A 57671-nucleotide genomic window follows, 5' to 3' on the forward strand; every position below is an offset into this window, starting at 1 on the left:
CAGAAAGTAATAGTATACTTTGAAATTTAGCATACTGTATAATAGAATCATGTCAAAACATAGAGTTAACTCGAAGTCTATATCAAGAAGATTAGGAGATGAATTAAGTTGACATATTCTATAAGCGAAGTTGCAAAAGAATTAAATCTCACAGTATATGCCTTACGTTACTACGATAAGGAGGGCCTCATCCCTTTTGTTGATCGGACTCCTAGTGGAACAAGATTATTTAAAGAATCCGATATTGAAGCATTAAAAATTATTCAATGTCTAAAATCTACCGGGATGCCTATTAAAGAAATTAAAGGTTTCATAACCTGGTGTTCTGAGGGCGATTCAACCTTGCAGCAAAGATACGATATGTTCTTGGAGCGAAAAGCTGCTGTAGAAGCACAGTTGGAAGAACTGAATAGGACAATGGAACTTATAAATCATAAATGCAACTATTATATGACTGCATTGGATGCAGGAACGGAAGAAATTCATAAAAAAAATAAAATAGGGAACTTTTAACATACGAAAAGCCACCTTTCCTTCATATGACGGTAGAGTTGAAGGATTTGTGGCTCTAATTGTATACGAAAAGGTAACCTTTATTTACTACCAGTATGGATGCTCTGCTATTTCCTTCCTATAAAATCCCCCCTTTGAAAGATAGGCATATTTTCATTTCGCATCACCATTTCCTCCATCAGACTTTTCTGCTATTGTTCTCCTGTAATTGTTCATATGCTATCCCACGGGTATCAGCGGTTATGATTGTTTTAGACTGCGCTTAATAAAAATTTCTCTTATAGGGACATTAGACTCTGAATATATTAAATATTGGGGTCTTTAAATATAATTAGGTAAGGAGATTATGCCATGAATGGACAGTTAAACAGTGAGGCCGTAAAGGAAGCCAATTCCAATCGTTGGGCAAGAGCAGCCAAGATATATGGTATTGGTTATATCGCGGCCCTTTTTCCGGGGATAATTTTTGGGCTTCTTTTAAGATTGGTAATGGGTTTCATTGCTTATTTTTTCCCTCATATGGCAAGTGGGTTTCATTTGTCCGGAACCCTGTTAATCGTATTCCTCGGTATTGCTGTAACCTTAGCAAACAGTATCTGCTACACATTCATTTTTCATCGTTCCAGAAAAAGCTGGCTGGTTAAAGGGTTATTATTTGGTTTGTTACTATTAATTGTTTATGGAACTCCTTTGTTTCTGTCCAATCCAAACAATGAATTATTTGGACCACAAGCACCGTTAGGAATAGCCTTATTTTCGGCCTCGTTTTTTATCGGATCCTCCCTTCTTGCCATAGTGTTTGAGTACATGTCAAAATGGTTCGACCAATCAAAAGGAAGGCTGAAACTTGCCTACCTAAGCTTTGCCATTCTTTCCATACCAGCCATCCTCGTATTAATAAATATGTTTATCGAGATTTTTACCGAAATGCTGCCGAAAATAATAAAATACTAACTTTTCGGTGCCTGAACTTCTAGAAGTTGATAAAATAGGTTAAACATTTGTTAATAGCTACTTTAACGTTTAAAAAATGTAACCAAATTTGTACCGATTTTTGTATATGTTTTTAAAATTAAATGGCTCAGTTCACTGTACTGAGCCATTTCTTCTATCACTCACATTTCATTTTATATCATATAGAGCACCCCCTAGAACGAAAGGTCCTCTATACACACGAATCATTGAACTCCTTGTTATTCTTTTCCGCTAAACTCTACAATATTTAAACCCTCGGATGCATCTGGTGCTTCAAAAAATTTAGTAACATGAATAAACACCACTTCCGTGTCAAAAGCTGCTCTTTCGGGTTGTTCGTTACGCCTTTGTGCAATTTGACGTAAGCATTGCTCGTTATTTAGATTAAGGAAAATTAGTTGATGGCTTGCATTGACCTCTGACGCCATATCCAAAAACCACTTTCGAAGTTTTTGAGTGTTAGCTGGAAAATCCATCACTACATCTGTACCGACACTTAATATGTTTTGGACATGCTTTTTAACCAACGGCTTGAGCTGCGCTGAGAATTTTAGATAGTCCTCAAATGATGCAATCTGATTGGGATAAAGAGATGAAAGCCATTCATCCTCCGACAACAGTACCGCATGTTTATCTATCGCCAATTGTTTTGAGTTAGTTGATTTTCCAGCTCCCATTTTTCCACAGAAAAAGTATAGCGTCCCCAATTGTTTCATATTTTTTACCCCCCTCGCTTATTTTAGTTTAAACCTTTTACTTCGTTAGTTCCTTTTCAAAAATATTAAATTCCTCATACATTTCCTGCTCCCTTTATTCTAAATTCAACTAATCTATCAAAAGCCAAGGATTAAATTTTGATTAAAATCCAAAATCAAATAGGATTTTATAGTAAAATCATCAAGTGCTTTACTTCCCAGTTAGGAGGCATTTATGAATTCATTCTTTCATTATGTAAAATCTTTATTCTGTCATCCTACCACAAGGTGGATGATGAGATTGTTATTTTATTTATTAATTCTGTTAGGCTTACTAACCATTTATGGATTTAAAAATTCCGGTACTTTTATTTATAACGAATTTTAGAGGTGACACTATGAATTTTTATTCACAACTACAAAAATGGTCTGAATTATATCCTGAAAAGACCGTTTTTTCATGCGGAAATGAGAGCCTTACATATAGGCAGCTTTATCATATGTCCGAGTCTTTAGCTTATTTTTTAGACAATCTTTTGCTAGATGATTCTACTCCTATTGTGGTTTATGGTCACATGGAACCATTAATGCTTGTTTGTTTTTTAGCATGCGTTAAATCAGGTCATCCATATATTCCGGTTGATACATCTATTCCAGATGAAAGAATTGCAAAAATTATAGAAGATTCTGGAGCTAAAATGATGTTGTCACCTATTGATCTGCCTCAAGTAGGTTTGGAACATCTATCCCATCCTTTGAATGGAGATCGTTTACGGGATGCACTCGTAAAGAATCAAGGAAAAACCGTTTCTTCCGAGTCATATGTTCTCAATGATGAAAACTTTTATATCATCTATACGTCAGGGAGCACAGGAAATCCAAAAGGTGTCCAAATTTCTTACAACAATTTAATGAGTTTTACTCACTGGATGATGAATGACTTCGGTTTAGCAAACCATCAAGTCTTTTTAAACCAAGCACCTTTTTCGTTTGATTTGTCAGTGATGGATCTGTTCCCTAGTTTATTCTTAGGAGGAACCCTTTGGATGCTGCCCAAAGAATATGTGGCAGCGCCTAAAGAATTATTTTTATCGCTTGAAAAATCCTCCGCGAATATTTGGACATCTACTCCATCCTTTGTGGACTATTGCTTATCGGATGAACAGTTTTCAGCAACTATACTCCCTGAATTAACAACATTTCTATTTTGTGGAGAAGCATTACCAAGTGCAACGGCTTTAAAATTGAGAAAGAGGTTCCCAAATGCCACTGTATTCAATACGTATGGTCCTACTGAATGTACAGTAGCAGCAACAAGTATCACTGTGGATGATTCTTTGATTGAAAAGTACGAATCATTGCCAATTGGCATTTCGAAAAAAGATGGCGAAGTTTATATTCTGTCAGAATCACTTGATGAACAACCAGATGGGGAAAAAGGTCAAATTGTTATAACCGGACCTCATGTGAGCAAAGGGTATTTGAATCAACCAGGTTTGACTCGTAAATCATTTTTCGTCCTCAATGGGCAGCCTGCTTATAAAACAGGAGACCTTGGCTATAAAAAAGATGGATTGCTATTTTACGCAGGAAGAATGGATTTCCAAGTGAAAGTGAATGGATACAGAATGGAGCTTGAAGAGATTGAGGCACAGCTTTCTTCCCTGCATTTAGTACAAAACGTTATGATTTTACCTAATTACAAAGACGGGAAATGCGAATTTTTAACAGCGGTGATCGTCCCAGCTTCACATAAATTCGAAAAGGAATTTCAACTTACCAGTCAGTTAAAAAAAGAACTGCGTACTCTTTTACCGCAATACATGATACCGAGAAAGTTTGTTTATCGCCCGGCTCTTCCGATGACAAATAACGGCAAGGTTGACCGCAAACGAGTATTACAAGAGGTTACTGCATGACGCCCTATGCCACTTTACTTTATTTTATGATTGTGGGCATCTTGCTTATCCCTGTCGTCGCAGCGGGATACAGGCAAAAGAGGTTAGGTGGGTATAATGCTTTCGTTACGGTTGTCATTCTCTTTCTGGCATTTGGAGCTGACCTTCACCAAGCGTATTCCCTTATGGCCTATGTCATTTGGGAGATCATCCTTGTTTCTGTTTATTTACGGTATCGATCAAAGCAAAATTCGTCACTGGTCTTTTATCTAGCTATTTTTCTATCCATCATCCCTTTATTGTTAATAAAAATCTTGCCTGCCTTCGAATTGAATAACTGGTTTGGCTTTTTAGGAATTTCTTATTTAACCTTTAAAAATATTCAAATGGTCATTGATATTCGAGATGGCTCGTTAAAATCTTTAACCTTAAAAGAACAGCTTTCGTTTTTATTGTTTTTTCCAACCATTTCCTCCGGTCCAATCGACCGGTACAAACGTTTTAAAAAGGATATAGACACCGTACCTTCCGGAGAAGAGTATCATGAGCTTCTTTATAAGGGAATTAATAAGATATTTTTAGGCTTTTTATATAAATTTATTATCGGATTTCTCATCAATAGTAAATTAATTTCAACACTTTTTATCCAAAACCATACGCTGCTATCCGATATTAGTTATATGTATTTGTACAGTTTATATTTATTTTTTGACTTTGCAGGATACAGCAACTTTGCCATCGGTTTCAGCTATATTATGGGGGTTAAAACGCCTGAAAACTTTAATCTTCCTTTTTTGAGCAGAAATATTAAAGACTTTTGGAACCGTTGGCATATGTCACTTTCATTTTGGTTCCGAGATTATGTGTACATGCGATTCGCCTTCCTGATGCAAAAGAAAAAGTGGATCAAAAACCGTTTCACCATTTCCTATCTAGGTTATCTGCTTCTCTTTTTATTAATGGGGGTATGGCACGGTCTGGAACTTCACTATATTGTGTATGGGTTATATCATGCTCTATTAATCATCAGTTTTGATTGGTTTACACGAAAAAACAAAAAATACTCATTCTGGAAAAAGAATAAATGGACACATGCAATCTCGATCGTCATCACCTTCCACTTCGTTTGCTTTGGATTTTTAATCTTTTCCGGTCGATTATTTTAATATTAGGAGGAATTATAATGTCAGTAAAAGAGACAGTGTTGGATATTTTAGAAGAGATTTGTGATTCAGATATTGTAAGAGAAAATTTAAATATCGATTTATTTGAGGAAGGTCTATTGGATTCGTTCGGAACGGTTTCATTGCTTGTTGAAATTGAAGAACGTTTAGAAATCACAGTGGGGATTTCTGATTTTGACAGAGAAGAATGGAATACTCCGAATGCAATTATAGGTCAATTGGAGAATCGGTAATGGTCCGCTCCTCCTTTAAACCCCTGATTGTGGCAGTCATCTTATTTTCAATGCTTTTGTTTTTTCCAGCCCTATGGTTACTGCCTTTGATTAATGATAAGTTGGTGGAGCGAGATGCAGCAGGATTAGACAGCAATATGTTTCAAGGCTATTTAGTTCAACAAAAGATGTTAGAAAATCCTGCCTATTTGCCTATTTATGGTTCTTCTGAATTGGCTCGATTAGACCCTTTTCATCCGTCAAACTATTTTCATGTGAATCCACAGGGCTTCACGCCGTTTTTAGTCGGAACCGGGGGAACTGAGGCACTCATTCACTTTTTAAACTTTTCAGCTCATGCAGATCAGTTAAAAGGCAAAAGGATAGTTTTCGTCTTATCACCACAATGGTTTGTGCCTAAAGGCTCGGATGAATCCCACTTTGCACCCAACTTTTCTGTTTTACAAGGATACCAATTTGCGTTAAATCCAAAAGTGAATCGCCCATTAGTGACAGAAGGTTCAAAGCGCCTTTTAGCCTTTAATGTAGTCAAAAGTGATTGGATTCTTTCTTCTCTTTTGGAGGCGAATGTATATCATGATAAATGGCACCAAACCAAAGCCATAGTCATCAAGCCTTTAGCTTATGGTTTTTTACATTTGTTGGAACGAAGAGATTTAATCCTTTCTTTACTAGATGTCCATTTGAAAAAACTTCATCCCAAACTAGCCCTCACACAGAATAAATCATGGGCTGAGCTTGAAGACGCTGCCACCCAAATGGCTGCAAAAAAAACAACATCCAATCCGTTCTATGTGAATGATTTGTATTATAAAGCCATGTTACAACCTAATTTAGATAAACTTCAAGGGTATAAAAAGGGAGCAAGTTATGCAAAATCTAGACAATATCAAGATCTGCAACTGGTCCTCGATGTACTAAAAGATGCCCATGCAAAACCTTTATTTGTTTCCGTTCCAGTCAATGGTTACTGGTCGGATTATACCGGTTTTCCAACCAAAGGACGCACGGATTATTATGTGAAGGTTAAAAAACAAATTGAAAAGAACGGATTTCCTATTTTAGATTTATCCGGTCATGAGTACGATAAATATTTCTTTAAAGATACGATCCATCTGGGGTATAAAGGATGGGTGTCTGTTGACAAAGGTATTCTACAATTTGAAAAACAAAAATAATACGAAAAAGTAGCCTAATCCCAAACAATCCGTAGAGTATTCCCTAAAGCCAAATAAGATAAATAAAAAAATGCTTGGCACTATGCTAAGCATTTTTTTATGGAATTAGAAAAAAGGATCCCCACTATGATTTAACTTTTAGTATTCTAGGATAAGTTTTTTCCCTTGTGCAACTTAGTTGTATATCCCTTATTTATATAAAACAAGGCAAAAAGATTGCTCTAGACCCACCCGTATTTTACCTGTTATCATTATCTCGTAGCTTTGAGTGGGGGAACTGGAATGGAACAGGAAAAATATAATAATCTTAAATTAGGTGAACGTGGAGCTATTATTAGTATCATTGCCTATATATGTCTTTCAATCTTAAAACTAGTTATTGGATATGTAAGTGATTCCGATGCTTTGCAAGCAGATGGTCTAAATAATACAACCGATATCATCGCTTCTATTGCAGTACTCGTTGGACTTAAGATTTCGCAAAGACCCCCTGATAAAAACCATCGATACGGACATTGGAAGAGCGAAACGATTGCTTCTATGGTCGCTTCCTTTATCATGGTAGCGGTGGGTATACAAGTGTTAATGGAAGCGAGTACCTCTATATTTCAAGGAACGAAAGAGTCACCAAATATTATGGCAGCATATGTTGGTGTTTTTTCAGCGTTCGTTATGTATTTTGTATATCGTTACAACAAGAACTTAGCTCAGAAGATTCATAGCAAATCTTTAATGGCAGCTGCAAAAGATAACATTTCGGATGCTTGGGTAAGTATAGGAGCAGCCATAGGTATTTTCGGTTCACAATTAAATATGCCTTGGCTAGATAGTGTCACTGCTATTGCTGTAGGACTGTTAATATGTAAAACGGCTTGGGACATCTTTCGAGTAGCATCCCTTGAACTTTCGGACGGATTCGATGAAGATAAAATCCATCTTTATTACGATGTCATCAAAGAATTGGATGGCGTTAAAGGAGTAAAAGAAATTAAAGGAAGAAACTATGGAAATAATGAAGTATTAGATGTTGTTATTCTTGTTAATTCTACGCTTGGTATTAAAGAAGCCCATGATATTGCCACCTTTGTTGAAAAAGTCATGACGAATGAATATGGCGTATATGATGTTCATGTTCATGTAGAGCCAAATTAAACAATAATTTACATAATTAGTTGTTATGAGAATGGATAAGTCCTCGTCATCTTTAAAAAAACAACCATCCTACTATTTTACAACCATCCGTTTGATGGTTGTTTTTTTCGTATCATACACCCTCTAATTGATTTCCGCTAACACCAATCTCATATTTAATTGAACCTAAATTTTAAGGGGTTTTTCAATTTCTTCACCTACAATACCAATATAACTAACCATTTGCACTAATTGAATGGGGAGGTTTTTCAAACCATCCATGGTCCATTGGAAAACGGCCACTAGATCTCATTTACTAGAATAGCTTCATTATTTTGTGTATTAAAACAGAATAGCCCTCCTATGTGCAAGATTAAAAAACACAGCAAAAAATACCTATATGAAGTGTAACTCCACGGAGCGTTTGTTGTTGCCAACCCTATAAACCTCTATGATGAAAATAGAGCAGGAGGAGACTTTGATGGATAATAGTAAAGTTGGAGAGCTAATTTATCATTTGCGAAAGGAAAAAGGACTAACACAGAAACAATTAGCTGATCAAATGAACATTTCTGATCGGACGATTTCAAAATGGGAGCGTGGATACGGCTGCCCAGATGTAACGCTTTTGCCAAGCTTATCAACCCTATTGGGGGTAAATATAGAAAATATTTTAGATGGAAAATTATCGTCGAATGAATTTGTAGGAGGAAATATGAAAAAGTCGAATTATTTTGTCTGTCCGTCTTGTAATAATTTTGTATTAGCAACTGGAGATATAAGCCTATCTTGCTGCGGGAGAAAGCTAGAACAATTAGAAGCGAAGAAAGCATCCGACGAAGAAAAGCTATTAATTACAGAAATTGATCACGAATGGTTTGTTTCAAGCGACCATCCAATGACAAAAAATCATTATATATCATTTATTGCTGTTGCTACGGGTGATCAAGTTCAGATCATTAAACAGTATCCTGAATGGAGTTTACAAACACGTATCCCAAAACGTAAACACGGCAAACTGTTATGGTATGACACCCAATTTGGCCTATATTACCAGCTTTTATAAAATAAAAACAGGTTTGTCTATAACCTTTTGAATCAAGCTATCATAATATAAAGTAATCCTTTAACTGAAAAAACATTTACAATACCTCTTTCCAATGAAAGCGTCTAATGGACGCTTTTTTATTGTTGATGTTCTTGTTGGTATGAGAATTCATAGACGGAGAATTTCCGGCTAAAGTATTTAAAGGAAGCTTAAGTAGCAAATATAAGCGGAACTATTCCGACTAACTGCTCCAAATAATACCAAATCCAAAGATTTGGATCATATAGGCGGAAAAACTCCCCTTATTTTTAAGGAAATATGGGTATTTTTCAAAATAAACGGAATTTTTCCGTTTACTTTTCTGACTCTTATCATTCAGCAAGCCCCTATTAATTTCCTTCCCTATGTTTCTGGCAGCACATGGACCAGCAAAACGTGAAACTCTATTATTAAAAAAAACACATTGAATTAGGGATTCAATGTGTTTTTCAGCAGCTTCTCCAAGGAGAAGGATATTTTTTATATTACAGGCTTAACAGCTTTAAATTCGTCAATAGTTTCAGGGGTATTTTTGCCTTCTTTTCCTTTGAAAAGGTCGATATTAACGGTCACATCCATACAGCCAAGGTAGTTGCCATTTTCATCACGTACTGCCATGAACTTTTGGTAAATCTGGCCAGTTTCACCTGTGCGTTTTGGGAACCAGAATTCCCATTCGTCGCGTGCTCCTGAACGGAAATCATTCAACAATTTTTCAACGTGGTGAGCCATTTTTGGGTGAAGCTCAAGCACAGGGCGACCAATTGCTTCTTTACGGCGACCATGCACGCGGTTTGGGTTATTTGAATACCAGCGGAATATATCGTTGGCATCGCAAAAGCCCATTTCAAATGGCAAAAGATTGATGATTGAATCCAAAGTGCTTGCTTTAATCGCACCAGTTTCAAAATTAATCACAGCTTCAGGACTAATTAAATCTGACAATTTTTCTTCAGACATATATAAATCTCCTTTATTAGAAAAAATAATTTAAATATTAGTGGGTAAGAAAATCGCCCGTTACTATTATAACCTTTTTATTACTATTAGCCAATTCATAGTTTGCTTCTGCATAATCATTTAAGGAAATGGAGAACTTAATCTTGTTTAACTAAATTCACGGAGGGAATACACCATGAAAAAGAGCCTAATTTTAATTGCAGTCCTTATATTTAGCCTTGATTTAACTGGATGTGCCAGAAATAACGTAAATAAAAATGATCTTGTAAATCGTGACGAAAATGTGACAAGGAACAACATCACCAACGTCAGGGACAATAATGATTACGAAAATAGATCTAGAATGAGAGTTGCTGATGATGCAGCTAAAAAAATAGCTGACCTGAAAGAAGTGGACACGGCAAATGTCATTGTTACAGAAAATAATGCATATGTAGCCGTAAAGCTCACGTCTACCTCCCGTAATAAGGATACCTATAGTATTGAACATAAGATTTCACAAAGAGTGAAATCCACAGATCGAGATATTGATAACGTTTATGTATCAGAAAACCCTGACTTTTATGATCGCATGAATATATATGCCTCAGATATTCGTAATGGTAGACCAATCTCAGGTTTCTTTAATGAGTTTACTGAAACAATCCGTAGAGTATTCCCTAAAGCCAAATAAGATAAATAAAAGAATGCTTGGCAATATGCTAAGCATTCTTTTATGGAATAAGAAAAAAGGATCCCTACTGTGATTCACCTTGAACTAAAGCACAGTTACTTTAAGGTCAAAAATTATTGGGTCCGAAAGGATTTTCTGGAGGATATTCCTCTAACTTATCAGCTGTCCTTTCATCTGGTGAAGTCGTCCCAGACTTTTTATCAAAATAAATGGCTATTCCAGCCAATATAATGATAGGTGTAAAAATATAAATCCATATCATCATAACACCTCCAAACTAACCAACGAATCTTCATTTTCATTCACAAAATAGTATCAAAACTATTTTTTTAAGTATATCGAGAACCCTATGTTTGTATCCTTTATTGTAAATTCTTTAAATTCCGTTTGAGAGATAAAGGTTTCGATTCATTTATGCTGTAAGCTAAACTCCTTTGAATAGCTCCAGCAATGTATGCCATCATCCCCTTTAACCCCATATTTTCCGCAACTTTTTTAGTTGCTTTCAATGAAGCTTTTCTGTTCAAGTCTATAATCAGAACTATACCACCTGGCTTTAATACTCTATGCATCTCTTCCAAAGCTTTAATTGGCTCTTTGAAATTCTTAAAGGCAAGAACACAAATAATAAAATTGAATGTATTTGATTGAAAAGGCATATTAGAAACATTTCCTTGTAGGAAATTGATTTGAACGCCTGCCTGCATTGCATTTTTAGAACAAATTTCTACAAGGTCGCTACTTATATCCATTCCTGTTATTTTATAATTTCCAAGTTTGGATAGTTCAATTGAAAGATAGCCTGCTCCTGGTGCTATCTCAAGCACAGTATCTCCGTCTTTGATATAGTTAATTACCTCGTTTGCTTGTTCCTGCATCTCACCAATGCGATGTTCACGAGTCATTTTGTCATAATGTATTGCTTTTTCACCGGCAAGTTCTAAATCTTGAGACCGAAAAAAAAATTTCAGCATAACCATAATCTCCTTTGGCTAAATTCCTTTTTATCGGTAAAATTATACGCTCGAATATATAATTACTAACATAATTACTGAAATAAAAAGATTTAGATTGGCAAGGCATTTCTAAAATTCAAATTTCTTCTTCCCAAATCAAAAGCTTCTATTCCCATTCTAATTCATTTTTAGATGCTAAAAATGAGCGTTTTCTATACTCAGTTCATATTTTATTTCATCAATAAGCAGAGTGGAAATCTTATTAACGGTCACTTGATCAGCAATTGAGATGGTTTCTATTTTCTTCCCCTCTTTTGCTAGGTGCGAAACAACGGCATTATGAAACTGCTGAGGTTCTTTGTACCACTTATACCAATCCTCTAACTCAAATCGGATAACATTTCCACTCTCAAATAAAGATTTCTTGATTTTTTCAAACATAATTTACTTCTCCTCTCTTATTTTATAAAAGGAGTCCTTTTTTCATTTACATTATTATACAACAACTTTTTATTCTTTGAAGAATTTATAACTATATTGACAATAGCAATTGTCATCCAATTATTTTCTACGCTAATTCAAGTGTCAATATGGATTAAAATCCCTCAATATCAATAAAAAGGCCCACAGATTTCTCGGATTGAAGAACTAAGGCAGTTAAACCTGCCTCACTACCGCTAGAGTGATATTCTTCTTTAAAAATCCCCCAAAAATTTATGTTTCTTTTTCCATAATACCTTTTTAAGGAAGTCCTCTTAATAAATTTCCTTATTCATTTTAAAGATTTAGCCCATCAATTGTCTTGAAAATTCTTGAATAAACATCTTTTATATTTTCATCATTCTTTTCATCGTTATATAAACCATATCCCCAACTCTTCAATTTACCGTTTTCTTGTGAAGTAAGCATTCCAACAGCATAATTACTACCAGCAGCCCAATTCCAAGTATGATCGTACTTTGTATCTTTCAAGGAAAAAGGAATATGACTTTTAGTTGAAATAAAAAAGAATGGTATGGTTGAATTTAAGTAAACATCTGCATACTGGCTTTCAGCAGCTTCGATAAGGTTTTCTTCCGTAATAAAAACAGCATCATAAGAACCTATTTCCTTATTTAGTATTTCATCGAAAGTAATTTCTTCAAACCTAACTTTTTCTTCTTTCACTTTTGGTGGTTCTCCAATTACTGCTATTTCTAAAGATTTCCCTTCATACAATTCAAATGGTGGACTTTGATTACAAGCTGTTAGTACCAATACTAGAATAAACAATGAAAAATTATAATATTTAATTCCCTTTATACATTTCATATGTAGCCCCCTATATCACATATTAACATAATATTCCATTACCCTTCTGAATAAATTAATAAATAGGTCGAGAACTCTCCTCGACTTATTGCATATCAATAATAGTTTCTAATCGGTTGGTACCAGATTTACCAGTCTATTTTCTTACGACTGTTTTTTAATTCATTCTTTAATCTCTCTCTTAAAATCTGTCCCTTACTATATAATGGTGGATAATTCTTCAACATTGATCAATCCTTTTTCAACTAAACTGCCCCGTTAGCATAACGGAAAAAAGACCGTCTCAGCGTTCATTTCTTCAACTCTTGCTGCTTAAGTACATTTCTTAACAATTTAAGATACAACGTCATGGCATAACCGAAAAAGTTTTTGATATCAAAGATATTATTTACTTAAGATAAATACAATCGGCAGAAATTTTATGTCAATTGTTTTTATCTCATTGAACATATCTGCTAAAATCGACAATTAAATCTGTTGGTAGTTTATACAATGTATTTAAATCCTTTTCATTCATAAAAGAACCACCGTCATTATGTAGCCATAATAAATACCTAGAAAAAGTTTTATCTTCGAAAGTTATTGTTATAAGATAATTAGGCGATTTCATATCAAAAATACCTTTCACTTTTTCTGCTCGTTGGATAGCATTAACAAATGTTTTAAGTTCAATTGAGTTATATTTGTGATAAGTATCGTGTGGTTCCTTTACATCCAACAAACTTTCTCCAACTCTTGATACAGTTACATTAATTACTGTTTTTCCGTCCAATTTTACAATCTCAATCTCGTTCTTTTCTTTGCTTTCCGTTTCAATAGTATTGTTTTTTTCTTTATCCTTCGGTTGATTGGCTTCTTTTTCACTACATCCAAATAATGATAGAACTATTAGAAAAATCATAATGAATAATTGGTATTTCCGTTTGTCTAATAACAATTAAATGCCCTCCTATTAATATTCCATTCCTTATTTAGACAATATTCTCCATTAAGTTCGCAAATCCTTTTAGTTAAAAAAGGTGTCAGATTTCCGACACCTTTTAATAAGTTAATCCCATTCATTTAAGAAACAATTTTATTTAAGTAACCTACACCGTTAGCACAAGAAGAAAGCTGCCAAAAATTGCAGCTGGAACACCAACTCATGCACCCTTAGTTGAAGAAGAGAGGTAGTACAAAACTGGTTAGATTATTGCATTCTTAAACAAAGAAGTAAGATCTTCTGCTAATTGATTTTTAGAATGATCATCGTGGTATATTCGAAATACGCTTGGCTGCTTTGAACTTAGCTTTACATATATAGGGTCACCGCTTCCGTGGGAACAACTTGCTAAAAAAACAAATCCATCTTCTAATACCGATATTCCAGGTTCATATTTAGTGCTTTCATCAAATATGTCATCCACACCACCCCATATAATATATGAAACGCCATCATAATCCTCATCAGGTTCATCTTCTTGAATTCCGAATTCTGCATTTATTAAAGGGACGGTTGTATATAATTCGATATACCATTCTGGCAATTTTATTTTAAGTTCTTTTTCTAATTTTGCTAAATCACTTTCGGTTGCCGTTTTGCCAACAAAATCGGGATATTTTAACTTAATTCTTTCTTTAAGCCTCTTGGCTTCGAAAATTACTTCATTATTTGTCATTTTCCATTCTCCCATACGATTTTATCTTTTTAGAGTTCGGTTAAGTCCAATAAAATCCTGCTTGTCGCAATAATTCTTGTTGAACTAAACTGTTCATTTAATGCAATTAGAAAAGCTGCCAAAATGACAGCTCCCTTCTTTAACTATTTCTCCCTGTTAGGACCAGAAGATTGACTTATAAAAGTGGTAATGTAGCACTTATTAATTCGTCTTCCTGATTTAGATAGAGGGGTAGTTCTAAATAAATTAAAGTATCAGCACTTTCTGCTCGGGTTTCAAAAGTATTACTATAATTACCTTCAATAATCCATTGATGCAGATTCAAAATTTCCTTTTGTGCTTTTGAAAACTCCCCTAGTGTGGCTTCTATCCAGCCAGGCTTCCAGTATAAAGCATCTAAATGATAAACATTTATATTCGTGGCTTTCCCCAGTCTTCTTGCAAATGTTGACTTCCCTACACCTGCTGAAATTCCAATAACCATGATTCGATTCAAACCATTGACACCTACTTTCACTGACCTCTCACTTTGAAGTCTATGCAATTTTTCTATTTCCTTCTTTCAGATAACTGCCCGTTAGCCACCCATGAAGCGCAAAAATCAGCGCTTCACCACAGAGAATGAAAATGGTCACGAACCGTCAATACTGATTCTACGGCTGGGAGAGGAAGGTCGCTTAACTATGGTGCGTTAGAGCCCATCCGTTAGTCTGACTCCACCGACCACGGTGCACCACTGACTGTCGCTCCCTTACGGGAAGCACACATGGTAGATTAATCCTATTCTGGTTGTTGCACCAGCCTCTAAATTAATGATCGCCGTAGAAAGGATGTTTTCAATGGATGTAGTCATTGAAAGAGCATGCGGTATGGATGTCCATAAGGACAATATTACTGCCTGTATTATGACACCTGATGGAAAGGAGATTCAAACGTTTTCTACTAAAACTGTATTTCTACTACAGTTGGTTGACTGGATTAAACAACATAATTGTACCCATGTCGCCATGGAGAGCACGAGTGTTTATTGGAAGCCTATTGTGAATTTACTGGAAGCTGAGGATATTGAGTTTTTAGTGGTGAATGCCCAACATATGAAGGCAGTTCCGGGGCGCAAGACAGATGTCAAGGATGCAGAATGGATTGCCAAACTTCTTCGCCATGGACTACTTAAAGCTAGTTATATCCCTGATCGAAATCAACGTGAACTGCGTGAACTCGTTCGCTATCGTCGAAGTATTATCGAGGAGCGTGCCAGACAACATAATCGAATCCAAAAGGTGTTAGAAGGCGCGAACATTAAGTTGGGATCTGTTGTTTCAGATGTGTTAGGTGTTTCAGCACGAGATATGCTTGATGCCATTGCCGATGGTGAAGATGGTCCTGAAAAACTAGCAAACTTCGCTCGACGGACTATGAAAAAGAAAAAAGAGGAACTCGAACTCGCCTTAAAAGGCTATATCAATTCACATCAACGCCTCATGTTAAAAACGATTTTAGGTCATATAGATTTTCTGACTGAGCAAATCGAGATGCTGGATCAGGAAGTTGCGGACAGAGTAAGCTCTCATCAAGAAGATGTAGCAAGATTGGATTCCATTCCTGGTATAGCGACCAGAATGGCTGAGCAAATCCTATCCGAAATTGGGACTGATGTAAAGAACCAATTCCCCACTGCAGCTCATATGTGTTCTTGGGCAGGCTTGGTTCCTGGGCAAAACGAAAGTGCGGGGAAAAGAAAATCAGCCAAGACTAAAAAAGGAAATAAGTATTTAAGATCGGCATTAACGGAAGCAGCTCATTCAGTAAGAGGATCCAAAAACTATCTCGGAGCACTGTATAGGCGTACAGCATCACGAAAAGGCAAGAAACGTGCTGGTATTGTGGTCGCCCACGCAATGTTACGTATCTCTTATTATCTCTTAACCCGAAAAGAAATGTATGTAGACTTAGGCGAAGACTACTTTGATAAGCAGAGACAACAATCTATCGTTCGGCATTCACTGAGACGACTCGAAAGTTTAGGATACACCGTTACGTTAGAAAAACCTAAAGCATCTTAATCCAGTCAATTTCTAAACCATAGATCCATGAATCTGGCGCTCTCCCCTTTTTTAAAAAATGAATGAGCTGCGTCCTCTTTAGGATTGCCTTTTTCTCTGAGTTACAGAAGTTTATTTTCATGGTAGTTCAATAAAAAAAGAGTTGCCGCTGCAACCCAACCATAAAGTTATGTTTACGATTCAATTCCTTTATTTTTGTTTGGGCGGAACCAAAAAACAATAGCTAAAATGACTTCAACGATTGGAACTAATATCACAAATTTTATCCAGTTTTCGGCTCCAAACAAATAAAATGCCATCGGAAAAACCGTTAAAGCACTTAATAACAATAACCATCCAGATCTCTTATTAATTCCAAGCCATAAACAGAGAAGTGAAATAAATACAAATATCCAAATTAACAACCCAACCCAATGAAAATTACTCCAAGTGATTAATTCTTTTCCTATTTTCAAATATCAACACCTCTTTTTACATTTGATCTTCTAAAAATTTTAAGTATTTTCAATTTAAATTCTATACAAATCAATCGAAATCCTTCCTAAACTAAACTGCCCCGTTACTTCAATAAGAAAAGCCGCCTATGATAAAACACAACTATAATTAGGGATAGACCTTAACGTATTCTACGTGGGGTTTATCCCTTTTTATTGTACTTTATTGACAGTAAAACCCTATTTCATAATTATAGTAGTCAAAGTATACTACGAAGGTACATTCTGTTTTGTTGAAATTAGGATAAGTCCAATATGATTGAAATTTACTAATGGAGTAAATTCCCCATTAAATAAGTAAAAGAGGATGGTTGGTTATGAAAGTCCAAGAGATCATTGTCTCAGGTAATAGAAAGAGATATTTACTTCAAGATAACCATGGGGAATTTGTAAAACCAGTAGTAAAATTCCTCAAGTATATGGACAACACTGGATCTTCCAGAAATACACTCCGTTCTTATTGCTTTGCATTGAAATTATTTTTTGAGTTTCTGGAGCAAAAGCAGGCAGATTACAGGGATATCGGAATTGACAATATGGCGGAGTTTGTTAGGTGGCTTCAGAATCCCTATCGGGATTTAAAGGTAATTAATATAAAACAAACAGATGTTAAAACGAGAAAGGCTTGTACAATTAATATCTATCTTGACAAGGTCTACTCATTTTATGATTATTTGATGAGGCATGAAGACTACGCTTTGGATTTATCTGAGCGTCTGAAAAGTCAGATACTCGCCTCTAGGGGTAGTTTCAAGGGCTTTCTCCACCACACACTTAAAAATAAATCAAAAAATATTATGATTTTGAAACTTAAGGAACCAAGGGAAAAGTTAAAAGTTTTGACATCAGAACAGGTACAAAAATTAGTTGATGCATGTCGGAACGTCAGGGATAAATTTTTATTGGCACTTCTTTATGAGACAGGCATTAGGATTGGTGAAGCCCTATCACTTCACCTTTCTGATATTGTTCCAGCAGCAAAAAAGATCACAATACGAGATCGTGGAGAACTTATTAATGGTGCAGAGATTAAGACAATATGTAGCCCCCGCACGCTTGATATATCAAATGAATTAGCTAACCTTTACCGGGCTTATATCATAGATATTCATACAGACGAGATTGATACAAATTTTGTTTTTATAAAACTTCGCGGGGAACAAAAAGGGAGCCCCCTCGATTATCATTGCATTCAAGCACTTTTTAATCGTCTTAAAGCAAAAACTGGAATAGATGCGACACCCCATATGTTACGTCATACAAATATAACGGAGTTATGGAAAACAGGTGAAATGCGTCCTGAAACTCTTCAAAAGCGAGCAGGACATGCCCATGTGCAAACAACAATTCAAATGTATATTCACCCTTCTGAAGATGATATACGGAATGATTGGGAGAAAGCTATGATGCAAAAACAATTAAGGGAGGAGAAAAATGAAGAGTAACACTGTTGCTTATCAACCCTGCGTAACATCCGAGAAAACGGCAGTGATTCAAGAGCAATTGTGTGGGTATTTTGAAAATGATGTATGGGATTTAACAAACTCCTTTTTTAAGGTATACGGTGGTGGTAGTTCTTGGTCCGCCTCGAAAACAAAAATAGATTTTACATTCTTATCTAATTCAATTAGACATGAAATTAAATTTTTCTTCGCTAATAAATTGGTGAATGAGAGTTTATCCCTTAGTACATTAGTGTTGTATTCATTTTCACTTGTACACTTAAGTCATTTCTTGGAGAAATATTATTCTAAGATTGAGAGTTTGGTAGATATACCTTTTAATCAGGGCTTAATGAAATACAAAACTTTTTTGACCAATACAGGTATCAGAATAATAACAAAGAGTGGCAATAACTCCTCACATATTACAGTTTTTAATTCAATTATTAAATATTTATCTCACTTCTATGATACACGGGAAGAGCTTGAGAAGGATGTATGGGATTTGAGAAAGATACCGAATGCAAGGTATACAATAAACGGAACCCATTATCTCCTTTCTTTTGAGAAAATCCCTACACCATTTCGAAAAATAGTAAAGGAATATTGTGCTTATGCATTAACCTATTTAAGTCAGGGTAAATTAGCTGGTCATATTATAGGGATCAGTAGTTATTTAAACTACGTTAAGGGACAACATCCAGATTGGAAAGATTTTAGCCAATTAAAAAGAGAAGACATTGAAAAGTATTTAATTTATTTTAATCAGAGTAACTCCTCTTATAGCCCATATTATAGGAATTTTTTGATTTCATCTGTTAAATACTTTTTAGAGTATCTTCAACGTTCTGAACGATCTGAAGCTCCGTTAAAGCATATCGGCACATTATTTTTTAGGGAGGATTTTTTGAAGCAACCGAAGCAAAATGAAAATCAAATTAAATATATTCCTGAAACCGTCATGAATCAGTTGGAGCTTCTTATAAACCTGAATCCAGAAGACGTTAATCCACCTATGAAGGATAATGAAAAAGAATATGTACCAATTGTGATATTACTTATAGCTACCGGATGGAGAATAAGTGATATTTTGAACCTCCGGTTCCAAAATTGTTTGATACCCACAAACAATGGTTATTATTTACAAGGAGATATTCCAAAAACAGATGTGAAACAACACCGAGTGCCTATTGATAAGGAACTAGCTAAAGTTTTACAAGTCATTATAGAGCAAACAAAAGACAAAACAACACATAAGAACAATCCCGAAGGGTATTTATTTGTTCGAACAAAAGGAAAACGGAAGGGAAAACCTTTCACTGACCAAAGTATTCGCGATGCATTAAATCGTTGGGCTGAAAGATATTCCATTGTAGATCAAAACGGAACTGTCTATCACTTTGGAAACCATGCATTCCGGCATACAAAAGGTGTAGAATTAATCAACCTTGGAATGAATTTAACTCACATTATGAAATGGTTTGCCCATTCTTCACCTGAAATGACAATGAGGTATGCCAAAATTGCCGATGATACCCTTAGAAAAGAATGGTTAAAGGCACAAGAAAAAAAGGGTCCACTCTTACGAGTTGACCTTGGTATGGCGAGAGTATCAGAAATGAATTTGGATGAGGACCTTATCCATTGGGAATATATTCAAAGTAATATTGAGGCAGTACGTGTTCCTTTAGGCTATTGTTTGGCTTCTAAAAAAGAGGGTTGTCCATATGTAATTACACCTTGTTTAACATGTCCTAATTTTTGTACAACCCCCGAAAATCTTCCCGATTTTAACAGAGAAATCAAAAAGGTTGAAGAACATATAGAAATGACGAGGCATTACCCAATATACAACGAAAAAACGCTAGAACAATTGAACAATCTAACAAGAGTTAGGGATCAACTTACCGAGGGTAAAGCTCACCGTGGTTCTAGTGCCAAAAGAATATTACTACAAGCTCAGGAAAGAAAAGATAGTGTGGTGAAATAATGAAACACAAAAGAAATACTGAGGCAGTCGTTGCATATGCAAAAAAGAAAAAAGAAGAAACAGTTGATAAGGTTGAACAAACGATTAAACAATTGATCCAGCAGAATGAAAAAATAAATTTCAATACTGTTACAATCGCAGCAGGAGTTTCTAAGTCTTATTTATACAACCAAACTGAACTAAGGGAAAGGATTGAAACCCTTCGTCAGCAACAACGAGAAGTGGCATCTCCAAAGAATATAAAGAAGAATATGAATGTTGAGAATAAAGATAGCTTAATTCAAGTCTTTCGCGAACGCATTCGAGAATTAGAAAAGGAAAACAAGCAATTAAAAGAGGAAATTAAAAGAGTTAACGGTAAGCTATATGAAAACTTTTAGGAGACAACTTTATTACGAAAATTTGAAGAAAGGCTCTCACGTTGTGTACATATACACAACGTGAGAGCCTTTTATTTCCTTACATTTTAATTATTTTAGTCTTGATTTTAAATAGGCAGCTGGATCTTCAACTATTGCACCCGATAGTTTAAGTGCTATTGTTCACAATCTCTTTTACACTTAATATAACTCCAAATATAGGGTTAACTCTTGAATATAAATTTTTTTAGCAACAATCCTAATGTAATACCAAAAATGATGGCACTGAAAATATGAGAATAATAATCATTGATGGGTCTAATATCGATATACTTACCTTCTATTAATGATGTGAATAATAGTTCACATACTAACCAGGCAAATAAACTGCCCACGGTCGTTTTTATAACTAAATGGCATGAACCAAACTTTTCAAATATAAAGTAAAGTAAGACTGCATAAACACCACTAACTAAAAAATCTACAATTAATCCTATGGTAAATACAGGTCTGTTAAATGTAATAATAAGACTTGCTAATTCATAAATACCAAACTTTCCATAGCCAAAATGTGCAAATATTCTCGAAGCAATCTCTCCTGGTATTGTTGAAAGTACACCTAATATACCTATTCTTAACATCCTATCTTGGATCATATCATCATTCCTTAATCTTAATGTGGACAAATTTAGTATTTAAATTATATAAAAATTTATACGTAATGTTGGAATGTTCAGCTGATTGAGCCAAAATTAACACCTACTTTATAATAATGGTTAATATATTAAATTCTCTATTGTTTTTACCATCACTTCTTCAACTATCCTGCCCCGATAGTTGAAGATTGCGGTACCGTATCAAATTCAATAATCAGGTCAATAATTCCCCTAAAAATAGAATTTTTAGGGGAAAGCCTGGGAAATTTATGAATCTGATAAACGGATTGAAGGGTTCTCCCAACAGACTTTAAAGGCCTATAAACTTCAAGCGTTGTTGGTGATACGGTATTTTGAGGATGTAAAACTCGAAACCATTACTACTATCAAATTAAAAGAATACTTGGCAAAGTCAAGTGAAATCTAAAGCCATCCAGCTTAGCTCACCGAATACGTTTTATAAAGTCACTTTTCCATTGGTCACACGAGGAAGGACATATTTTAACGAATCCGGCTACTAAATTAAAAGAACCTAAAGTAGGAAAAAGAATCCCCCAATTTTTAACGGAATGGGAAATCGAACACTTACGGGAAGCCTGTAACACTCATATGGAAAAGGCATTATTCGAATTTATGTTTTCAACTGGTTGTAGAATTGGTGAAATTGTATCCAAAAAAACAGAATTAATTGGTCAAACCGTTTTGCAATTGTTCTTGGAAAAGGTGATAAAGAGGAGTTTATTTTAATATTCGTTGTGAAATTTGGCTTAAACGGTACATAGATAGATCCACATAGAATGACCATTGCTCAGATGAGATACATTATTAGGCGTATTTCTAATAGAGCAGAGATCAACATAGGAATTCATCCACACCAACTAAGACACAGCTATGCAACTCATTTGTTGAATAACGGGACACCCCTTGATGTTATCCAAAGTCTACTTGGTCACCAGAAGAGCGAAACCACAAAAATTTATGCTCAATTAAGTGGAAGTCTTAGACAAGAATTATATAGAAAATATTTTTAACAAATGCATCAAGTATTAAAGAAAGCAACGCATCGAAATTGACGTTGCATTGTTTAATACTTGCACCCGTTACTTTAAGTACAGTATTTCACAAACTGTGACTAAACGGTTTATAACTAATTTTAAGCGATATGGATTTTTTAGTAGTTGTTTTAGAAGTTCTTTATGTAAGTATCTGAATCAACTTCAGTAGATTTATATGTTTCCTCACCGTTTTTGGTTGATATAGTTAATTTGTTCTTCTGTTTGTTAAGTTCCAGAGAGATTTCATCACCTAAATTCTTGGTATTTACAAAAATTCCAGAAAAATTATTTTTATTTTGAGTAGTTACACTGAATATCCTTGTATTTTCGCTCTCATTCTTAACGTATTGCTTTAATTGATACCTTCCGTGATAATTTGAAATAACTAAATAAGAATTCTCATTAACCCAAAAGCCATATAAGCTCGAAGGAATTATTTGATTTAAAACCGATGGTTTATTTTCTTTTGAAGGGCGACTTTGAAATTCAACTATTTTGTTTTTTACCTCCTTTTGTAAGTCCTGCTGATCATCACAAGCTGATAAACTTAAAAGGAACGAAACGACTACTGCTGCCTTTAATAATTTCAAATTCCTATTCCCTCCTTAAGTGGAAAAGAATTATAAATATATATGCTATGTAACCCACAGAAACAATCCCGACAACCGACTGCCCCATTACACTAATCCTCTTTGAAATAGTGACTTTCCAATTTTTATCCATAATACAGATTGTAAATAATAGCACTTAAATTAAACTGTATGTTGCTCAATAAAAAATAGCGTTGCACAATCAAGACCTTGTTATAAAGCCCTGTGTTTTAACTGTTCCTTCTCAGTCCAGCAATAAAAGTACCAACCAAACCTCCAACTAATATAGGGAATATATTATCCCACTCAAAATTCCCTTTAAACAAACCAATAATAATAAAAGTACCTATCGCACCTATACAAAACTTAATAAAAAATTTAATATCCATAAGGAACCACCTAGAGGGGAATATTTATGTTTATACTTATTCCACATTTTTGGCTTAATTTCCTTCTTTAACTTTCCTGCCCTTATAGCACAATAAGAAAACGGGATCTCCGCAGCCATCCCGTTAAATTAAAAAGATAGGATTATACCAAATAGTTATATAATGGAAATATATACAAAAGGGGGCTGGAGATTGAAAAATAACCTAAATACGTTATCAATTTTTTGTTTAGCTATAAGTATCGTTATTGGAAGTTGGTTAATATCAAATAGTATAAGTAAGAACAGGCTGTCTGTTCCAACTCAAACTTCGTCACAATCAACAAATAAATTATTTACAGAATCTGAATTAGCAACCTATTTAGGGTTGAGTCTTGATGAGGTTAAGAAATTAGGGCCAATATCTGATTCCCAAGGTGGTTTTGAAGGTGTTCTCCCTTATTTAGTAATCGGGAAAAAGGTCTATTATTCAAAAGCATCAGTTGACAAATGGCTAATAAATAACCAAGGATATGGGGTACAATAAGACCAATTTAAATTGGTCTTTTTTTATGATTATTATTCGATTTATTTCACAGGGGGTCACCCTTTTAAATATCGTTTTTCTTTATAGTATTGGAAAAACCAAATGGCAATGGCTAACCAGAATCCACTTGCTAAGTAACCGCCAATAATATCGCTGGGATAATGAACACCTAAATAGATGCGGCTAATTCCAATAGCTAGAATCATCACAGTACTTATGCAGATTAACAGACTCCTTCCCCACTTACCTGGAATATGACGCCAAAGCAAGAAAGAAATGATCACATAAACAGTAAAAGCATTCATGGCATGGCCGCTTGGGAAACTGTACCCAGAAATATCAATCAGACGATGGAAATTGGGACGGAATCTATGAAAAACCTGTTTCAAAATTTGGTTTAAAACGGCTGAGCCAATAATGGCTGAAATAAGCAAAATTAATTCTAACCGATGATGCAATACCTTATAAAGAATGATGATTAAAAGGATAATTAGGACGATTACAACCGGCGCCGAACCAACAAAAGTGAAAAATTTCATCACTTTTGTTAACAATGGCGATTCGAGTCCTTGGATGGCCGCTATGATATCGCGATCAAAATCGATAATTTTATGATCACTTATGAACAACGATGTAAGGGCGAATCCGACCACGCAGATTAAACTAATGATGAATGCAATCAATAGATGGATTTTTAGATTCATAAAATGGTCCTCTCAAGCAATTTGTAAATGAGTCTGTCGATCATAGTGTGAAAAGTAGCAATCCCAATAAGAATAGCAAACATGAGAGGAGCATTCCAGTAGCCCATGATCAGACCGTCTGAAGCCTGAAAGGTTGATATCCCCTTTCCGATAAAGCCCTCTCCTCCACCAACTCCAATAAATTTTACATCCTAATAGTAAACTAGCAAACTTACGACAGAATGAATAAACTTGGCAAACAACATACGAGCAATCCCCGACAAAACTTCCTTCTTCTCTTTTATATGCAAATTTCAATTCAATCCTTTGCGATTACAAGTCTTAACATTTCAAACAACAAGAAGTTAAATAATATCCAGACACCGCCATATACATATCCCCCCACAATATCACTCGGAAGTATGTTTGAAGATGCAATAGTTACAATCGCTAGTCCTAATAATAGGACTAAGCCAAATAATGGACCAACGATAGCTAGATAATTTTTGGTCGTATGACGAACAAGCAAAAATAAACATGCTCCATAAATAGTGATCAAAATGGTAGCATTAAAATCAGGAAAATTTTCAGAATGGAATTTCCCAACAAATCCAAAGGATTGAAGATAAGCAAATACTTTCAACACCGTATCATGAAAAGGTTTGGCTCCCGCTATTGAAACTGTAAGTAAAAGATATTCAAGCCTTCTGTTACGTCCTTTGCTCCATATTCGGATGATCGTTACTGCTATTATGGAACCTAGTGCAATTATGGATTGAAATACGATGAATCCCTTCATCCAATTCCTATAAATAGCTGAATGAATGATGTATTCAGTAACTTCATTAAACTGGGAAAACTCATTATATAAATAGTCTTGTGCCATTCCCAACATCAATGTGACCATACCAATTAAAAATAAAGTAAGGATCGTTAGAAAAATTTCAGTTGCTCTAATCGTCTTAAGACGCTGTATCAAGCGTTGTAACAAATGTATAAAAAATGCCTTGATTTGAACTTTATAGTACCGATAGACAAAATAACCTATGATCAATAAAGCAAAAACAATCATGAAAACGATAAAATATTTACTAGCTGCTTGATGGAAACTCTCCCATTGTGGGCCCAATACTTTCCCCAACGTTATAAAACAAACTCCCCATAAAAAAGCACCTGTATACGCAGGAAGGATAAATCTTCGAAAAGGCATTCTAGATATTCCGGAAATATAACCAGTAAAATGCCTAATACCTGGTATGAAATAAGCAAAAACAAGCATTTTACTGCCTGAACGTTCAAACCAAGCGGCTGTTTTTTTATATCTTTCCGGACCCATGTGAATAAACTTTCCGTATTTTTCAATAAGTTTATATCCTCCAGCTTTCCCAAACCAATAAGTTACGGTAATTCCTGCACCGGCTGAAAGAAAGACTGTTAAAAGTGCTAAAATATAATTCATTTTTCCTTGATAGACATAGTATCCGGCGTAGCTCATTAAAAACTCACCGGAAATGGGAAGTGCCATGAGTTCAAGAAAAATCCCGATAAATAATATGAGATAACTATGCTGTTCAAATAAAGTGATTATATATGACATATAAATGCCCCCATTTTTTATAAAAAGAAAACTCTAAAATTTAGAATCCCTCACTTTAGACCTACTTACAATGTAACATGATAAATGAAAACATTTTCTAAATTAATGAATTCTTAATCATGTATTAAGGGAAACAAAAGGTTATGAAAAAAAGCTATACCAATATGAAAGGTAAATAGCTTTTAACAAAATAAATTAAAGTTTTTTTACTCTAATTGGACTTACCATTAGAAGTGCGAGTATTAACGTTATCCACGCATTGCTATATGAAAAGAATCCCATTCCTGCCAAAGGTAACCCGGCAGCTGGAATAGGTAACCCACTAAAATACCCAATCGTTGGTTTAACATTGAACTTAGCTAATCTTAATGCTCCCATTGTTGGGAATAGAATAAATGCCAAAGAGGTTAGAATCGAAGGAGCTGCTATTGTATGAAATAAAAGTGCAGGTGCCACTCCAAAACTAACAATATCAGCTAAGGAATCCAATTGGACTCCAAATGCACTGTTCACTTTTAATTTTCTGGCCACCCTTCCATCCACAAGGTCAAAAACTGCTGAAAATAATATTAAAATGGCAGACACCTCTAAAAGACCACTCATATTACAAGTAATTGAAAGAACACCGCACAATAGATTTCCAATCGTAAATAAATTGGGTACGGCCCTTGCTATCGTATTAAACAAGTTACTCCCACCTGACATTTAAGATTTCCCTCTTTATATAACATACCCACACAATCTTATGAAATAGCACCATTTGTAAATTAATTAACCATATTAATGAAATCTTAATGTTTTATTAAGGGAACCTAAAAGATTGTTTTATATACTTTAACTGCCCAATACAATTTCAGTACAAATTTTAAATTCATAATAGAAAACTATTATGTTATTTGGGTTTAGAAATATAAACAGATTGGTAAGGAAGGAATTCCTGATAAAGAAGCTGTATTAAATGGCAGTCTTTCAAGGATTCGCCCTATCTTAATGACTGCTGCAGCAACAGTCCTTACGTTGTTACCACTTGCTTTTTCACACAATGCCGATACAGTCATTTCTCAAACGCTTGGTATTGTCGTCATTGGCGGAATGGTCACATCAACAATCAACAGCTTTATTATCATTCCAATTATTTATGAATGGCTGCATAGAAAGTCTGCAACGAAAAACGTGAATATTTCTAGTCAAAAAAGTGTTAACTAATGATAGTTAAGCAAAACAAGGCATCCTATTTATATAGGTGCCTTGTTTATTGTTATCCTTATAATGTTTGATTTTGAACATGTTTTATCCTCCCTGATTTTTTGATATAATAATAAACAACCTGTTGTTTATTATATTTTAGATGTTATTATTAATTCTATTTATGTTCAATAATCAAAATGGCAGATGTGTTGGATAAAATGAAGGAGGAAGGAATTTGCGAGATCATCATACGGATTTACGGATCATTCGGACAAAAGAATCCATCCGAGAAGCATTAGTAGAATTAATCGATGAAAAAGGTTTCGAAGCAATTACTGTAAAAGACATAACAACTAGAGCAAAAATTAATAGGGGTACATTTTATTCCCATTATCAAGATAAATTTGATTTAATGACAAAATGCGAAGAAGAAATCATGCTTGAAATGTCCAGAATCGCAAAACAGAACTTTCCAGGTGTTATCTCCGCACTGGGAACCAACTCCCCGACTTTAGCACCACTTCCCCTCGTAGTTACAATATTTGAGTATTTAAATGAAAATAGTGGATTTATGAAAGCCGTGTTAGGTCCAAAAGGTGATATATCATTTCAAACAAGACTGAAGAATTTTATGTGGAAAACACTATACGGAAATGATGTAAACGCAATTATCAAGGAGGAAAATATACTTGTACCAGGACAATATTTAGTTTCCTATATTGCGTCTGCACATATAGGGGTTATTCAGCAATGGTTGAATAGTGGCATGAAAGAAGCTCCTCAAGAAATGGCTCGTATCCTATCGATCATAACAGTTAATGGTCCCTTCTTTGCTGCAGGGTTAAAAAAATAAATTAGTAAAAGGGACAGTACCTAAAAAAACAGGGATTGTCCCTTTCTTATTTATTCCTGTTTATCAATTGCATAAGGAGACGGATAAAAATCATTAGAAGAAAGGTGCTTATAAATGTGTATTTCCAGGTCCATGTATGGTATTTAATTAATTCGGTATATCTTTCAAATAAAAACTCAATTATCGTTAAAACAGTGGTGTACAAAATACATTGTAGAACAATGTTGAAATATCTTGAATGATAAGTGGTTTGATAAAAGTAAATACAAACAACCGGAAATAAAAGATATTCATAAAGAAGGCTGGAACTATAATAGTTACTTAAAAATCTCACTGGATATTCGAGCATTTTCTTATCTACAACAAGAACACCCAAAAACGTTGTAAAACAAGCGGACAATGAAAAAATTAAAATCCAATCTTTGATTGGTGGCTTTCTTAAACTAGAAAACAATAGGGTGATACCGATTATGAGCAGTGACCACAATATTATTCTATCCATTGATAAAACAAACCCCTATCTTTTTCATAATGTGCATCTGCTAATTTAGCATAAAAAATTCCAACATCTTTATTAACCTTATTTTATTCTATTTATGTTCTAACCAGCGAATGAATTTTAAATTTCCTATTAACAATGCGTATAAAAAAGGATAAGAAATAGCAGATAACCACATATTCCAATTCTTATGATGTAAGAATCCACTTTCTAGACATAACCATTCGTAAAAGATGGAAAAAACAGACCAACATATTATGTAATAAAACCTTTTAGTTATTGGACGGTTGAAGGGATACCAATTAAGAATAAGCATAGTTGCAGCAGGGTATATCCCCAAAATAACAAGTAAAGATTTAGCCTCTATAAAATAAGGATTGAAAAAATAATACAAATCATATTTATCCGTATACCGATCAGCTATCTCGGTAGTAAATAAGCCCCAAAAAATACTGGCGTAATATTCAATAGGTGGTAAATTTTTTTTCATTAGGAAAGCAGCCAGGTTAAACACAACAATGGATACATAAAGAAACCACATAGAATACATCCCAATCTTAAAGACAAAAGTAAGTTCTTTTCTAGGATATACATCTTGGAATTTTTTTATAAAAAGTTGCCATGGAACATTGGTGCTTGTTTCACAAACCGACTTCGTTCGTACAAAAAAAGACCGCCGAAACGGTCCACCTCTTAAACTCATATACAAATTGGCACTCATTTTGCTTACATTTTTACGATAGAAAACGGAACCCCTTACACTCATAATGGCTATTTCCCGACTCATCATTTGTGCTTATCTACTAAATTGCTTCACTTTCTTATGCTTTTTTTCCTTGCTAACTTTGATGATTTCCCCAATAATACTGATAGCAATCTCTTGTGTGGTTTCCGCACTCATTTCCAGTCCGATTGGGGAATAGACCTGTTCCAACTGTTCTTGTGTGACTCCTTCACTTTTTAATTTTCCAAAAATAGTTATGACCTTGCGTTTGCTAGCAACCATCCCTACATAGGCAATCGGAAATTGCAGGACTGTTTTTAAGACCCTATCATCCCCATCTTTAGTAACGACCACTACATATGACTTTTCATTTAGATTGGCTGCAAGTAAGGCTTCTTCAATATCTTCGTTCACAAACAGGTTCGTCGCATTCGGAAAGCGTTCCTTCGTACAATAATCCATGCGGTCATCGACAACACAATAAGGGTATTCAAGGGAATCAGCGAGCATTGATAACGCAAAGGCTAAATGACCAGCCCCAGCCAAAACGAGCTCCGGCCTGCTTGTATAGACCTCAATAAACACCCGCAATGTGCCCCCACAACTCATTTGAATTCCATCTTTAGCATGTCTATTCAATTTGTATTCAACGATTTTCGATTGACCGATTTGGAGAGCTTTAACACTTTCTTCGATGATGTAATGTTCAGCTAGCCCACCACCGACTGTTCCTTCAATCGTACCATCACGGTATACAATCATCTTTCCAACATGCCTGGGAGTTGAGCCCTTTGATTCAATGATCATCGCTAAGGCAAAGGTTTCGTTTTGACGGTTCAGTATGGCCACTTTTTCCATCAGTAGCATGAATTAGCTCCCCCTTTTTTGAAAAGGTTAATTCGCATGATATTGTTTTTTGCTAAGAAAATAACATAACAGATTTAAGGCTACGGTTTTTCGATATACAGCAGTTGAGCGCTGATCGTCAATTGGTCGAATGATTTGTTCAAAGGCAGCCACAACCTGAGCGATGTCTGAATTGGCTAATGGAATGGTTTTCCCAACTAGCTTTTTCTCAATATCAATGGAACGAACCATCGTTGGTCCGACGGCACCGAAGGCAAAGCGCACATCTTCAATTCGAGCACCATTGATCCGGATATATCCTGCAAACCCTACTTTGGCAATGGCATCTGCGTTACGGTTGCCGACTTTTTCAAAAACAATATGAGCACCTTCTTCTACTACTTCGGACGGCAGGATAATCTCAGCTAGGATTTCATTTTGATAACGCTGGACCCGTCGTGGTCCTTGAATAAAATCGCTAATCTCAACCAGTCGATCACCATTTTCGGAGCGCAGCAAAAGCTTTGCATTGTATACATACAATAATGGCAGTGTATCCCCGGCCGGCGAAGCGTTGCAAATATTCCCACCTAATGTCCCTCTGTTTCTAATGGCCGGGGCCGCAATGGTTTTAATGGCGTTCTTTAAGGGAACCGGGATTAGTGGATGTTCAAGTAATTCACTATAGGTGCAGCAAGCCCCGATGTGAAGATCCTTCTGATTTTGATACACCCTCTTTAATTCGGAAAGATGATCAATAAAAACAAGTGGTTTTGGGAGTTCCAGAGGTACGCCCCTTCCACTTTTATGAAGAACCATGACATCGGTACCGCCGGCCATGATTATACAGTCTTCTCGATTCAGTTGGCGCAACGTTTGGTCTAGGCGATCAAAGCGATAGGTAGCCGTTATTTTCTCTACCATAAGCCGTCACCTTTTTTAGCTGCCTGGTTGATCGCTTCCACAATCATATTGTAGCCCGTACATCGGCACAGATTTCCGGAAATCCCTTCACGTATATCAGCCTCTGACGGATGTGGATTCTTCGATAATAATGCTGCACTTGCCATAATCATCCCAGGGATACAATAGCCGCATTGCACTCCTCCAGCATTGGAATAGCTCTCATCTAAAATCTTAAATTGTTCCGTTTCAAGTATTCCTTCGATCGTTTGAATATTGCAACCAGCAATCGAGCCAATCGGAATCAGGCAGCTGTTTTGCAAGAGGTTATTTACAAAAACACTGCATGCCCCGCACTCCCCTTCACCACAGCCCTCTTTTGTTCCGATTAACTCCAACTCATCTCTTAATAAGTCTAGTAATCTTGAGGTAGGAGGGGCATTCGTTTCTACCGTTTTTCCATTGAGTATGAATTTAATCAACCCTCTTCACCTTCTTTCATCCAAAGACTTTCAATAATGACTTCCGGTGTGATTGGAATTTGCTGAAAAGTAGTTTGCAGTGCATCCTCGATCGCAGCCTGAACTGCAGGTGCGCCGCCGATTAACGTCAATTCACCTGCACCCTTCGCCCCGTATGGACCATCAGCATAGGGGTTATCAAAGACCTTGCTTTCGATGGGAACGACGTCCAATGATGTAGGCGGACCATAATCCGAGATGCTTTTTTGTTGGATCTTCCCTTGCTTTGACGTCATCTTTTCTAAATAACCGTACGCTAAGCCTTGAGCCAAACCGCCGTCAATTTGGCCTTTCATAATCCGATCATCAATGACCTTCCCCACTTCATAATTGCCGTATACTTTTTCCAACTTTACATTGCCAGTTATCGTATCCACTTCCAACTCCACAATATTCACACCCCATGAATAAGCCGGGTAAGCATCCCCAGTGAAGGTTTTTTCGTCCCAAGGAATCATTTCACGGTGAACATAGTGCTCCACAACTTCCTGTTCCACCCCTAATTGCCACTTAGTCTTCAATTTTTTTGCAGCCCGTTCCAGCAATTTCCCAACAATCATCGTCGTCCTCGAGGCTACGGTTGGACCGGAGTCGGGAACCTCTTTTGTATCGGGATACGGGTACAGGACATCTTCATACGGGAGGTCGAGTTCTTTGGCAACAATTTTACATAGTGTCGTCAAAATGCCTTGTCCCATATCAGAATTTGAGATTTTTAGCATAACTTTGTCGTCTTTTGATTTAACTAGCTTCACTGTTGCTTTAATATGGTCTCGTTCGCCACTGCCAGTAAATCCACAGCCATGGAGGAACAGCGAAGTTCCGATGCCTTTTTTATAACGCTGATTTTGTTGATTGAAACGGTGAAACTCCTGTTTTTTCCTTTTGTATTCTGAGGTCTTGATGAGGTCCTCAACCATATCCTCTACTAATATTGGATCACGGAATATTCCTTTAGTAATGGTGGGGTCTCCTTGTTTAACGAGGTATTTTCGTTTATATTCAAGTGGCTCGATGTTTGTTAGTTTACTAAGATGTCCGAGATGGCTTTCAATTCCAGCAAAGCTTTGCGGAGCACCAAATCCTCTAAAGGCGCCATTCGGAACGGTATTGGTTTTTAACACATATCCTTTTGCATGAAAATGAGGAATTTTATACACACCGGCACTGTTTATTAAGGCACGTTGCAGCACGACAGAGCTCAAACCCACATTCGCTCCGCCATCGAGATAGATCTCAACAGTCAGACTCAATATATTTCCTTCCTTATCTAGAGCCGTTCGATAGTTGAGTTTGGCCGGATGCCTTTTCGTGGTAACCAGCATATCCTCCGAACGGTCAAACACGAGCATCACCGACTTTTTGACTGCTTTTGCCGCAACGGCTACGTGACAAGCCATCATCGACGGAAACTCTTCTTTGCCGCCAAAGCCTCCACCGGTAGGACTTTGTACCACTCTGACATCATCGTCACCACAGGCTAAAGCACTTACCAAAGCATTTTTTATATAATAAAGACATTGCATCGATCCCTGGATTTCAATTTCATCATCTTTATAAATGGCGAGCATTCCTTGTGGCTCAAGGTAGACATGCTCCTGATAACCCGTATCATATTCTTCTTCGATAATCTGATGGGCTCGCTGCTCGATTGATGATATAAGATCTAAGCTTTCTCCAAACTCATAGCTGGCCATAATGACCTCGGCTGCAGATTTTTGTTTGATCGCTTCCCCCAACGTATAGATAGCCGGATGTTCCTCAATATTAACCTTCACTTCCTTTAACAAACTGTAAAGGATACTCAGGTCTTTTCCCACGAGCATAAGAATCGGTTCACCAATATAATTGACCCATTCATTGGCAAAGATGGGCTGATCTTCTTTGATAATTTTGACATAATTCGGACCTGGTATATCCTCTGCTCCAACCGCTTCATATCCTTCCGGAAGGTCTGGTAATTGGATGGAAATGATTTTCCCATAAGCAATGGGCGACCGAACCAAAACACCATACACCATATTTTCCACTTTCACGTCGCTAATATAGGGCAGCTGGCCCGATACTTTACCTGAATGATCCTTTTTGGGCACTGAGGTACTAATGTCTTTGAGACTCATTGCAACAACACCCTTCGACTCATTTTTTTCAAGGGGACATTTGATGAAAATAAACCTCTTCCTACATTTTTATATAGGAGAATGATATTTTATGAGTCATTTTGATTAAAGAAATTTCGTAGTATTTAATTATATTTAAATTTAGGGGAACTTTACCTATAGAAAGAAGACACAGAATAAAAGCCTAGAAAAAAAATAAGGACTAACCTAATGGATTAGTCCTTGTGAGAAGTAATTAGTTATTATCAAGTTTTTCTTGGAAATAACTCCAAGCTGCAATTGACCAAGCAGAAATTACTTCACCAACAAAAGATAGCAGTCCGACAACAAAATCCAATGTTATCAACTCCTTCAGATTCATTGTCGCATATTTCGTTGATTCATTCCATAAGTTCCCATTTCTTTGATTAAAATAGTTTCATCAGGAGTCCGAGTTAATGTTGTAGGGAGTTTAATTTATCCATTCCGCAACTGCTACCTCGCAGGGAACTTAATTTAAATACAATGGTCGTAATTTTTCTTCAATCTCTTTTCGATTTGGTTCCAAAAATGGTGGAAGTGCTAGTTTTTCCCCCATTGTTTCCATTGGTTCATCTGTCGCAAATCCTGGTGTATCCGTTGATAATTCAAATAAGATCCCATTGGGCTCCCTGAAATATAATGCCTTGAAGTAATAGCGTTCCACTTTCCCTGAATTCGGTAATCTGTATTCTTTCAAACGCTCCGCCCATAGATCATATTCACTCTCATTCGGAACACGGAAGGCAACATGGTGAACACCTCCACGACCTAAACGGATTCTTGGCAAATCAGGTCTTGTTTCAATATGAACTTCCGCACCGCTGCCGCCTTCTCCAGTTGCATAAATCAATAGATCCGGATAATCCCCTTCAAGTGAAGGATAAGAACCGGCAAATCGAAAACCCATAACATCTGTTAAAACACCAATCGTTGGTTCTGCAATGGCGACTGTAAGGGTTACAGGTCCTAAACCAATAATGGCATGTTCCAGTGGAATATCATCCTTCTTCCAAGCGATTCCAGATCTCACACCTTTTTCACCGTTATCGGCTACCAGTATTAAACGAGTCCCCTCGAAATCTCTAAAAGCCATTGTCTCTCGATTTGCTCTTTTTTGAATATCATCATGTTCAACCCCAAACTGGTTAAAACGTTCTTTCCAAAATAACAATGAATCCGAATTTTTAACTCTTAGTGACACAGTAGAAATATCAGAAGTTCCCCTGTGTGTTTGCCCAAGATGAGGAATGTCAAAGAACGTAACTTCAGTTCCCGGGGTTCCCTCCGCATCAGCATAGAAAAGATGATAGGATTCTGTATTATCTTGGTTAACTGTTTTCTTAACTAATCTCATTCCTAAAATTTTTGTATAAAATTCATAATTTTTTTCCGCTTTTCCTGTTAATATTGATACATGATGTAGTCCTAAAAGTTCCATCCCATTTCACTCCCATCACAATATTAGCTAAAATCATTTGTTTAAAAATTAATGTTCCCCATTTAAGGGATAAAAGGTCTCGTAAAAGACCTTAATTATTAGAATATAAATGAATCTAAGGCATATTGACCGGGACCAATCAAAGCTATACCTATAGCAACTGCAATGATAGTTAAATTGTATTCATAACCATTTGCTGTTGACCATAATCCATTTGGAGCATGGACTTTTACGATAGCCATTAACATAGTTCCTGCAATCATTATTCCTGCAAGCGGGGTTAATAGTCCTAAAGTAAACAAAAGTCCACCAATAAGTTCTGTTAACCCTGCAAATAGAGCCATAGTTACTCCCGGTTTCATACCGATGGATTCAAACCATCCACCCGTTCCTTTCAATCCATAGCCACCGAACCAACCAAACAGTTTTTGAGCACCGTGACCCACAAATAGTAAACCAATTACCAAACGAATGATTAATAAACCAATATTTATCATCTTAAAATTCCTCCTATTTTTTTATCTTGAATTCGAGATATAATTTTAAAAAAAATGTACATTTAAACTTTGTCCCTCCCTTTCTCATGAATGTCTTTCGATGTTTGCGTTTAAAATCTCGAATTAAATTATCTTGAATCTGAGATAATATTAATACTTATAAAATCATTTGTCAAGTACCTTTTATTTATTAATTACAATGCATCGAACATAGTAAGTGAAAAAGCCAATTCCTGCTTTCAGGAAAATTGGCTTTTCTTAATTTTATATTCTAACTTTCGTCACACTACAATTACTTCAATCCGAAACCGCTTATTGCATGTGGAACATATGGTCCCTCTAGAAAAGCAATTTCTTCTGGTGTTAATTTAATAGATAGAGCAGCTACCGCATTTTCAAGGTGAGACGTTTTTGTAGCACCAATAATAGGTGCCGTTACCGGTTCTTTCTGCAATAACCAAGCCAGAGCAACATGAGCACGAGCAGCTCCACGTTTTTCAGCGATTTCTGCGACGCATTCTACCACCAAACGGTCGGCGTCGGCAGTCGAATCATATTTAGCTTTCTGAACTTGGTCAGTTTCAGAACGGAAGGTAGTTTCTGACCAATCGCGTGTTAGTCTCCCAGATGCGAGTGGGCTGTAAGGAATCACACCGATATTTTCCTCTTTACAAAGAGGCATCATTTCTCTCTCTTCTTCTCGATATAAGAGATTATAATGATTCTGCATAGCAACAAACTTAGTCCATCCATTTTTCTCCGCTACATTGTTTGACTTCAGGAACTGCCATGCCATCATGGAGGAAGCTCCGATATATCTAGCTTTGCCAGACTTTACAACGTCGTACAGGGCTTCCATTGTTTCTTCAATTGGAGTATTGTAGTCCCAACGATGGATTAGATAAAGATCAATATAATCAGTACCTAATCTTTTAAGACTTTTATCAATTTCACTCATGATAGCCTTTCGTGATAGTCCACCAATGTTGGGAGCTTCATGGGTTGGGAAAAATACCTTCGTAGAGATGACGACTTCATCTCGATTTGCATAATCCTTTAAAGCTCGTCCAAGGATTTCCTCCGCTGTTCCACCTGAGTATGAATTCGCTGTATCAAAAAAGTTTATACCCAGTTCAAGTGCTTTTTTAATAATAGGACGACTTTGTTCTTCGTCAAGTACCCATTGATGAATCCATTTTTTTGCGTCACCAAAACTCATTCCACCAAGACAAAGCCTTGATACATCTAATCCTGTATTTCCGAGTTTAACGTATTCCATTTGATTCTTCCTCTCTAATATTAACCTTTAATAGCCACTTCAATTTTCTGCTATTTATAATATTACAACAAAAAATAAATGAACCTTTATCATATTCTTATCAAGTTCTTGCCTAATCTTATCAAAGTTCTTTACGAAATCGACAAGTGTCCGATAAAATAAAACTATCAAAAATGAAGGTATAAGGAGAAATAGATATGTCCGAAAACTTCAAAAAGCAACATGAACTCACTCAACTTATTTTGCGTTATTCTGAACAGGACGGTGTTCACCCTACTCTTATTCCGTCTTTATACCTCATACGTGAATCTATTATTACTGAACCGATTTCTAGAGTTAATGAACCATCCTTTTGCATAATCGTACAAGGAGAGAAGGACGTATTATTAGGGCAGAATCACTTTCGGTACGGTCCTGGTAATTATATTGTAGCATCCGTTGACTTGCCGGTTACTGGACAAGTTATGAAAGCCTCTTCGGACGCTCCATATTTGGCTCTCAAAATTGAATTTACACCAAGTCAAATCTTAGATGTATTAAGAGAAACTGAAACTCGAAATAAATTGAAAAAAAATACGAAACGAGCTATGTTCGTCTCAAAAGTAGAGCCATCCCTGTTGGATGCAGTAGTCAGATTAGCTTGCTTGCTAGACAATCCAAAACATATCCCGGTACTTGCACCGTTATTCACGAAAGAAATTCTCTATTGGATTCTTCGAGGTCCTAACGGGGAAGCGCTGGAACAAATTGCATTAGAAGGTAGCAATGCAGCTCGAATTAGAAATGTTATTGAACATATTATGAATCAATATTATGAACCTTTTAGAATTGAAGAGCTTGCCGACATAGCTAATATGAGTGTTGCTTCGTTTCATCGACATTTTAAAGAGTTAACAACTATGAGCCCGGTTCAATTTCAAAAACAACTGAGATTACAGGAAGCTAGACGGTTGTTATTAGCCGAGTCAACCGATATTGCTAATATCGCATTTCGTGTAGGATATGAAAGTCAATCTCAATTCAGTCGTGAATATTCGCGTATGTTTGGCTTTCCACCTAGAGAAGAAATAAAGCGTTTGAGGGCATAACATGACCAAAGAATAAGGTGTTAAATCTACTGTCATTAGAAGAACTGTAACTTATATTTTGTTTGCAAAAAAGTTCAAAAAATAGCGAGCAAATCGTGTATTTGCCCGCTGTTTTTTATTACATGTGTATGATATCTTTCAATTCAAACACCTTATTGTTAATGGTATATTCTGTTAGCGATTGACTCGTAGATTTTTCTTTATCTATTTTACTGATAAAATATACCCAGAAAGGAGAGGAAACCTTGATATATAAGTAAAAAGGGCAATGCGATTTCTTATGCAAAATGCACTGCTTTTATAGCTGCGGGTACTCCAAAAGAGAACGGCTTACCCTTAGCTTAATACGCTTAAGATTTTGGGGAGGTGAAACACTAATATAGAGTTTGCTTCTGTGTCCCATCTGTTTTTATTCTATAGACTATTTTCTCTGATCTTGTGTAATAAATCCATTCGTCAAAAATATTTATGTTCGTTACAAAATGTTCATTTAAAAAAGTTTTACCTGTTCCATCTAGCTTCATTTTGTAGAGGTCACCGCCAGGTACATCCACAGTGGTATAGTATATCCAACCATTGGATACGTTGAAGGTAGAAGTAGGAACATCGCTTAGTTTGATTTTATTTGATCCATCCAAAGTCATCTTATAAATTCTATTTTCATCTGCTGGATTTCTAAAATATATCCAATAGCCATTTATTTGAATATTGTAGGCACTTGTATCATTTAGTTTTGTTTTTTCCGTTCCATCAATTTTTACTTTGTATGGTTTTTGGCCATCTGATACATTTTGGTAATAAATCCAATTACCAATAAGGTTAATGGCTGAGGATTGATCGTCATTTAATTTCATACTTCCTGTACCATCTACGTTTAATTTATATAATTTAGCACCGTCCGACTGATTTGCATAGTAAAGCCAATTACCTGCAACCATAATATCGGTAGAACTATCATCCGTTAGTTTTGTCCTTTCTGTACTATCAATTTTCATTTTGTATATCTTCCCATTATCCCTGCCATTTCGATAATAAACCCATCCATTTAGGACATTAATATAGGTTGGATCATCATTGGCCATTAACGGTGTATCCATTGTCAAATCTGTTTTAATTTTAGATAAGGTTCCATATAACGCTGTACCTTGCCGTTTATTATAATAAAGCCAATCGTTTTCTTTACCAACAATACCACTGTTCAATATATTACCTGCTGTATTCCCCAGCCCCTCCATAGACAAATCTTCAGTAAGAGACAATAAATATTGATTCTCCTGGGTTAGGACATTCACACGGTTTTTCATTTCATCATAATCAGAAGATACCCTAATTACCTGATTTGCCTCATCCCATACAACCTTGGCCCCAACCCTGCTAAACTCGGCAATTGGAACATAAATATAAGGATAGGTTGCACCTGCCGGTTGAAAATTTAATACAGGATATAACCCAGTATTAATATCTACACCATTAACCAAAATAGGTCTATCTGCTGTGTACGCTGTAACAGGTTTGTATTGTAATTGCCTAACTTCCATACCTTTTTTTGAAATTGGTTCGGGAATCAATATTCTTTGGCCAATATAAATGATCGGGCTTAGTTATAAAGCACATTTCCTCCCTAATGGAATTGTGCTTTTTCTGTTGTTACAATTGTATCTTAAACCCAGTCATACGCTTTTGGCGGTGACTCGACCCAACCTTTATCAATTAAGATATTCATGCCGTCGTCTACAAATAAGCCAATGTTCATAAGAGTTCTACCATACAATAAATTTATATCCCTTCTCGCCGTTACTGCCAGGGAGTTTCCGAACGACCTTATCTTCATTGAGAACATGTCCACTTTATGGAACAGCATTATTTTATCGGAAAAAGGTGGATATGTAGAGGTTTTAACCAAATGGTCTAGGTACGACGGTGATTGAATGTGTTCAACATGCAGTTTTTCTTTATACTGCTTTACCGCTTTATCGGTCATGTCTAAACCTCGTTTAAACAAAGCCTTTATCTTTTGATCTTGAACGTTTTGATGAAACCCCGATAATAATGCCATACTTGTTACGTTATTCTCAATGTTATCCCAAAGATGTATGATTTCTAATGCCTGTAATGGCCGGACATCTCCAAAAAAACCGTTTAAGTAACTTTGTTTATCGATTTTATCAATTCCTTCTGGTGTGGGAATGAGAGGAGGTTCTGCAATAAATCTTTTTTCCATTAAAACATTATTTATTTGTCCTAAATAGACGGTTGCACATTGATTACAATATATAAAAAACTCCCTAATATCCTCTCGCATTACTAATGGAACTGCTACAGCGTATAGACTCATACCTGCCTTAGAAGCATATTTTAAATAGTGAACGTAAAATTCATCTGCGTATAAACGGGGGGCACCAAGATTTACATCATCTTTAGTAAATCCAATTGGGATAGGAAAATTTCCTTTTTTAAAAAATCTTTCTATCCTCTGAATGAAATCCGTTGATAAAGCTAAACCATTTTCCAAAAGTGTCTTAATATTTTCATCTACGCAATGATGAAGAAAATAACTTAAGATTTGTATAGACATACTGTTCCCCATATAGGTAGCCCAAAGTTTACCCATTTCAAAAGACGTTAAAGGTTGGTCCTCATCTGATATTTTTGGATTTAAATTTAGTGGTTTCATCACATTCATTGGATTTAAATCTTTATCGGTGGTCATAACTAATCTCCTTTTCCCGCACTTTCGCTTATGATAACCATTGGAAAAAGTTTTAATTCAAACAAATCTTATCTTTAAACCAATAAAACTGATAATCTAATTATAATTTATGAACCTTTTAGTATTTGAATATTCAATATACTTAAAAAGAGATATGATAGAGTTAAATTGAATAACGAGGTGTGAAATTATGTTAAATAATAATATGACAGAACTTTTGAAAATTGAGTATCCCATAATACAAGCTCCAATGGCTGGCGGAGTAACCACTTCGAAATTAGTAGCTGAGGTTTCAAATTCTGGAGGTCTCGGAATGATTGGTGCAGGCTATATGACACCCATTAAATTACGTGAACAAATTCAGGAAATAAAACAGTTAACATCAAATCCCTTTGGCATAAATCTATTTGTTCCTAACAACTTTAATGTAATAGAGAATCAAATTAAATTATCTAATCAGATCTTACACCCTATTCGTCAGGAATTAAATTTACACCAAAAAGATAGCTTGGAAATCCCTAATTTTAATGAGGTTTTTGCAATTTTTATGGAACAAATTAAAGTTGTAATGGAGGAAAATGTCCCTATTTGTTCCTTTACATTCGGTATTCCTCCTAAAGAAGTGATTGCTGAATTAAAACAAGCTAATATTCTTCTGATAGGAACCGCTACAACTGTTAGGGAAGCAGCTGAAAATGAAATAGCAGGAATCGATCTTGTTGTTGTGCAAGGTAGTGAAGCTGGTGGACATCGGGGGAACTTTATCGATGGGAATGAAGAGAGTTTAGTTGGTTTAATGTCACTAATCCCACAGGTTGTTGACAATGTAAATATTCCCGTTATTTCTGCCGGAGGAATTATGGATGGTCGAGGATTGATGGCTTCTATTTGCTTAGGTGCACAGGGTGTACAAATGGGGACGGCTTTCTTGACCTGTGTTGAAAGTGGGGCACACCAGGTTTATAAAGAAGCAATCCTTAATGCTAAAGAAGATCAAACTGTTTTAACTCGTTCATTTTCTGGCAAATGGGCAAGAGGAATTAAAAATAAATTTATTTTAGAACTGCAGAAACATGAAGAGTTTCTACCAGATTTCCCTGTTCAAAATACATTAACTCAAGAAATTAGAAAGTTTTCTGCTGCACATAATAATCAAGAGTTTATGTCACTATGGTCTGGTCAAAGTCCAAGATTAGCCAAAAATCAAACGGTTGAATCATTAATTAAAAGTATAATGGCCCAAGCGCAAAAATTAAATATAGGGATTTAACGATTTTTATAACTCAAAAATCTATATATCAAAAACAGCCAGAATAATTGATCTGGCTGTTTTCATTAATTATTCGGAAAAGGGGGCAAGAATCAATTTATCCCTTCTCTTAATTTGACCATGTTATACCAGCTTACTCCACCATGTTTGGATTCAGACATGCCATGGTTAACAAATCCAAATTTTTCATAAAAAGAAACTAATTCATTTTTACAGGTTAAAGTGATTCCTTCTCTTTCATTTTCTTCGACAAGCTTTTCCATCTTCTCAATTAAGATCTTTGCGATTCCTTGATTTCTAGCCTGTTTGGACACTGCTAATCCTAAAACACTCTGATATCCTCCGCTTTTCGGATTCTCTTTGATTTCCTTAAAAAGATTATCAGTTATGTAAGGTTGATTAATTATAGGGCCATTAATATAACCAAGTATCTCCCCTTCTTTTTCTGCCACAATAAAGGTATCATCGATCAACTGAATTCTCTCTACAAATGCTTCTTTTGTTGCAGCTTCTTCTATTGAAAAGCCTTCATTCTCAATAAATAACAGTTGTTGTAAATCTGTAGGTTGAACATTTCTTAGAGAAATCATCTTGTCTATATCCCCTTTCCTAACTGGACAAAACAATTTTTTAAAAAATAAGGACCAATTCTGAAGGATGAAGAACCGCTCCGAACATATACCTTTATATTTCTTTCTTACATTTTACAATAATAAAATTTATTGGAGGTTTATTTTTCATGTTCTTATTTGGCTCGTCTATTTCTGTGACCTCTATCAGTCCATATTTTCCAAAATCTTGTTTTATGGAGTCAGAATCATAAAAAAACATTTTTACGCCTTCCATTATCTCGAAATAGTCTTTATCCAATTGTTTGCCCTTCCCAAACATGGGGGCTTTTTTTGAAACAGTTGTAAAAATCATATATCCATTTGGCTTTAACTGATTATAGCAATTTTTAATAAACTTATCTCTATCACGATTGTTCAATAAGTGAATAAGTGCATGGCAAAATATGCCTTCATAGAGTCTATTATCAAAAGGCATGTCAGTTACTGATCCATGAAAAATACTAATATCAAGCCCATTTTGCCTCCCCAAATCAATCGCTGTTTTTGAAATCTCAATACCTGTAACATTAATTCCATTATCAATAAAAACCTTTGCATTTCTACCATATCCAATACCTGGTACCAGTATTTCCTTAACATTCCTTTCAACGAAAAAGTCCTTTGTTAGGATTGCTGAGTCTGTAGGTTCAAAGCCCCACATCGTTTGTTTTTCTATAAAACTCGATTCCCAGAATTCCACTATATCTCTATCTCCTCTATGTTTAATTTTAATTGGGATGCTATGTTTGTTGACGTTAATGTTTTTAATTAAAGACATATTGACTTTCTAAAACTATAATTGGTATTCAACTTTTTGTAAACTTGCCTCGTTAATTGCACCAAAACATATAAATCATCGCAGCTGCTCGTTAAACTAGTGCCCTTTTAAACCAAAATACAAATTTTTTTACAATATATAAAATAATTAAGCTACTGCAAACACTAGCAAACCAGTTCCATTTTTTAAAAAATATTAAAGAGCTGTATTTTTCAAATAGAAACGAATAGGTTGCAATTGCAATTGCAAAGACGAAATAATGAATAAAGATTCTTAGTTTCTTTTTTTCTATAGGATACAAAATAATAAAGAACACTCCAAATGTTGGATACACAAGATAATAAAGAGAAAAACTCATTTTTGTTGCAACATTAAATTCTCTAAATGGAAATTCAACCAACCCAATTAATAATTGGATGTATTCATAAATCCAAGTTATTGTTGAAACAAATAAAAATGTTATATGAGCAGATCTTTTACTTTCTTTTGGTATGTATTTCAACATTAAATAAATAGATATTAACCAAGAAAAAATTAAAATTTGAATTTCTTTAATCATCTAACTTCAACCTTTACCAATCTTTTTTTAAACCAGAGATAATACCTATGGTTTAAAAATAAAGAAATTATAACCGTTGATAAAGTCCAATACCATTTCCATTCGTGATATTCCACAAGAGTTGTGTACTTTTCAAGAACTACCTCACAAACAGTGAAGAACCCAGCAAATGATATGTAATATATTAGGGCACCTTTCATTTTAGCATTATTTGGATAATACAAACTAAAAAAAATCGCAACAATAGGAAAAATGAAAAATTCAAAACTGAAACTCGTTCTGTTATATTGATTTGCATTTGGAAGTAACTGAGTAGGATATTCAATCCATCCCATTTCAACTGCAAATAGACCAGCTGGCCAAGTAATTATTTGGAGAAACAAAAATAAAACACATGCATCTCTTGCTTTCTCTCTTGGCACCAATTTAAAAATGGCAAGGATGCATAAAAACGAGAATCCTATTAATATCCACCTTTCAAAACTCATTCGATTATTCTCCAAAAGATGATTAGAAGTAACTTTTATGATAATACTCCGAAGAATTGCTTCTAACTAATCTGTTTTTTCATAAGTTCGATTTTATTTTTCAGTTATACTTCGTTTACTCTTAAATTTGTCTAAGAGTTTAATTAAACCTACAAATCCCCTAATCGTAAACAAAGTAAAATTTACACTTCCAAACGTGTGTAAGGCTGTCCATTTTTTCCATTTAAATAATTTTGTATTCTTTTCCATATACCATTGACCAACACTCATAGGAACACTAAATAGTAAACTTTTCAATAACATTTTCCAAATTTTATCATTGTATGTAATCTTAACCCATACAACACTTAAAAGCGGGAAAAACAATATATCATAGATAATGTTTGTTTTAAAAATTTTCGTAAACGGGCGAACCGGATATTCCACTCTTTTTGTTCCAACAACATAAGCATCAACAAGTGTAGCAAGTACTCCTTTGGAGAAAAAAATAACGAGACTTTCTCTCATTTTTGACCCATTAAATAAAAATGGCAAGGATACTACACACAAAGCTGTAAGTAAATTTAACAGTCTTTTTTCCATAAAAAGCTCTCGTCCCTTTCAGGAATAATTTTATTATTATGTTTCCCCTACATTTATTTTCAATTCTTTGCTCTATCCTTTTTGTCACTTTTAACCATAAAAAAACTAACCGGAAGTGAAGTGGTCCCGATTAGTTTTTCTTTAATAATTATTTTTTCCGTTGATTTCAAAAACAGCCAGAATAATTATCTAGCTGTTTTAAATGAATGGAGTTTCTTTATATTATGTGAGCCAATTATAGATTTCTAATGTTGTTTTTTCTACATTACTTTGCCCATTTAAATAATATATTGGCGTTTTTATTTGACTCAATTCTTTCATGATTTTTTTATAAAAAGAATGAGCAAAAAAAGATGTATTAATAAAGACCGCATCTACTCGTTTAATCCTTGAAATATCTCGATTTTTCTCATCTACTTCAACAAATTCGACTGTAGGTAAATGCTCCCTTAATTTTATTTGCCAACTTGGAGATCCTCCAAAAATGATGATTCTCTTTGACTTAATCAAGTCGAACATGGTTTTCAAGGAGGAGTTTTTCCTTCATCATTCTTTTCTTCCTGATAAACAAAGTTTCGGAGTGTATGAACTTCAGAGGTGTAGTCATCCATCGTATTCATTTGCTGCTCTAGTTGACGTATTCTTGCCTGTGCTAGACAAAGTTCACTTGTTAATCCGTCGATTTCTCGCTGCTGTCTTTTAAAAGTAGCTTCCCATTCCCATCTCTTTCGTGATAACTTGGCTTCTTGTTCTTTTATTTGTGTTTCCTTCGATTTAACTTCAAAGTAAAAATCATATTTTGAATAGTCTAAATATAGATTTTTAGTATCGCGATAAAGGGATCCTAGACATTTAAGATACAGACAGGTAATAAAGAATAAATCTTGTTCCTCTTTAGAAATGTAATTATATTTTTGGGCATATAGTATTTCCAAAAAAACCATATCTATATCCCTTTTCGTCAATGGTATTTGTTCAGCTGCATCTAACTCATGAATTTTTAGCGTTTTCAACCAGCCACCTAAAGCTCCGATATATTTTGCAGGAGAATCTTGAAATACCCTTTGCTCTGCTTGTTCCGAAGGACAATTGGGATCATTTGTATAGATTCTTTTGAGGTTATCACTAATTAGATACTCTAGCAAAGTCCCTAACGAATTAAACCGCGGATTTTTTGGTATGTTGTATTTCTTATATAGTAAACTAATGGCTTCCTTGTGTTTTTCAATCATTTCCTTGGAAAAAATGACTTTTTGTAATTTAATCTCATTGATCGTTGTAGCTAATACATCTTGAAATGACTTCCAGGCAATATTACTCCTATTGAATGGTCTATCTTCACGAACACAAAGATACCACAAGACAACATTTTGATAAACCAGTTCGACCTCTTTTACCATTTCACTCTTTTTCCTTCTTGAAATAGTACGCATAAAATGTTCGAAATCTATATATGAATGTTGCTGTAGATATTGATAAACGAATTTATATCCCTTTTTGATGAGCTGTTCGACCTGGGCATAATCATTGTTTTGTTCGGACCAAGCTACAATCCCTGCCACTTGCCTAATTCTTTCCTCACTTTGAGTGGAGTACAAAGAAAATAACTGATTCCCTATTAATCCACTTCTTTTGTAGGCCTCATAATATTTCCATTCATTTTTACGGTAAAAAGTTTCAATGAACGGATGTAAATAGGAATTTCCACCTAATGCAATAATTAAAAATTGGTTTAACATGATTGATTCTTGCGGAAGAATCTCAATTTGATACGCCATTGTCGTTTTACCTCATTTACGGAAAATATCCTTTTTTTAAATATTAGTAGAGTGGTTAAACTAATTTCATCATGTAAACTGTGTTTAGTAAATAATACCACAATATTGTTCACAAAAACTTAACAAAACTTAACAAAACTAAACAAAACTTAACGACTTGTGATAAAACTTATTTATATTTGAGGAGGAAATCGTTACAAAAAAATATATTGTTGTTGATATACCATTTTCATTTTAGACAAAGATAAAAAGCATTCCTTATATAAAGAAATGCTCTAGTAACTTAAAACTATAAAATCCGGTATATTATCCTTTATAATATAGAATGGCTTTTTGGTAATCCTCCTGTGTATCAACATCCATTAAGATTCCCGGGTCATCTACATTTATGTATTTTTTCTCGTAACCGCCCAGGACGATACGCAAATTACTTTCTGGGCTGGTTTCGAGAATCTTCTGTTTCACTTCGCTTGATAATTTGATAGGGTGACCGCCATTATAGTTAAAGCTGGGAATTACCACGTTCCCTTTTTGCTTTGCAAGTAGATGAATCGTCTCTTTTTTTACAAGCGGACAATCTCCAGGTGTTATAAAGAAGGTTGGTTCAGTTACTTCGTTGCAGCCCCTTTGAATGGAACTAAACATTCCTAGGTTAAAGTCTTCATTTTGAACAAACTTGATCTCAAATGAATAAGCATTTTTACGGCTGAGTTTCGCCATTTCCGCTTGGATGATTTCCGCTTGAAACCCAGCCACGACGATGACTCTGCTGCATATTCCTTCAAATTTAGATACCGTATGCTCCAATATCGACAGTTGCCCTAGTGGCAACGTCATTTTATATGTATTCGCTCGGCTGGAATAGCCAGCAGCTAAGATAATTGCCTCCAATTTTATCACCTTCCACCTATCTTTCTAGTAATATGGATACCGCACTGTAAAAAAGTAACAAAGCCATCACTAGATTAAACTTACTTCTATATCTTGTTAAGAATATTTGAAACATGGAGCCAAACACGCTCCAACAAACAGTACCGGCAAAACCGACAAAAGCAAGAAATAGCGAATACATAATTAAACTAAAATTAGAATTGTAAAATGGTATGATAAAAGTTGATATATATTAGCTCGATTAAGTATGGTTATATACTATCCAAAATAAAACCCCGCTTTATAAACGGGTTTTTCTCTTTACATTCTTAATCTTGGAACAAAACGTTGTTTAACTAAACTGCTCCTGATTAAACTATTCATCTAATGCGTTTTTAAAAAATATCCTTTTTCCTGATAAAATATGTTAACTATATATGAAAAAGGGGTAAAGCTATCAATCAATGTAAGTTATGCCATCCTTTTTGTGTGATTTCTATGACTCGAATTTTCCTCACAAAATGGTCATTTATAAAAATCTCTACAGTCTTGGAATATTTGTCATGAATCACTAAATTTATACTCCATATTCCCCCCAATCCCTGTGTGCAATACATATTTTCCAGTCCGGGTTTTCTACCTTCTCTAAGAAAAATTCGAGCAGAACCAATTCCGTCTGCCGGGTAATGTACAAGTTCTTCTACTTCATCGCATGGTGTGGGCAATTGACCAATGAGTCTTACAGTTAATAAAGAGTCCACTCTAAATGCATCGGCTTCGGTAAGCATAAAACTGACTCCTTGTATAAATTTATTAGATTAACTGTAGTTATTATATGTATTATCCATGTCATGGTACCGAAGTTTAACCCGCCACAGCCACGCACCTAATTTAACTAACCTGCCCTTTCGTTCTATAAAAAAAGCCACCTAGAATGGTAGTCCTGATCTTCAACTCTTGCACCCGTAAATGCAATAAACATTGTGTTAATTTTGAATCAATCCTTTGGACATTTTTTCAAAGAGTTCCACTGGAATTGTAAATTTGGTTGTTTTTTCATTACGCACATATGTAACTATTTCTACCTGATTCCCTTTTCTTTCTACTTCTAACAATGAATTCTCACCTTTATCCCTAATTGAAACATATCGACCATTTTTCTTTTCTTTCTCTTTATATTCATAATTCATAAAACCACTCCCTGTTTTTATCATTTCTATACAGTAATTAGAAAATCCTTCCTGAAGTATCCTGCCCCGTTAGAGGAACAAGAAACTGCTCACCGATTATTCATAAGATAAATAAATGAAAAATGGATACAAACCAGTCAAAAATATTTTTTGATTATATTGTTGTAGGGACTGGACCTGCTGGTGCAGTTTTAGCTAAAACACTTACGGATGATAAAAAGACTTCTGTTTTAGTATTAGAAGCAGGAGAAAATAATGATCGGGATAGGCCAATTAGAGATTCTAGTTTTGCTCCTGAACTAGAAGAGAAGTTTTTTCCACAGTATTTTTGGCAGGGTGAAGGCGTTGCGCAAGAAAAGCTGGATGATAGAACCTTTGAATGGACAACAGGTCGTCTTTCTGGTGGAGGATCTTCCATCAATGGGGAACAGTATGTCAGACCTACTCCTTCAGTTTTAAAAGAATGGGAAGGACTTTTAGGTCCATTATGGTCACCAGAACAAGCAATTCTAAACTTTAAACAGTTAGAAAATTATCATGGGAAAACGAACAATCCAGAAATTCATGGCTTTGATGGTCGTCTAAATATCAGACAAACCCCTACCAGTCCTCGAAGTGTCACGAAAAAATTGGTTTCAGCAATAGAAGATTCCACAGGCTTTAATAAAATCCTCGACTATAATGACCCCAGAACTCGACTTGGTCCTTTTAACCGCTGGCAATTATATCAAAAAGGAATGGAGACCGTGAAAGTTCTTCAACAGCATTTTTATCTTCAGATATTATGACTCCTGAGGGGATTGGAGTATATGGACGAAAACTAAGGGTTTTTTATAAATCAACCGCTCTTCGCATTCTATTTGAGGGTAAAATGGCAATTGGAATTGAATTTCTCAAAGAAGGACAAAAAGTACAAGCATTTGCACGAAAAAAAGTTATTATTTCATATATTGCAGAAAAACTTTCAAAAATTGATCCAACCTACCAGCTGGTAAATCCAACACTTGAAACCATTAATGATGATGAACTACTTGAAAACTACATTAAAGAAAACTTCGGTCATAATCACCATCAACAGAGTTCTCTACGTATGGCACCATTTAATATGGGTGGAGTCGTGGATCGTTTTGGAAGAGTACATGGGGTCAATCACTTAATTCATTATCGTTTTCAAGAAACCCTTCATCAGCTAGGACGATTTTCAAAGGATCATTATTTAGAATTTTAATTGATCCTCGACTTTTTGGTTGTAAAAAAATAATCGCAATATTTAAATTTCCCTCTGCTACAATTCCAATGAGTTGTACAGCTCTGCGGCGATTGCCTTTTCCTGAAAGAGGGTGAGGCAAAAAGGCTCCACCTGTATAAAGGGAAAACGGGTCGTTTCGAAGCTCAGAAATATCCTTTTGATTCATCGTGAAGGTTGCGTGTGACTGCTAGAATAAAATGAACAGTTTACGCCAAATAAATATGAACACTTATTTACTAAAATACCTATTGCCTTTATTATAGATTTTTAGCTTCTACATAAAGGCAGGAGGATTTGGAAGGTGGATAAGTTTGAAATGTACATACAGATTAGAGGGATGGTTAATCAGCGATACAGCGTTTCAGCTATCGCGAGAAAGTTAGAGCTTTCAAGAAATACAGCGTATAAGTACCTTAAGAAGTCACCAGATGAAATGGCAGAATGGACGGCATCAACTATGATCAGAACGAAGAAATTAGATATACATAAAGAGTTAATCTTGAAATGGCTAAGGGAATACCCGGACATTTCCGCAGCACAGGTAAATGATTGGTTGAAAGAGAAATTCCCTACCTTCAAAGTTGGTGAAAGTACCGTACGGAATTATGTGAAGGAACTTCGAGAGGAGTTTTCTATCAGTTTAAGGTGGTTTTATGCCGGAAGGCAGATCCTGAAAGTAAAGGAAGGGTCGAAAATGCCGTGGGGTTCATCAAGAAAAACTTTGTAATACATAGAGTTTTTCACAATATTGATTCCTGGAATGAACAATGCCAGCACTGGCTGGGCAGAACTGGAAACGGTAAAATCCACCATGGAACAAAAAGAAGACCCGCGGATGTGTTTCTCCTGGAAAAGCAACACATGAGGCAGGTCAGCCTAGTAAATCATAATAGTAATAATAGTATAACAAGAAGTGTAAGGAAGGACAATACGGTATTTTTCCTATCAAACCGTTATACGGTGCCTCTCGGCTCCTATCAGAAACACCCCGAAGTTCATGTAATGAGCAATAAAGAAAATAAACTAATCATTTATGTCAAAGAGACAGGTGAAGTATTGGCAAGTCATACAATCAGTCCCGATAAAGGTCAATTGGTTCGTAATACATCCCATCAGCGTGACCGCTCTAAAGGACTTAAGGAATTAATGGAGGCTGTGGGGAGCCACTTTACAAACAGTGAGATGGCCCAGATGTATTTTCAAAAACTACGAAACAGATATCCAAGATATCTTCGTGACCAGTTGAGTATCATAAAAAAGTGTATTGATGTAAGTTCTGTCGAAGTACTTGATGATTCGCTTGCGTTATGTATGGAAAGACAACTTTTTAGCGCTAACGATTTTCAGGATGTGGTCCATCTATTGAAACGCCAGCGCCAAGTTAATATGAACATTCCAAACGCTATCGCTGAAACTAAACCAACATCTGCCGATGTAGAGGACTTGCCGTTACTTCACGCAGAAGCTAAGCAGCGTCCATTTGATCAATATGTCGCAATTATGGAGGGAGTCAAATGAGACAGATCCAGCAACTTCAGGATGCCCTTGTTTCTCTCCGTCTCTCGGAAGCTTCAAAAGAACTTCCCGCTATTCTGGCCAAAGCAGAAAAGGATCAAGTTAGCTACCTTTCTTTCTTAAATACTCTGGTAAAGTATGAACGAAACAAAAGAGATGAAAAGAACATGGAAAAAAGGCTTAAACTTGCCTCTTTTCCATGTATAACATCTTTGGATGATTTTAAATTAGAGGAACAGGAATCGTTGAGCCAAAAGGAATTTAATCAATTAAAGGAATTGGCCTGGGTGGAGCAGCTCTTTAATCTAATCCTATTGGGACCTCCAGGAGTTGGTAAAACCCACTTGGCAGTTGGACTAGGTCTTGAAGCTATCCAAAAAGGTTATAAGGTTTCATTTATATCAATGGGAGAATTGGTCCATACGTTAAAAACTCTGGACATCACGAGGAAATCACAAACAAGAATAAAAAGAATTAAGGACTCTCATCTAGTCATCATTGACGACTTAATGTATGCAGCTATGGACCCGAGAGAAGCCAACCTTTTCTTTCAGCTAGTCAATGATTTATATAACCATTCATCAATCATCCTTACGTCCAACCGATCTCCGAAGGAGTGGACAGAATTACTTGGGGATATAGGTGTTGCAACAGCCATATTGGACCGTCTGATTCATCGTGCAGAGATTGTAAGCTTTAATGAAGATAGCCACAGAATGAGAAACAGATAAAGAATTTTTAATGAAGAAAGTGTTCAAAAATAATCAGCAAAATTGTTCATTTCTACTTGACGCTCACAACAAACCTGCTTCATTAGTGTAATAACAAAAAAGCCACCAAATCGGCAGCCGGATTTTCATCTCTTGCACCCGTTAGCTGAAGAACCCTTTCTCTAATTTATCCCAACTATAATTTTTCTGCTAAATGGAATATCGATTACGAATCCTTTTGAGGGACAAAAAATATATTGTTCTTCGTCTAATAAATTTTCTAAGCTGGCTATAACATTTTCAATAAATGTCTCAATGACAGGGGGGTTGTTTTAGTAATTGAAAACTTCCTTAAAAGATAAACCTGGCTACCTCCATATTTATAATGTTTAATCAATATCGATAGTTCATCAGCATTTTTTACATAATGGGTTTCTTTCATTTGACTCCAAATAATACGGCCAGAACCTGAAAAATCAAACGGAATAAAATTTGAAAGCTTAGTATATACTTCTTCGCTTTCCCCCTGTTTTAAAACCCAGATGGACTCTTTATCAATTAATTCCTCGGAATATTCGTTTGCAAGTTCACGGTAAAGTTCCTTTTCTTGATTTATTTTTAAATCGGCTAACTTTTTTGTTAATTTACTTTGACTTTCCTTTTTATCCATATAATAACCCCTCTGTAACCATTTCGTATATTTTACCTCAAGTTGCTAAAAATGGTCATTCAGAAAAGGAAAACACTGTGAACCTTATTAAACCTGCTCAGTTACTTGAAGTAGGATAAAGCCTTGCTCCTTTATCGAAGCAAAGCAGCCTTTTTAGGCTAACGGGTTCCGTTATGAGGGGAAAAAACATTTTAGCAAAGTAAAAAATCGTTAATAAAAATACAATTTAGGGAATAAAACGATAGAATTATTAAAGGCGAATCCCTTTTCTCAGTTAATTGAAAAAATGGGATTTTTGAATTTTTGTCGGAATTTTAAAATATGCAAAATTTGGTATTTTTTTATTGTAAATGTTAGCTTTTAGTGTAAAATTACACTAAAAGCTAGTTATATCCAATTTAAGAGGAGGGTAAATTGTGAAGAAATGGTTGGGGTTATGGATTTTTTGTATTCCTATTTTTATTATTTCATTTATTTATTCATTTTTTATCACAAGTAAAGTTGCCTATTTACCACAATCAGAATGTAAGCCGATGTTCATTTTCACACCACAAGATGTACAATATTGTAGCGAAATTTATCCGATAGATATTTTTCTGATTACACTTAAAACAGAGCCGCTTTCATATATTTGTTTAATATCGGGGCTTTACTTAATTGGATTTATCATTTATTTGCTTAAAAAGATATTAAAACCTTAACACAAAAAAGCTCGGCAAAAGTTTCCGAGCTTTTTTATTGCAAACAAAGAATATCTTTAATATCGAACATTTTTTGTTCAACTAACCTGCCCCGTTAGTCGAATAAGCAAAGGGATCTCCGTAGCAATCCCATCTTCCGCTCTTGCACCCGTTACTTTAAGTACAATTATTCACAATCTTGCTATGAAATATCAAATAAGTTGCCACTACAACTTAATGGATTATCTTATGGAAGAGAAGAAAAACATAAAAAACTTATAATATTTTTTCATATTTAAATAATTGAAGTTTTTCAGTAACTTGTACTTCACCTATTTTTTTGTAACCTAACTTTTCATAAAAATGATGATTTCTTTTGTTTAAATAAGGAGTGTATAAGCTCCAATCTTTTATCAAAGAAAATTCTGACTCCATTAATTGGATTATCTTACTTCCAAGTCCTTTGTTTTGATATTCATTTCTTAAGAATAATTTGCTTAATCTCAATCGTTTATCATCCAATAGTCGAATATCTATTGCTCCAATAATATCGTTGTCCAACCAAATTGTGAAATGAAAAAAACGTTCAATGTTTTCGATTAATTTCTTTGTCGTTTCATTTACAGGGGTTGAATCATGGTCTTCGTATAATGCATAATCCTCTGCAAAAACATCTTTTTGTATAGCTAACAAATCTTCGATTTCATCCAATTTGGTTTTTTTAATACTGACTTCCACCTATGTACACATCCTAATGGTTAAATGATTTAATATTTCAAATAATATCATATATTTTACAGATAAATACAAAAAACCATTCTTTTTTATGGAATGGTTATCAAGGTTTTTATCCTTTTCTTATAGAACTAAACTGCCCCTTTAGTTAAATAAGAAAAAGCTGTCGTAATTAGCAGCCAGATTTTAAGGAAAGCCCCCTTTAGCTTACGTGAAGTTTTTCGCAATTTAGCTGTTACACAAAAAAGAGTTAGTTTAACACTAAATAAATAAAGACAAATCACAAAGCTTTCTTGGAAAACAGTCTCTAAAAATAGCACTAGCGCCGTTCCGTTTTTCTTTTTTGTACATACTTTGTGATTACGAATGAAGAGAAAGCACTGTACATGGCATTTGGTTCTTACGGAGCTAGTTTGACTCTAATCATTGTATGTTTATATTTCTTATCATCGTTGGAGCAGCTTCGTATTAAAAACCCCGATAACGGCTAGAGGTGTACTAAACAACACACCTGTCCAATCCACTATTTTGAAAATACATAATTCATTTCTAAAAAGACTAATAAAATAAAAAAATAGGATCAATTGAAGGTGGGGAAGTACATGATCAACGTTTTATTTGTATGCCTGGGGAATATTTGCCGTTCACCGATGGCTGAAGCTTTGTTTCGCAACTTAGTCAAAAAGGAAAATTTGTCACACAAAATCGCAGTTGATTCCGCTGCAACCAGTTCATGGCAAATCGGCTTTCCTCCGCACGAAGGAACTCTTAACATTCTGAAGAAATACCATATCTCTTCTAATGGGCTTGTTGGACGCCGTCTAAGGAAAGAAGACTTTTGCAAATTCGACTATATTATCGGTATGGACGAAAGCAACATAAAAAATATATACAGGATAACCAGCAAGCCTAATCATCCAAAGATCATTAGGCTGCTCGACCTGACCAAGTACAGGAAAGATATCCCCGATCCATTTTATACAGGTGATTTTGATGAAACCTATCGTCTTGTTTCAGCTGGGTGCCGGGTATTACTTAATAAAATACGCAGCGAAAAAAACTTATAACAACAAGGCATCCATCCTAATCCGGTGATCCATACAATTTATATTTCACTGAATTAATTTTTTTAAATTATAAATTCCGGTTTCTAATGTTCCTTCTTTTTCCCTTTTCCTTTTGCCTTTCCTTTGTTCTTTCCCTTCTCTTTCTGAGAATGCCTTTTCTCCTTGCCATTATTTTTCTCGATTTTTGGAGATTTTTTTTCGATGTTGTTTTTAGGAATGATTGGAACCTCTGCGGATCCGACACCTGTTATATAAAGTTCATTTCTCACTCTGTAGACACTATTTGGCTGCTTGAAACTGGATGAGTCTGTTCCAAAGGTTCGCATCATCGATTTAAACATGTAATGCGCAATTTTCGTCGTATTGCCAACCATATAATTCCCCTGACCATTTTGCTCATAACCAGTCCAAACCGCCATCGTGTATTGTGGTGTATAACCAGCAAACCAGCTGTCATTTGTGGCATTGGATGGGTATCCAAATTGAGCAATGGTTTTTTGATCAAAATTGGTTGTACCTGTTTTTCCGGCCACATCTAGTCCTGGCACATTCGCATTTTTCCCTGTTCCGGCATCGACGACGGTGCGTAACATATCGGTTACCATATAGGCCGTGTAATCCTTCATTACACGTTTCGGTTTCTCCGCAAAGCCTACCACTTTACCATTAGCTAACACCACTTTCTGTACGAAATGCGGTTTGTTGTAGACCCCGCCATTTCCAAAAGCGCTGTAAGCTCCTGCCATTTGTAAAGGATTTACGGTATTACTTCCTATCGCGTAGGATTCATACACCTGATGGTTAGGAAAGGTAATTCCGAGATTTTCGGCAAAGGTTTTTGCCTTCTCCATTCCCACCGCTCTTAAAGTGAGGAGAGCAGGAACATTGTAAGAGTATTGCAAGGCATTGCGTATCGTTATCATGCCATGATTTTGATGGTCCCAATTGGAAATTGACTGGCCGGATGAATACGTGGTCTTCTGGTCATTAATTAAATGGGCCGTCGACCATTTTAACTTTTCAATCGCAGGACCATAATCAAAAATCGGCTTAAAGGAGCTGCCGGGTTGACGTTTCATATTGATGGCAAAGTTGTTCCCCATGAAATCGGCTTTAAAATCGTTCCGCCCACTTCCAATCGCCCTTACTTCTCCTGTTTTTGTATCCAAAAAGACGAAAGCTCCTTGAAACTCTGAATCCGGATAGGCAATGATTTCATTCGTGCCTAGCATTTTGTCCGCATAATCCTGTGCTTTCTGGTCCAAGGTTGTATAGATAGATAAACCATCTATGCTGATGTCTACACCCTTGAGTTTTCCCTTAACCTCTTTCACAGCTGCGTCCAAAAATGCTTCATATGGCATGCTTTGTCGATTCTTTTTCGGTACCATTCCCTCTGTAACTGGAACCTTGGCCGCATCCTTCATTTGTTTTTCAGTAATATACCCGTGTCTATTCATCAAAGTTAAGACAATATTTCTTCGTTTGGTCGCCTCTTCTTTGTTTTCTGGTTTGGAGGGGTCATAATGATTCGGACTCTGGGGCAGTCCCGCTAACATAGCTGCCTGCGCAAGTGTCATTTTTTTCAACTCATTTGCTTCTAGTCCATAGTAGTTTTTCGCTGCGGCTGCCACCCCGTAAGAGCGGTTACCCAGGTAGATTTTGTTCAAATACATCATTAATATCTCATGCTTGGAATACTCTTGTTCCAGCTGATAAGCTAATTTCCATTCCTGCACTTTTCGTTTGATTGTTTTCTCAGGAGTTAAAAATGAGTTTTTGATCACTTGCTGTGTAATGGTACTGCCGCCCTGTGATCCGAAATCTTCGGTTACGTTTACGAATATCGCTTTGGCTGTCCTTTTTATGTCAATGCCCTCATGTTCATAAAAACGGGAATCCTCCGTTGCAATAAACGCATCCTCCAATACTTTTGG

Annotated in this window: 65 protein-coding genes and 2 pseudogenes (1 of these 67 cut by a window edge); 27 read left to right on the forward strand and 40 right to left on the reverse strand. The window is 35.5% G+C overall.

What is annotated here, in order from left to right; all coding sequences use genetic code 11:
* Positions 1–108 precede the first annotated feature (108 nt).
* Both RCG22_RS04140 and RCG22_RS04145 read left to right on the forward strand, forming a co-directional pair.
* Entirely contained in the window at positions 109–513 is a 405-nt protein-coding gene (locus RCG22_RS04140; protein WP_308105854.1) for a MerR family transcriptional regulator, read from the forward strand.
* Between the two features lie 351 nt (positions 514–864).
* A complete protein-coding gene (locus tag RCG22_RS04145) occupies positions 865–1467 on the forward strand; it encodes a hypothetical protein (protein WP_308105855.1) in 603 nt (200 codons plus the stop codon).
* 239 nt (positions 1468–1706) lie between these two features.
* Here RCG22_RS04145 and RCG22_RS04150 read toward each other — a convergent pair whose 3' ends face one another.
* Positions 1707–2204, reverse strand: a complete 498-nt coding sequence (locus tag RCG22_RS04150) for a P-loop nucleotide/nucleoside kinase family protein (protein WP_308105856.1) — start codon at positions 2202–2204, stop codon at positions 1707–1709.
* A 214-nt stretch (positions 2205–2418) separates the two neighbouring features.
* Here RCG22_RS04150 and dltX point away from each other — a divergent pair, with 214 nt between their 5' ends.
* From dltX to RCG22_RS04185, 7 genes are all read left to right on the forward strand, one after another.
* Positions 2419–2571 carry a teichoic acid D-Ala incorporation-associated protein DltX gene (gene dltX / locus RCG22_RS04155; protein ID WP_374049424.1) on the forward strand — a complete coding sequence of 51 codons (153 nt, stop codon included), beginning with the start codon at positions 2419–2421 and terminating at the stop codon, positions 2569–2571.
* Between the two features lie 10 nt (positions 2572–2581).
* Entirely contained in the window at positions 2582–4102 is a 1521-nt protein-coding gene (dltA, locus tag RCG22_RS04160; protein WP_308105857.1) for a D-alanine--poly(phosphoribitol) ligase subunit DltA, read from the forward strand.
* Entirely contained in the window at positions 4099–5247 is a 1149-nt protein-coding gene (dltB, locus tag RCG22_RS04165) for a D-alanyl-lipoteichoic acid biosynthesis protein DltB (protein ID WP_308105858.1), read from the forward strand. Before dltA ends, dltB begins: the two co-directional genes overlap by 4 nt.
* 17 nt (positions 5248–5264) lie before the next feature.
* Entirely contained in the window at positions 5265–5498 is a 234-nt protein-coding gene (gene dltC, locus RCG22_RS04170; RefSeq protein WP_374049425.1) for a D-alanine--poly(phosphoribitol) ligase subunit DltC, read from the forward strand.
* Positions 5498–6676, forward strand: a complete 1179-nt coding sequence (dltD, locus tag RCG22_RS04175) for a D-alanyl-lipoteichoic acid biosynthesis protein DltD (RefSeq protein ID WP_308105859.1) — start codon at positions 5498–5500, stop codon at positions 6674–6676. The genes dltC and dltD overlap by 1 nt, the downstream gene beginning before the upstream one ends.
* Before the next feature lie 282 nt (positions 6677–6958).
* Positions 6959–7828 (forward strand): cation diffusion facilitator family transporter, encoded by an 870-nt coding sequence (locus tag RCG22_RS04180; protein ID WP_308107086.1) that lies wholly within the window; start codon positions 6959–6961, stop codon positions 7826–7828.
* A gap of 460 nt (positions 7829–8288) precedes the next feature.
* Complete coding sequence (locus RCG22_RS04185; RefSeq protein WP_308105860.1) at positions 8289–8873, forward strand: helix-turn-helix domain-containing protein; 585 nt, start codon at positions 8289–8291, stop codon at positions 8871–8873.
* 501 nt (positions 8874–9374) lie between these two features.
* Here RCG22_RS04185 and RCG22_RS04190 read toward each other — a convergent pair.
* Complete coding sequence (locus RCG22_RS04190) at positions 9375–9854, reverse strand: PAS domain-containing protein (protein WP_308105861.1); 480 nt, start codon at positions 9852–9854, stop codon at positions 9375–9377.
* A gap of 175 nt (positions 9855–10029) precedes the next feature.
* On the opposite strand from RCG22_RS04190, the gene RCG22_RS04195 reads away from it, so the two are divergent.
* Complete coding sequence (locus RCG22_RS04195) at positions 10030–10527, forward strand: YhcN/YlaJ family sporulation lipoprotein (protein WP_308105862.1); 498 nt, start codon at positions 10030–10032, stop codon at positions 10525–10527.
* Positions 10528–10633: 106 nt separating this feature from the next.
* Here the strand turns inward: RCG22_RS04195 and RCG22_RS04200 are convergent, their stop codons facing one another.
* From RCG22_RS04200 to RCG22_RS04230, 7 genes and pseudogenes are all read right to left on the reverse strand, one after another.
* The gene (locus tag RCG22_RS04200) at positions 10634–10789 is read right to left on the reverse strand and encodes a hypothetical protein (RefSeq protein WP_308105863.1); all 156 of its coding nucleotides are present in this window, start codon (positions 10787–10789) and stop codon (positions 10634–10636) included.
* Between the two features lie 100 nt (positions 10790–10889).
* Entirely contained in the window at positions 10890–11501 is a 612-nt protein-coding gene (locus tag RCG22_RS04205; RefSeq protein ID WP_308105864.1) for a class I SAM-dependent methyltransferase, read from the reverse strand.
* 177 nt (positions 11502–11678) lie between these two features.
* Positions 11679–11924: a hypothetical protein gene (locus RCG22_RS04210; protein WP_308105865.1), complete on the reverse strand. Its 246-nt coding sequence runs from the start codon at positions 11922–11924 to the stop codon at positions 11679–11681.
* A gap of 336 nt (positions 11925–12260) precedes the next feature.
* Positions 12261–12794, reverse strand: a complete 534-nt coding sequence (locus RCG22_RS04215) for a hypothetical protein (protein WP_308105866.1) — start codon at positions 12792–12794, stop codon at positions 12261–12263.
* A 439-nt stretch (positions 12795–13233) separates the two neighbouring features.
* Complete coding sequence (locus RCG22_RS04220; protein WP_308105867.1) at positions 13234–13731, reverse strand: YhfM domain-containing protein; 498 nt, start codon at positions 13729–13731, stop codon at positions 13234–13236.
* 247 nt (positions 13732–13978) lie between these two features.
* Positions 13979–14452, reverse strand: a complete 474-nt coding sequence (locus tag RCG22_RS04225; RefSeq protein WP_308105868.1) for an SMI1/KNR4 family protein — start codon at positions 14450–14452, stop codon at positions 13979–13981.
* Between the two features lie 220 nt (positions 14453–14672).
* Positions 14673–14948: pseudogene (locus tag RCG22_RS04230) on the reverse strand (P-loop NTPase family protein); the annotation flags it as partial.
* A 343-nt stretch (positions 14949–15291) separates the two neighbouring features.
* Between RCG22_RS04230 and RCG22_RS04235 the strand changes: the two are divergent.
* A complete protein-coding gene (locus tag RCG22_RS04235; protein ID WP_308105869.1) occupies positions 15292–16515 on the forward strand; it encodes an IS110 family RNA-guided transposase in 1224 nt (407 codons plus the stop codon).
* 173 nt (positions 16516–16688) lie between these two features.
* Here the strand turns inward: RCG22_RS04235 and RCG22_RS04240 are convergent, their stop codons facing one another.
* Positions 16689–16970 (reverse strand): hypothetical protein, encoded by a 282-nt coding sequence (locus tag RCG22_RS04240; protein ID WP_308105870.1) that lies wholly within the window; start codon positions 16968–16970, stop codon positions 16689–16691.
* A gap of 356 nt (positions 16971–17326) precedes the next feature.
* Between RCG22_RS04240 and RCG22_RS04245 the strand changes: the two genes are divergently transcribed.
* Genes RCG22_RS04245 through RCG22_RS04255 form a run of 3 tightly spaced genes read left to right on the forward strand, consistent with a single transcriptional unit; the run spans position 17327 to position 20821 of the window.
* Positions 17327–18454 carry a tyrosine-type recombinase/integrase gene (locus RCG22_RS04245; protein WP_308104587.1) on the forward strand — a complete coding sequence of 376 codons (1128 nt, stop codon included), beginning with the start codon at positions 17327–17329 and terminating at the stop codon, positions 18452–18454.
* Positions 18444–20441 (forward strand): tyrosine-type recombinase/integrase, encoded by a 1998-nt coding sequence (locus tag RCG22_RS04250; RefSeq protein ID WP_308104352.1) that lies wholly within the window; start codon positions 18444–18446, stop codon positions 20439–20441. Before RCG22_RS04245 ends, RCG22_RS04250 begins: the two co-directional genes overlap by 11 nt.
* The gene (locus tag RCG22_RS04255) at positions 20441–20821 is read left to right on the forward strand and encodes a DUF6262 family protein (RefSeq protein WP_308103758.1); all 381 of its coding nucleotides are present in this window, start codon (positions 20441–20443) and stop codon (positions 20819–20821) included. The genes RCG22_RS04250 and RCG22_RS04255 overlap by 1 nt, the downstream gene beginning before the upstream one ends.
* Positions 20822–21024: 203 nt before the next feature.
* Here the strand turns inward: RCG22_RS04255 and RCG22_RS04260 are convergent, their stop codons facing one another.
* Positions 21025–21456, reverse strand: a complete 432-nt coding sequence (locus RCG22_RS04260; RefSeq protein ID WP_308105871.1) for a hypothetical protein — start codon at positions 21454–21456, stop codon at positions 21025–21027.
* A gap of 286 nt (positions 21457–21742) precedes the next feature.
* On the opposite strand from RCG22_RS04260, the pseudogene RCG22_RS04265 reads away from it, so the two are divergent.
* Positions 21743–22487: pseudogene (locus tag RCG22_RS04265) on the forward strand (tyrosine-type recombinase/integrase).
* A gap of 152 nt (positions 22488–22639) precedes the next feature.
* Here the strand turns inward: RCG22_RS04265 and RCG22_RS04270 are convergent.
* Complete coding sequence (locus tag RCG22_RS04270) at positions 22640–23101, reverse strand: hypothetical protein (protein ID WP_308105872.1); 462 nt, start codon at positions 23099–23101, stop codon at positions 22640–22642.
* A 230-nt stretch (positions 23102–23331) separates the two neighbouring features.
* Positions 23332–23490 carry a hypothetical protein gene (locus tag RCG22_RS04275; protein ID WP_308105873.1) on the reverse strand — a complete coding sequence of 53 codons (159 nt, stop codon included), beginning with the start codon at positions 23488–23490 and terminating at the stop codon, positions 23332–23334.
* A 192-nt stretch (positions 23491–23682) separates the two neighbouring features.
* Here RCG22_RS04275 and RCG22_RS04280 point away from each other — a divergent pair, with 192 nt between their 5' ends.
* Complete coding sequence (locus RCG22_RS04280; protein WP_308105874.1) at positions 23683–24015, forward strand: helix-turn-helix domain-containing protein; 333 nt, start codon at positions 23683–23685, stop codon at positions 24013–24015.
* Positions 24016–24071: 56 nt separating this feature from the next.
* Here the strand turns inward: RCG22_RS04280 and RCG22_RS04285 are convergent, their stop codons facing one another.
* The 3 genes from RCG22_RS04285 to pssA form a co-directional block, all read right to left on the reverse strand.
* The gene (locus tag RCG22_RS04285; RefSeq protein WP_308105875.1) at positions 24072–24719 is read right to left on the reverse strand and encodes a phosphatase PAP2 family protein; all 648 of its coding nucleotides are present in this window, start codon (positions 24717–24719) and stop codon (positions 24072–24074) included.
* A 298-nt stretch (positions 24720–25017) separates the two neighbouring features.
* On the reverse strand, positions 25018–26295 hold the full coding sequence (locus tag RCG22_RS04290; protein ID WP_308105876.1) for a DedA family protein: 1278 nt from the start codon (positions 26293–26295) through the stop codon (positions 25018–25020).
* 195 nt (positions 26296–26490) lie between these two features.
* Positions 26491–26982, reverse strand: a complete 492-nt coding sequence (gene pssA, locus RCG22_RS04295) for a CDP-diacylglycerol--serine O-phosphatidyltransferase (RefSeq protein WP_308105877.1) — start codon at positions 26980–26982, stop codon at positions 26491–26493.
* A 231-nt stretch (positions 26983–27213) separates the two neighbouring features.
* On the opposite strand from pssA, the gene RCG22_RS04300 reads away from it, so the two are divergent.
* Positions 27214–27501, forward strand: a complete 288-nt coding sequence (locus tag RCG22_RS04300; protein WP_308107087.1) for an efflux RND transporter permease subunit — start codon at positions 27214–27216, stop codon at positions 27499–27501.
* Positions 27502–27718: 217 nt separating this feature from the next.
* Positions 27719–28336 (forward strand): TetR/AcrR family transcriptional regulator, encoded by a 618-nt coding sequence (locus RCG22_RS04305; RefSeq protein WP_308105878.1) that lies wholly within the window; start codon positions 27719–27721, stop codon positions 28334–28336.
* A 46-nt stretch (positions 28337–28382) separates the two neighbouring features.
* Here RCG22_RS04305 and RCG22_RS04310 read toward each other — a convergent pair whose 3' ends face one another.
* From RCG22_RS04310 to RCG22_RS04350, 9 genes are all read right to left on the reverse strand, one after another.
* Positions 28383–28838 (reverse strand): CBO0543 family protein, encoded by a 456-nt coding sequence (locus tag RCG22_RS04310; protein ID WP_308105879.1) that lies wholly within the window; start codon positions 28836–28838, stop codon positions 28383–28385.
* A gap of 88 nt (positions 28839–28926) precedes the next feature.
* On the reverse strand, positions 28927–29625 hold the full coding sequence (locus RCG22_RS04315) for a CBO0543 family protein (RefSeq protein ID WP_308105880.1): 699 nt from the start codon (positions 29623–29625) through the stop codon (positions 28927–28929).
* A gap of 6 nt (positions 29626–29631) precedes the next feature.
* Positions 29632–30426 (reverse strand): XdhC family protein, encoded by a 795-nt coding sequence (locus RCG22_RS04320; protein ID WP_308105881.1) that lies wholly within the window; start codon positions 30424–30426, stop codon positions 29632–29634.
* Between the two features lie 27 nt (positions 30427–30453).
* Positions 30454–31329, reverse strand: a complete 876-nt coding sequence (locus tag RCG22_RS04325; protein WP_308105882.1) for an FAD binding domain-containing protein — start codon at positions 31327–31329, stop codon at positions 30454–30456.
* On the reverse strand, positions 31323–31790 hold the full coding sequence (locus RCG22_RS04330; protein ID WP_308105883.1) for a (2Fe-2S)-binding protein: 468 nt from the start codon (positions 31788–31790) through the stop codon (positions 31323–31325). The genes RCG22_RS04325 and RCG22_RS04330 overlap by 7 nt, the downstream gene beginning before the upstream one ends.
* Entirely contained in the window at positions 31787–33949 is a 2163-nt protein-coding gene (locus RCG22_RS04335; RefSeq protein ID WP_308105884.1) for a xanthine dehydrogenase family protein molybdopterin-binding subunit, read from the reverse strand. The genes RCG22_RS04330 and RCG22_RS04335 overlap by 4 nt, the downstream gene beginning before the upstream one ends.
* Before the next feature lie 490 nt (positions 33950–34439).
* A complete protein-coding gene (locus RCG22_RS04340) occupies positions 34440–35408 on the reverse strand; it encodes a ring-cleaving dioxygenase (RefSeq protein ID WP_308105885.1) in 969 nt (322 codons plus the stop codon).
* A 98-nt stretch (positions 35409–35506) separates the two neighbouring features.
* Positions 35507–35905: a DoxX family protein gene (locus RCG22_RS04345; RefSeq protein WP_308105886.1), complete on the reverse strand. Its 399-nt coding sequence runs from the start codon at positions 35903–35905 to the stop codon at positions 35507–35509.
* A gap of 292 nt (positions 35906–36197) precedes the next feature.
* The gene (locus tag RCG22_RS04350) at positions 36198–37184 is read right to left on the reverse strand and encodes an aldo/keto reductase (RefSeq protein WP_308105887.1); all 987 of its coding nucleotides are present in this window, start codon (positions 37182–37184) and stop codon (positions 36198–36200) included.
* Positions 37185–37381: 197 nt separating this feature from the next.
* On the opposite strand from RCG22_RS04350, the gene RCG22_RS04355 reads away from it, so the two are divergent.
* Positions 37382–38272, forward strand: a complete 891-nt coding sequence (locus tag RCG22_RS04355) for an AraC family transcriptional regulator (RefSeq protein WP_308105888.1) — start codon at positions 37382–37384, stop codon at positions 38270–38272.
* A gap of 374 nt (positions 38273–38646) precedes the next feature.
* On the opposite strand, the gene RCG22_RS04360 is transcribed toward RCG22_RS04355, so the two are convergent.
* Both RCG22_RS04360 and RCG22_RS04365 read right to left on the reverse strand, forming a co-directional pair.
* The gene (locus tag RCG22_RS04360) at positions 38647–39810 is read right to left on the reverse strand and encodes a DUF5050 domain-containing protein (RefSeq protein ID WP_308105889.1); all 1164 of its coding nucleotides are present in this window, start codon (positions 39808–39810) and stop codon (positions 38647–38649) included.
* Between the two features lie 122 nt (positions 39811–39932).
* Entirely contained in the window at positions 39933–40982 is a 1050-nt protein-coding gene (locus RCG22_RS04365; RefSeq protein WP_308105890.1) for a DUF3231 family protein, read from the reverse strand.
* Positions 40983–41172: 190 nt separating this feature from the next.
* Here RCG22_RS04365 and RCG22_RS04370 point away from each other — a divergent pair, with 190 nt between their 5' ends.
* The gene (locus RCG22_RS04370; protein WP_308105891.1) at positions 41173–42252 is read left to right on the forward strand and encodes an NAD(P)H-dependent flavin oxidoreductase; all 1080 of its coding nucleotides are present in this window, start codon (positions 41173–41175) and stop codon (positions 42250–42252) included.
* A 92-nt stretch (positions 42253–42344) separates the two neighbouring features.
* Here the strand turns inward: RCG22_RS04370 and RCG22_RS04375 are convergent, their stop codons facing one another.
* From RCG22_RS04375 to RCG22_RS04420, 10 genes are all read right to left on the reverse strand, one after another.
* Positions 42345–42842 carry a GNAT family N-acetyltransferase gene (locus RCG22_RS04375; RefSeq protein WP_308105892.1) on the reverse strand — a complete coding sequence of 166 codons (498 nt, stop codon included), beginning with the start codon at positions 42840–42842 and terminating at the stop codon, positions 42345–42347.
* 94 nt (positions 42843–42936) lie between these two features.
* The gene (locus RCG22_RS04380) at positions 42937–43563 is read right to left on the reverse strand and encodes a class I SAM-dependent methyltransferase (protein WP_308105893.1); all 627 of its coding nucleotides are present in this window, start codon (positions 43561–43563) and stop codon (positions 42937–42939) included.
* Between the two features lie 169 nt (positions 43564–43732).
* The gene (locus RCG22_RS04385; RefSeq protein ID WP_308105894.1) at positions 43733–44200 is read right to left on the reverse strand and encodes a CBO0543 family protein; all 468 of its coding nucleotides are present in this window, start codon (positions 44198–44200) and stop codon (positions 43733–43735) included.
* Complete coding sequence (locus tag RCG22_RS04390; protein WP_308105895.1) at positions 44197–44688, reverse strand: CBO0543 family protein; 492 nt, start codon at positions 44686–44688, stop codon at positions 44197–44199. The genes RCG22_RS04385 and RCG22_RS04390 overlap by 4 nt, the downstream gene beginning before the upstream one ends.
* 93 nt (positions 44689–44781) lie before the next feature.
* Positions 44782–45270 (reverse strand): CBO0543 family protein, encoded by a 489-nt coding sequence (locus tag RCG22_RS04395; RefSeq protein WP_308105896.1) that lies wholly within the window; start codon positions 45268–45270, stop codon positions 44782–44784.
* 222 nt (positions 45271–45492) lie between these two features.
* Complete coding sequence (locus RCG22_RS04400) at positions 45493–45780, reverse strand: hypothetical protein (RefSeq protein WP_308105897.1); 288 nt, start codon at positions 45778–45780, stop codon at positions 45493–45495.
* A gap of 14 nt (positions 45781–45794) precedes the next feature.
* Positions 45795–47048: a hypothetical protein gene (locus tag RCG22_RS04405; protein WP_308105898.1), complete on the reverse strand. Its 1254-nt coding sequence runs from the start codon at positions 47046–47048 to the stop codon at positions 45795–45797.
* A gap of 306 nt (positions 47049–47354) precedes the next feature.
* Positions 47355–47939, reverse strand: a complete 585-nt coding sequence (locus tag RCG22_RS04410; protein WP_308105899.1) for a nucleotidyltransferase family protein — start codon at positions 47937–47939, stop codon at positions 47355–47357.
* 440 nt (positions 47940–48379) lie between these two features.
* Positions 48380–48706: a hypothetical protein gene (locus RCG22_RS04415; RefSeq protein ID WP_308105900.1), complete on the reverse strand. Its 327-nt coding sequence runs from the start codon at positions 48704–48706 to the stop codon at positions 48380–48382.
* Positions 48707–48904: 198 nt separating this feature from the next.
* On the reverse strand, positions 48905–49108 hold the full coding sequence (locus RCG22_RS04420) for a hypothetical protein (protein WP_308107088.1): 204 nt from the start codon (positions 49106–49108) through the stop codon (positions 48905–48907).
* 122 nt (positions 49109–49230) lie between these two features.
* On the opposite strand from RCG22_RS04420, the gene RCG22_RS25400 reads away from it, so the two are divergent.
* The 5 genes from RCG22_RS25400 (at position 49231) to istB (ending at position 52603) form a co-directional block, all read left to right on the forward strand.
* Entirely contained in the window at positions 49231–49896 is a 666-nt protein-coding gene (locus RCG22_RS25400) for a GMC family oxidoreductase N-terminal domain-containing protein (protein ID WP_374049426.1), read from the forward strand.
* Positions 49893–50336 carry a GMC oxidoreductase gene (locus RCG22_RS25405; protein ID WP_374049427.1) on the forward strand — a complete coding sequence of 148 codons (444 nt, stop codon included), beginning with the start codon at positions 49893–49895 and terminating at the stop codon, positions 50334–50336. The genes RCG22_RS25400 and RCG22_RS25405 overlap by 4 nt, the downstream gene beginning before the upstream one ends.
* A 322-nt stretch (positions 50337–50658) precedes the next feature.
* Positions 50659–51084 (forward strand): hypothetical protein, encoded by a 426-nt coding sequence (locus tag RCG22_RS04430; RefSeq protein ID WP_308105901.1) that lies wholly within the window; start codon positions 50659–50661, stop codon positions 51082–51084.
* Between the two features lie 134 nt (positions 51085–51218).
* Positions 51219–51875 (forward strand): hypothetical protein, encoded by a 657-nt coding sequence (locus RCG22_RS04435; RefSeq protein ID WP_308105902.1) that lies wholly within the window; start codon positions 51219–51221, stop codon positions 51873–51875.
* Positions 51872–52603 carry an IS21-like element helper ATPase IstB gene (gene istB, locus RCG22_RS04440; RefSeq protein WP_308105903.1) on the forward strand — a complete coding sequence of 244 codons (732 nt, stop codon included), beginning with the start codon at positions 51872–51874 and terminating at the stop codon, positions 52601–52603. Before RCG22_RS04435 ends, istB begins: the two co-directional genes overlap by 4 nt.
* 268 nt (positions 52604–52871) lie before the next feature.
* On the opposite strand, the gene RCG22_RS04445 is transcribed toward istB, so the two are convergent.
* Positions 52872–53252: a hypothetical protein gene (locus RCG22_RS04445; RefSeq protein ID WP_308105904.1), complete on the reverse strand. Its 381-nt coding sequence runs from the start codon at positions 53250–53252 to the stop codon at positions 52872–52874.
* 416 nt (positions 53253–53668) lie between these two features.
* Between RCG22_RS04445 and RCG22_RS04450 the strand changes: the two genes are divergently transcribed.
* Positions 53669–53953 carry a DUF4306 domain-containing protein gene (locus RCG22_RS04450; RefSeq protein WP_308105905.1) on the forward strand — a complete coding sequence of 95 codons (285 nt, stop codon included), beginning with the start codon at positions 53669–53671 and terminating at the stop codon, positions 53951–53953.
* Positions 53954–54208: 255 nt separating this feature from the next.
* Here the strand turns inward: RCG22_RS04450 and RCG22_RS04455 are convergent, their stop codons facing one another.
* The gene (locus RCG22_RS04455; RefSeq protein WP_308105906.1) at positions 54209–54670 is read right to left on the reverse strand and encodes a GNAT family N-acetyltransferase; all 462 of its coding nucleotides are present in this window, start codon (positions 54668–54670) and stop codon (positions 54209–54211) included.
* A gap of 599 nt (positions 54671–55269) precedes the next feature.
* Here RCG22_RS04455 and RCG22_RS04460 point away from each other — a divergent pair.
* Complete coding sequence (locus RCG22_RS04460; protein WP_308105907.1) at positions 55270–55734, forward strand: low molecular weight protein-tyrosine-phosphatase; 465 nt, start codon at positions 55270–55272, stop codon at positions 55732–55734.
* 83 nt (positions 55735–55817) lie between these two features.
* Here the strand turns inward: RCG22_RS04460 and RCG22_RS04465 are convergent, their stop codons facing one another.
* Positions 55818–57671: the 3' portion of a transglycosylase domain-containing protein gene (locus tag RCG22_RS04465; protein WP_308105908.1), read on the reverse strand. Its footprint extends 312 nt past the window's final position; the window shows 1854 of its 2166 coding nt (coding positions 313–2166); the start codon falls outside the window, past its right edge; it ends in the stop codon at positions 55818–55820.

The organism is Neobacillus nitrireducens (assembly GCF_030915405.1).
Classification (GTDB): domain Bacteria; phylum Bacillota; class Bacilli; order Bacillales; family Cytobacillaceae; genus Neobacillus.

Coding starts and splice junctions, on each gene's coding strand:
- RCG22_RS04145 (WP_308105855.1), top strand. CDS start 865: ATGAATGGACAGTTAAACAGTGAGGCCGTAAAGGAAGCCAATTCCAAT.
- RCG22_RS04150 (WP_308105856.1), bottom strand. CDS start 2,204: ATGAAACAATTGGGGACGCTATACTTTTTCTGTGGAAAAATGGGAGCT.
- dltX (WP_374049424.1), top strand. CDS start 2,419: ATGAATTCATTCTTTCATTATGTAAAATCTTTATTCTGTCATCCTACC.
- dltA (WP_308105857.1), top strand. CDS start 2,582: ATGAATTTTTATTCACAACTACAAAAATGGTCTGAATTATATCCTGAA.
- dltB (WP_308105858.1), top strand. CDS start 4,099: ATGACGCCCTATGCCACTTTACTTTATTTTATGATTGTGGGCATCTTG.
- dltC (WP_374049425.1), top strand. CDS start 5,265: ATGTCAGTAAAAGAGACAGTGTTGGATATTTTAGAAGAGATTTGTGAT.
- dltD (WP_308105859.1), top strand. CDS start 5,498: ATGGTCCGCTCCTCCTTTAAACCCCTGATTGTGGCAGTCATCTTATTT.
- RCG22_RS04180 (WP_308107086.1), top strand. CDS start 6,959: ATGGAACAGGAAAAATATAATAATCTTAAATTAGGTGAACGTGGAGCT.
- RCG22_RS04185 (WP_308105860.1), top strand. CDS start 8,289: ATGGATAATAGTAAAGTTGGAGAGCTAATTTATCATTTGCGAAAGGAA.
- RCG22_RS04190 (WP_308105861.1), bottom strand. CDS start 9,854: ATGTCTGAAGAAAAATTGTCAGATTTAATTAGTCCTGAAGCTGTGATT.
- RCG22_RS04195 (WP_308105862.1), top strand. CDS start 10,030: ATGAAAAAGAGCCTAATTTTAATTGCAGTCCTTATATTTAGCCTTGAT.
- RCG22_RS04200 (WP_308105863.1), bottom strand. CDS start 10,789: ATGATATGGATTTATATTTTTACACCTATCATTATATTGGCTGGAATA.
- RCG22_RS04205 (WP_308105864.1), bottom strand. CDS start 11,501: ATGCTGAAATTTTTTTTTCGGTCTCAAGATTTAGAACTTGCCGGTGAA.
- RCG22_RS04210 (WP_308105865.1), bottom strand. CDS start 11,924: ATGTTTGAAAAAATCAAGAAATCTTTATTTGAGAGTGGAAATGTTATC.
- RCG22_RS04215 (WP_308105866.1), bottom strand. CDS start 12,794: ATGAAATGTATAAAGGGAATTAAATATTATAATTTTTCATTGTTTATT.
- RCG22_RS04225 (WP_308105868.1), bottom strand. CDS start 14,452: ATGACAAATAATGAAGTAATTTTCGAAGCCAAGAGGCTTAAAGAAAGA.
- RCG22_RS04235 (WP_308105869.1), top strand. CDS start 15,292: ATGGATGTAGTCATTGAAAGAGCATGCGGTATGGATGTCCATAAGGAC.
- RCG22_RS04245 (WP_308104587.1), top strand. CDS start 17,327: ATGAAAGTCCAAGAGATCATTGTCTCAGGTAATAGAAAGAGATATTTA.
- RCG22_RS04250 (WP_308104352.1), top strand. CDS start 18,444: ATGAAGAGTAACACTGTTGCTTATCAACCCTGCGTAACATCCGAGAAA.
- RCG22_RS04255 (WP_308103758.1), top strand. CDS start 20,441: ATGAAACACAAAAGAAATACTGAGGCAGTCGTTGCATATGCAAAAAAG.
- RCG22_RS04260 (WP_308105871.1), bottom strand. CDS start 21,456: ATGATCCAAGATAGGATGTTAAGAATAGGTATATTAGGTGTACTTTCA.
- RCG22_RS04275 (WP_308105873.1), bottom strand. CDS start 23,490: ATGGATATTAAATTTTTTATTAAGTTTTGTATAGGTGCGATAGGTACT.
- RCG22_RS04285 (WP_308105875.1), bottom strand. CDS start 24,719: ATGAATCTAAAAATCCATCTATTGATTGCATTCATCATTAGTTTAATC.
- RCG22_RS04290 (WP_308105876.1), bottom strand. CDS start 26,295: ATGTCATATATAATCACTTTATTTGAACAGCATAGTTATCTCATATTA.
- RCG22_RS04310 (WP_308105879.1), bottom strand. CDS start 28,838: ATGGATAGAATAATATTGTGGTCACTGCTCATAATCGGTATCACCCTA.
- RCG22_RS04315 (WP_308105880.1), bottom strand. CDS start 29,625: ATGATGAGTCGGGAAATAGCCATTATGAGTGTAAGGGGTTCCGTTTTC.
- RCG22_RS04320 (WP_308105881.1), bottom strand. CDS start 30,426: ATGCTACTGATGGAAAAAGTGGCCATACTGAACCGTCAAAACGAAACC.
- RCG22_RS04325 (WP_308105882.1), bottom strand. CDS start 31,329: ATGGTAGAGAAAATAACGGCTACCTATCGCTTTGATCGCCTAGACCAA.
- RCG22_RS04335 (WP_308105884.1), bottom strand. CDS start 33,949: ATGAGTCTCAAAGACATTAGTACCTCAGTGCCCAAAAAGGATCATTCA.
- RCG22_RS04340 (WP_308105885.1), bottom strand. CDS start 35,408: ATGGAACTTTTAGGACTACATCATGTATCAATATTAACAGGAAAAGCG.
- RCG22_RS04345 (WP_308105886.1), bottom strand. CDS start 35,905: ATGATAAATATTGGTTTATTAATCATTCGTTTGGTAATTGGTTTACTA.
- RCG22_RS04350 (WP_308105887.1), bottom strand. CDS start 37,184: ATGGAATACGTTAAACTCGGAAATACAGGATTAGATGTATCAAGGCTT.
- RCG22_RS04355 (WP_308105888.1), top strand. CDS start 37,382: ATGTCCGAAAACTTCAAAAAGCAACATGAACTCACTCAACTTATTTTG.
- RCG22_RS04360 (WP_308105889.1), bottom strand. CDS start 39,810: ATGGAAGTTAGGCAATTACAATACAAACCTGTTACAGCGTACACAGCA.
- RCG22_RS04365 (WP_308105890.1), bottom strand. CDS start 40,982: ATGACCACCGATAAAGATTTAAATCCAATGAATGTGATGAAACCACTA.
- RCG22_RS04370 (WP_308105891.1), top strand. CDS start 41,173: ATGTTAAATAATAATATGACAGAACTTTTGAAAATTGAGTATCCCATA.
- RCG22_RS04375 (WP_308105892.1), bottom strand. CDS start 42,842: ATGATTTCTCTAAGAAATGTTCAACCTACAGATTTACAACAACTGTTA.
- RCG22_RS04385 (WP_308105894.1), bottom strand. CDS start 44,200: ATGATTAAAGAAATTCAAATTTTAATTTTTTCTTGGTTAATATCTATT.
- RCG22_RS04390 (WP_308105895.1), bottom strand. CDS start 44,688: ATGAGTTTTGAAAGGTGGATATTAATAGGATTCTCGTTTTTATGCATC.
- RCG22_RS04395 (WP_308105896.1), bottom strand. CDS start 45,270: ATGGAAAAAAGACTGTTAAATTTACTTACAGCTTTGTGTGTAGTATCC.
- RCG22_RS04405 (WP_308105898.1), bottom strand. CDS start 47,048: ATGGCGTATCAAATTGAGATTCTTCCGCAAGAATCAATCATGTTAAAC.
- RCG22_RS04415 (WP_308105900.1), bottom strand. CDS start 48,706: ATGCTTACCGAAGCCGATGCATTTAGAGTGGACTCTTTATTAACTGTA.
- RCG22_RS04420 (WP_308107088.1), bottom strand. CDS start 49,108: ATGAATTATGAATATAAAGAGAAAGAAAAGAAAAATGGTCGATATGTT.
- RCG22_RS25400 (WP_374049426.1), top strand. CDS start 49,231: ATGGATACAAACCAGTCAAAAATATTTTTTGATTATATTGTTGTAGGG.
- RCG22_RS25405 (WP_374049427.1), top strand. CDS start 49,893: ATGACTCCTGAGGGGATTGGAGTATATGGACGAAAACTAAGGGTTTTT.
- RCG22_RS04435 (WP_308105902.1), top strand. CDS start 51,219: ATGAGGCAGGTCAGCCTAGTAAATCATAATAGTAATAATAGTATAACA.
- istB (WP_308105903.1), top strand. CDS start 51,872: ATGAGACAGATCCAGCAACTTCAGGATGCCCTTGTTTCTCTCCGTCTC.
- RCG22_RS04445 (WP_308105904.1), bottom strand. CDS start 53,252: ATGGATAAAAAGGAAAGTCAAAGTAAATTAACAAAAAAGTTAGCCGAT.
- RCG22_RS04460 (WP_308105907.1), top strand. CDS start 55,270: ATGATCAACGTTTTATTTGTATGCCTGGGGAATATTTGCCGTTCACCG.